Genomic DNA, 57,671 nt, shown 5'->3' on the forward strand with positions numbered 1-57,671 from the left:
TTAAGAGCAATCATTTTAGCCAGCCCGATGGTTGAACCACCACCTAGGGCAACGCAGCAATCAATCTGGTTGACTTTAGCAAACTCGATAGCGTTATCGGCGACATCTATCGGGACATGCATCACTGCATGCGGGTAGACGCCTGCACAAATACCTTGCAGTTCTTTGGCGAGCTTCTCTCCAGACGCTTGCTGATCGGGTGTGGTAAGAACCAATACATTTTTATAGCCGTTATCAACTAATATTTGTTTGGCTTGTGATGATTTACCAATGCCAAAATGTACATTAAGCGGTAAGGCTTTATAGTGAAAGTCATCCATGAGCATGTTCTCCATTTGTGTGTTTTCCCGCTAATTAAGCGTTAGCCTCTATCAAAATGTGGAGGAATTTTCGCATCAACATTGACCCAGACAGACTTGGCTTCGGTGTAATCATGAATGGCTTCAAAACCCATTTCACGTCCATAACCTGATTTACCAACCCCACCAAATGGGCTACCTGGATTGACTCTTTTATAGCAATTAATCCAGCACATACCAGCATTGATCTTTTTGGCAAATTGATGGGCGCGCTGAATGTCTTTGGTCCACAGTCCGCTGCCTAACCCATATTCGGTACAGTTGGCAATCTCTAATGCTTCTTCATCTGTTTTAAATCTTAACACCGTAATAAATGGACCGAATACCTCTTCTTGAGCAACACGGTCTTTGGGATTAGCATCGACAATAGTAGGCAGTAGATAGAACCCATTCTTAAGCGCTTCGTCCTCAGGAGATTTACCCCCAGATAGAATTTTACCACCTTCTTCTTCAGCGATTTTTACATAAGAGAGCACTTTATCACGGTGAGCTTCAGAGGTAAGTGGGCCCATTTCTGTTTCAGGATCTAATGGGTCGCCCAGCTTAATAGACTCAGCAAGCTTGATAAATTTATCCAAAAACTCATCTGCAATTGCATCATGTAATAGCAAACGTGACCCTGCAATACAGGCCTGTCCTTGGTTATGGAAAATTGCCCATGCAGACCCATTGACTGCTGCATCAATATTGGCATCTTCAAAGACAATATTTGCCCCTTTGCCACCTAATTCTAACTGGACGCGTTTTAAGTTACCTGCTGAAGAGTGGACAATGCTACGCCCTGTCGCTGTTGAACCGGTAAAGGCAATTTTGCCGACATCTTCATGATCGGCAAGGCGTTGACCTGCCGTTTTACCATAACCTGCAACCACATTGACTACCCCATCAGGGAAGCCAGCTTCTTTTATCAGCTCGGCTATTTTTATAGTTGATAATGGGGTTAATTCAGAAGGCTTTAACACCACGGTGTTACCTGCTGCCAGAGCTGGGCCTAGTTTCCAACTGGTAAACATCAGTGGAAAATTCCACGGTACAATTTGACCAACTACGCCAATGGGTTCACGTAATACATAGTTTAAAAACCCAGGCTCAACAGGAATAACCGAGCCCTCTATCTTATCGGCAATACCGCCAAAGTATCGAAAACAGCCTGCAGTACGGGGCACATCCAGACGGCGTGAATCTCGAATAGGATGACCCGTATCTAATGACTCAAGCTGTGCTAATTCTTCTAAATTGTCCTCGATAAGGTCTGCTAATTTCAATAACAGCCTACCACGTTCAGACGCACCCATAGCAGACCATGCTGGAAATGAGCGCTTAGCCGCGGCGACAGCCAAATCGACATCTTCGGCTTCAGCCGCCGCAATCTTTGTGATGAGTTCGCCGTTGTATGGATTGATCACGTCAATCGTGCCACCATTTCTAGCAGGGACAAATTGACCATCAATAAATAACTGAGTATTCATAACTTAACCTATAAATTCGAATGAAAGGGTAAAAGGGCAAGAGGCTCTTTAATTGAGTTATCAAAAGTCTATTGGATAGGGCGACAACTCACCTGATGCATATTTCTCTGGAATATTCGGTGTGGCGTTTTCCCAAACGAGTAACATAGAGCGCTTGGTAGAAGAGCCTTGATGACGAATATTGGCTGGCATGGCAGCGATATCACCTGCTTTCATGATGACTCTAGCAATCGGACTACCATCTACTTTATCGCCAATATCCCAAGTGATCTCATCTGAAATTTGTAAAAACCATTCGACGCGATCGTTGCCATGGAACACGGGTAAGATATATTCCTCTGTGGTCGGGCAAAATAGACTTTCTTTACATACTGAGGTCACCGATGGGTTCCATGTCACATCAGAGCGAGAGAGATACTTAAAGAGATTAAAGCCGCTAAGCTGACCTTCAAATCCCGGCTCACAATGTACAACAGGCTCATCTTGTGCAATATCTTTAAAATGACGATTGACAGGTAAATCGTCGCGTAACGGTGAGTCTCCCTCTAAACCCGGCATGCGTTTTGTCGCAATTCGATAGCGGTCAATCGCCTCACTGTTGTTGCCGTTTTTACGACCAAAGGCACTGCCCGTTTCTTCGGGGGCGGCAAATGGATCGAAACTTTCATTAACCCAGTCATGTAAAATGGCTTTAAAGGTCTGCATAATGACAGGCGTCTCAAAGTTCTCAACATAATCTACGCCGGCCTCTCTAAACACACCATTAAAAGTGCCTGCATAGAGGTCTACACTGCCATAATGGTTTTGGGTGCCGATGACATGATCAAAGTTGACCCAGCCATAAAAGAAACCCCATGCCACATCGCGCATTAATGCTCTTAGAAAAGCGTCGGCAGACATAAGATGAGAGTATTCTTCGTTCTTAGCCTCCCACGTGATTTTTACAAAATACTCATCTCTACTGAAGGTAAATTTACCCAGTTGAAAAGAAGCATAGCCAGTAATGTCATCACGGGCGATAACGGTAACGCCAGTATCTTCAAAAGTGACGGTCATTTTCTCTCTCCTTGAATGTTATGTAATTCCCTTGGTGGATTGTCAGAAACTCTCAAGGTTTCTGAGAACCTAGTTATTAAAAGTTATCTCTTAAGAGCTAATAAGCTAAAAAAAACTAATAAAAAATTATGTAAAACAAATCTCATTCCATTTCTCTATTGATAGGGGGCCTTGGATAGTTTGAATCAATAGCACTGAAGGCTTAGAGGTCTCAAAACGATAAGCAGTGCCCGCAGGTAGGATAGCCTGATGACCTTGCTTTAATAGGACATAACCCATTGCTTCTCCACTGGGTTGCTCACCTGCCAGATGGGTACCTTCTTGCTCGTCAGATATCACAGAATCCTCATTGAGTTTCAGAAAATCCACTCTTACCGCACCATCCATAGCGATGACGAACTCATCATGTGAGGCGGTGTACCATGGCGATTGACCCTCTGCACGTACACTCTCAATGACGAACTTTAGGTTCTTACCGACAATAGTTTTTTCATAAGGCTGAGCATTAGACGCTACTTCAAAAATATTTGAAAAAGCATAATTGGATTTTTTACCTTTAATAATCTGAATAGATCCTTTCTCATAGTTTTCCAAACTACCTAGCTTAGTGGTATAGACATCCATATCTGTCTCCTTTACGACTGCGTACTTAAATTTTGTGAGTGTCATCCCTTAGTATCAAGCTCAAAATAGTTCTCTTGACTTTTACAACATACGCCAATAATTCACTGCAAACAATGTGCGAAATGGCAACATGACTGTTTGCCGCTTTCGAACAATTAATGTGCTTATAATTGGAAGTATTGGAACATGGAAGTTCTCGAATACTATGAAAAAGAACACTAACCAAATCAGTGATATCCAAGCGCTGTCTAAGTGTTGAACAAAGTGTTGAACACATTGATTCATTTTCTTTTTCTAAATTCACTTAAAAGGAATATTAAGATGAAAACTTTAAAATGGGATACCGCCTACGAATGGAAGGTAGTGGTACTACTGACGTTGGCTTTCGGGTTAGTTGGCTTAGATCGTTGGATTATTGCCCCATTACTGCCCTCAATCATGCGTGACTTGTCTCTAAACTATCAAGATGTTGGCTTAATATTCGGTGCGCTGGGGATTGCATGGGGGGTATTTGCGATTTTCTCAGGCAGGTTGTCGGATAAAATTGGACATCGTAAAATTTTGATTGCCTCACTGGTAATGTTCTCATTAGCGTCAGGACTTTCTGGTGCAGCCATGGGGTTGACCAGTTTAATACTCATCCGCTCTTTGATGGGGGTTTCTGAAGGGGCGTTCTGTCCTACCAGTTTTGCGGCGACCGCTGTTGCGGCCAAACCATCACGCAGAGGTGCGTTACAAGGCTTACAGCAAAGTGGCTTTGCCTTATTTGGTCTGGGGTTAGGTCCTATTATTGCGACACAATTGATGTTGGTCGTTCCCTCATGGCGTGAAGTATTTTGGGTGGTGGCGATTCCTGGCTTTATCTTAGCCGTATTATTGTTTTTCGTCTTACGCGAACCAGAACAAACACAAGGCGGTCAGATACTCATCGCTGAGAAAAAGGCAATGGTGTCACAAGAGAAAATAAGCTGGTTTGAATTACTTAAGAACCGTAATATCTTATTAAGTATGATTGGCTTGTGTTGTACCATGTCTTGTGTGTTTGTCATCAGCGCTATGTTGCCTTTATATCTTGAGAACTTTCTAAAATTAACCCCACAAGATATGGGTATCATCGTCTCTGCTATTGGCTTTGGAGGGTTTTTAGGTCAGTTTTTAGTGCCTGCCATATCGGATTGGATTGGCCGCCGTATGGCCTCTATCTTAGGATTTCTAGGTTCTGCCATATTCATCTATATCTTAGCCAACACCCCCGCTTCCGTGCCCCAGTTATTCGGTGTGCTGTTTGTGCTATCGTTTTTTAGTTTAGGCTTGATTGCGCTATTATCAGGGCCGTTAGCCGCTGAGTCTGCACCAGCAGGACTGGTTGCCTCATCGATCGGCTTAGTGGTTGGGGCTGGCGAGATATTTGGTGGCGGCATTGCCCCTGTATTGTCAGGCATTATCGCTGAGAACTATGGGATTGAAAATATATTTTACCTAAGTTTAGTGGGTGTTATCATCGGTATGATAGCCAGTTTCTTTATTAACGAGACAGCACCTCGCAAAGTAGCAGAATCGATAGTAGCAGTAAGACCTTAGGGATGAATATATAAGGTGCAGCAACATACATCCTTCTCGGCAAATTCATCAGAGTAAAATGCTGCACATCATATTTCAATTGGATTAAATGAATCCAAGGAAGGGGGATAAGATGGTTATAAATCGAAGAGATACGCTTAAAACGATGATTGGATCTAGTTCTATGGCAGTGACTAATACAGGCTTTAGTGCGTCTACAGTCTTAAAGGACGATAAGGCACTACAGAATAATTCAAAGCCAAAAAGGCCTAATATATTAGTGGTCGTGGTTGATGATATGGGCTTTAGTGATGCTACCCCCTATGGTGGTGAAGCTAAAATGCCCTATCTTACCCAGTTGTGTAATACGGGTGTAAGATTTCGTCACTCATACGTGTCATCATTATGTGCGCCAACTCGGGCGATGTTATTGACGGGCGTTGACAATCATTTATGTGGTCTTGGCAATATGCCGCCTTTTCACACTACCAATCAATTTAATCAACCTGGCTATGAGGGCTGGCTTAATAACCGTGTGACTACCATTGCAGAGGTATTGCAGTCTAATGGTTATCATACTTATATGTCAGGTAAGTGGCATCTAGGCTTCCGTCAAGATAAATACCCAAGCCAACAAGGTTTTGAGAAATCTTTTGCTTTTATGGGGGGTGGTACTAGTCACTGGGCGGATATGCGTCCTTTGTCACGTACAGAGAGGGGTACTAATTTTTATGTCGAAAATGATACTCGCTTGGATCGTTTACCAGAGGATTTTTACTCATCGGTTAACTTTGCCGATAAAATGATTCAGTACTTGGGGGAGCAAACAGATGACAATCCTTTTTTTGCTTATCTAGCCTTTACTGCACCGCATGACCCGATTCAGGTTCCTGACAAATGGATCAATAATTATAAAGGTATGTATGATGTTGGCTATGAAGTCACCAAGTCACGTAGATTAAAGAAAATGAAAGAGTTGGGTTTATTAGCACCCAAGACACCGTTAAACCCCGGCGATAGTAACATACCTAATTGGGATAGCTTACCCAAAGAACAACAGCGTATGGAAGCACGAGCCATGGAGGTTTATAGCGCGATGCTTGAATGTATGGATGCGCAAATGAGCCGTGTCATCAATAAAATTAAAGACATGAATCAATGGGATGACACTATTATATTTTTTATGTCGGATAACGGTGCCAACCCCAAACAGCCTTGGTTTTATGCGCCTAATACCAAAGAGCAAATCGAAAAAGAGTTTGATAATAGTTACGACAATATAGGACGTCCCAACTCGTTTATATCCATTGGGCCAGGATGGGCTCAAGTAGCTAATACGCCACTGTCCTATTTCAAACTAACGTCATATGAGGGCGGTACCAAAACACCGCTAGTCGTTTCCGGACGTGGCATTAAAGCAAGGGGTATCGATACGCAAAATCGTATTCATGTTACCGACTTGTTCCCTACCATACTCGAATTAACCAACAGTACCCGCCCAACTAGCATTAACGGACAGCCTTTAGCCCCTTTATATGGCAAATCGTATGCCAAATTACTGACAGGGGCAAGCACAGCTAAGCATCGGGGTGATAATGATGTCATTGGCTTTGAAATTATGGAAAACAAATCCTTAACCAAAGGAGACTGGAAGGTGTTATTCCAGCCACCCCCTTATGGTGACGGCAAGCATTGGCATCTTTATAACTTAAAAGAGGATGAGCTTGAGTTGATAGATTTGGCGAACGTATACCCTGAAAAGACGCAAGAGCTTGTGCTGGAATGGGAGAGTTATGCCAAACAAGTAGGATATATTCAATCTAATGGTCAACTTCAGATGAAAACTTATAGTAATCCTGAGGCGTTTTATTTACATATGGGGGAAGACGCTATTTAAAGGTAATTAAGAAAGTACTAAATCTAGCCAGTAACTCTAATGTAGTAGGGTGTCTGTGCTGAAATGTTTTTAAATGAATCAAGGATGTATTCATTAAAACATTAGATATTAAAGCTTATTTAATATCGATGTTTATTTTTAAAAGGAGTTTATGATGAAAAAATTAAGCTATTCAACTATCGCTCTAGCCGTATTGCTCACTTTAAGTGGTTGTAGTAATACGGATAATGCTACCGATGCCACTGGTGATAAAGCAACAGAACAAACCGTATTACGCTTTTCGCATTTATGGCCCGCCACTGGGGTCATTCACAAAGAGCTATTCGAACCTTGGGCTAAGCAAATCGAGGAGGATTCGAATGGCAGACTAAAAGTTGAGATATATCCTTCTAGTACTTTAAGTAAGCCTGACAATACCTATGATGCTACTGTGAAAGGTGTTGTCGATATTGGTGTGCAAATTCCCGGTTATGTTAATGGCCGCTTTCCACTCACTGAAATAACCCAGCTTCCAGGACTATCCACTTCCTCAAGTCAATTAAATTGTATTTTACAAACGTTGTATAATGACAAGGTGATATCAAGTGAGTATGACGATACTCACCAATTATTTATGATGGCAGCCGGTCCAGGCGTTTTGCACTCTGTGGATAAGGTAATTGAGACGCCAGAAGATATGGTAGGCTTACGTATGAGAGGCCCCTCTATCATAGCCATCAATATCATTGAAGCAGCAGGCGGTACGCCAGTGGGACTACCTGCACCTGATCAATATAATGCACTGCAACGTGGTGTTATTGATGGGGTCAGTTTTACTTGGGATGGCGTCGGCGCATTTCGGTTAAATGAACTTCTCAATACGCATACCGATATCCCGCTGTACAGTCCTGCTATCTTTGCCACCATGAATAAAGATAAATACGAGAGTTTACCTGACGATCTAAAAAAAGTAATCGATGATAATTCTGGAGCTGCAATGTCTCGCCGTGCAGGTGAAGTCTTTGATAGTGAAGATGCTAAGTACAAAGAGGAAGCGATTGCAAAAGGCGATACTATTGTTGAAATACCAGATCCCTTAAATGATCCTAGATGGAAGGATTTGCTCAAGTCTGAAACTGAAAAGTATCTAAGCGAATTAAAAGAAAAAGGCGTGGATGCAGATAGTGTGTACCAAAAGGCACAAGCAGCAAGCAAAACGTGCAAGAGTTGAAGGTTTAACAGACCAGTGGCTATGACTGTAGCCACTGTGTCTTCCTCTAGTGGTCATTCATCCAACCCCCATGCGCCATCCCTATCACATCATCAATACCCACATCATCCTTAAAACCGTATCGAGCAATACGTTGTGTCAGATCACTATCTGGTGTCGCATACTTATTAAGCTTACCCATGTCAGAAAGATGCCATTTAGCTTTATAGGCAGTATAGTTTTGTTAATAAGTGAGCAAGGTTAGTCATAGCTGGGTCAAGCTCATTATCAGCACCCTTCTTCGCCAACTTCACAATCTGTCGACTCACTTTGCTTATCCACCGCCTCATTAATGTCTTGAATAACACGATCACACGAGTCGTATGCTCTATCATTATCGCTATACTTTCCCATATCTTTGGCTTGATTGCCATCCGTCCAGTCTTTACTGACATGCTTTGCCGTATTTTTATTACTATGTTCCATCACAGTATTCTCCTTGTTTGTGCTCTGCTAGCCATTCTTATCGTACTGGCTATTCCTAATGTACTAGCCATTTGTACTGTCGCTGTGACCCATAAAATGATATCAAAGCCAATAAATGCACACTTTAAGTATACGCCTGTAAACTTTGGTATTTATGTTTATTTCTAGTAAATATAATAACTATCATCATAAATGTTAATAAAGGGTATGGAATAATTTCAAATACACGTCTTATCTGTTGTATCAGTCTTATCCGTCGTATCATTCTTATCCGTCGTAATTAGGAGAAACGCTATGAAAAAATGGACAGTAATTTCAATTGCCGTCTCTACCTTCCTAAGCGCGAGCCTATATGCCCTTCCTGCACACTCAGCCAGTTTCGACTGTAACAAAGCCAGTAGTACTGTTGAAAATTTAATTTGTACGAGTCCAATATTGTCTGATCAAGATGAAAAGATGGCAAAGCAGTACAACAATTACCTTGCAAAAGCAAAGCGCAAAGGTAGCGACGCTGTCAATCGTGTTCGCTCTGAGCAACACAGGTGGCTCACCTTTCAGCGCAATACTTGCCAAGATGACTCATGCCTTATGCGTGAATATGAAGAACGATTGGGGTGTCAGGTTGGTTGCGGTAATGACCGTGGTCGTGGCGACCTCGTTGACGATGAGGCCTTTGGCAACTTTATTGGCTCATCAGAAATTTCTGTTGTTGATGACAAGGTTAATCTCAATGTTAGTAAAAAGGTTAATAACAACGAGGCTACCATCAAAAATAACAGACTGTATATCATGAAAGTCAGTGAAAGACCTTATCTCGCCGTCATTGATATGTGGCTTGATTTTACCAATGGACATACCTGTAGCGTGGATGAAACCTTGGCACACTGGGCGCAAAACCATTGGGAAATCAGGGACGTTTACAACGGCGTAACGACCGAATTGCGCTTTTATCCCGTCACTCAAGAGGGTAAAACCCAAATTCTAGTGAGAGACCTTAATAACCAATATGCAAAAGTGAACTGTGGAATGCGTGGCTATTTTGATGGTCAGGTTTTTGAGAGGCAGTAGGGCAGTGTATAGTCAAATGTATATCTTAGTAGGCAGAAAGGGCATCGTGTGGCGAGGCAAAATCCACGGTTTAATCTTTAGCTATATTAGTTAAAGCATCACTATATTATTAAGCATATACGTTTGGTTTAGGGTGTTTTTGGCAAGCAATATATCCGTTTCAATCGAGATTAACCGCACCTCCAGTTGAAGCTAAGTTTTAAACCTTGTCTTGTTGTGGTTTAAATAAATTTACTTGAAGGAAGCAATAGAGTTTTAGATAAGATAAACTAAAATAAACATCTCATTGCTATTTAGCTACAGAGCTTAAAAGCATTCAAAAAATAACGGACATTAAAAGTGGCTAATAATCTTACTGAATCTGTCAATGACCGTCAAAACATACTCAACAACCGCTATGCTCTGCAACAAGCAGAGCAACATTTACAGCTTGGTGGCGTTACCTTTGATGGCGAGCTGGTGTTTACTAAGCAACAGGTTATGGATATTTATGATATTAGTGAGCGTACGATAGAACGCTACTTAGTGAGTTATTCCGATGAGCTAAAAAATAATGGATATATGATTATTAGAGGTGCAAAACTCAAGCAGTTTATGGCTTTAAGCTATGGTACCGACATTCATGACGGTACCAAAACCAGTGTTTTAGGTCTTTTTTCTTTTCGAGCCGTTTTAAATCTCGGTATGCTACTCACAGAGAGCGAACCCGCTAAATTACTGCGGTCACGTCTACTCGATATTGTATTAGACGTTATGGCGGAAAAAGCGGGGGGACAGACAAAATATATCAATCAACGGGATGAAAACTTTTTATCTGCATCGTTCCAAGAAGAGAATTACCGAAAATTATTCACCGATGCATTAGATAATTACGTTGAAGGCAATAAGTGGAAGTATAAAAACTTCACTGATATTATTTATAAGTGTATTTTTCAGGAAAATGCCAAAGAGTATCGTCAAATACTTAAATTAGCTCAAACAGAAAATATTCGTGACACCCTGTATGCTGAGGTACTCACCGTTATATCCAGCTTTGAGTCTGGTATCGCCTATGAATTTGAGCAAGCTAGTAAGAAGAAAGGCGCAAAGCTGACCAATCAAGAAGCCAAAGATATTATTAGTCATTTTGCAAAACATCCTGCACACAAACCCCATATCATTGATGTACGAACCAAAATGGCGAGTCGTGACCTGTGTTTCAGAGACGCTTTGCATGAAAAGCTAGAAGCTTATATCCAGGCAGTACCTGAAGCGGACTTTGAAAAATTCTTAGGTGAAAAAAGTCGTTCTTTAGAGGAGCAGTTAAACGATCCAGAAACATTAGCTGTTTTTAAACGCCTAAAAGACCGATGAAGGACAGAGAAATGACTGAGGAATATACGTCTAAGTTTCTTTATTTTGATGCCCGTCATGCTATCGATACCCATGATTGGATAGTAGAGCATTCAGGCGGTCTTTCGGGAACTAAAGATATCGGACAGATTGAAAGCCCGCTTGAGCATATTCAGAATGATTTATATTATCCAGAGCTTGAGGATAAGCTCACGCATTTGGTGTATAGCATCAATAAAAACCATGCGTTTAATGATGGCAATAAACGCTCGTCAATCGCTTTGGGTGCGTACTTTTTAGAGTTAAATGGCTTTGATTATTTGGTGCGTCATTTTGTGTTTGAGATGGAGAATATTGCCGTTTGGGTCGCCGATAATATGATTGATAAAGACCTATTTTCTGAGCTAATTTATTCCATTCTATATGAAGATGACTATTCGGAGTCTTTAAAATTAGAGTTGCTTAGAGCGATTCAGCGTTCGCAATAGGTGGGTTTTGAGTAGCTAATCGCGCCATTCGCTACTATCTTGATTGCCCACTGGGGCGGTGACTAATAGCCAGTTGCGTTCCTGTTGTCTCGATATGAGGAGGGAAAAAGCAAGTATTTGGGGAACACTTGCCCCGACGCAAGAGAAAATCTATGATTTTCTGACCTGCTAAGTCACCGCAACCCAGCGGTCAACCAAGTATATCCGCTCAGAAAATGCCCATTAAAGCATTTTCTCTTGCGAACCTAAAATTGCAGTGCAATTTTTAACGGTTCTCATGTCACGGCTAAACCGCATTTCAAGGCAACTAATGATAGGCTTGTTAAAATACACCTAACATCACCATAACTAAGGACAGTCCATGCTCACGCTATACGGCAATAAAATATCGGGTAATAGCTATAAAACCAAACTTACCTGTGCACTATTAGACCTAGACTATAACTGGATTGAGATTGATCTGTTAGCTGGCGAGCATAAAAAGCCTGACTTTCTAGAGATTAATCCGCTTGGACAAGTGCCCGCCCTAGTGATTAGCTCTGATAGTGAGCACTGCGAACCTAGCATACTATTAGAGTCTAATGCCATCATGTGCTACTTAGCGAGAAACTCTTATCTCATTCCAACTGATCCAATTGATCATGCCAAAATGTTGCAATGGTTATTCTATGAGCAAGCCGAAATCAAAAATAATATCGCCATAGTACGCTTTATCAAACGCTTTCAAAATATGATACCGAGCAGACTGGCTGAATATGAGCAGAAATTTGCTAAATCACAAGATATTTTAAGTTATCTGAATCAGCATCTTTCAGACCAATCGTTTTTATTAGGCGATGCGGTGAGTTTGGCGGATATTAGCGTGTATGTGTATACGCATCTTGCTGGCGAGGGTGGTTTGGACTTGACACAATATCCAAACCTGCAAGCTTGGTTTCAGCGGATTGAAGGATTGCCAAATTATATAGCGATGTAAATAGTTAATTATAAGATAATTCAAAAACGCCCTCTACTATTTAGAGGGCGTTTTTTGTGGGCTTTATAACTAATATTATCAAGTACTTATAGTTATTTTGCTATCTCGTTTTCATCGTAATGTCACTATACCTATTTAAAATTGGCGTGTTAAAAAAAGGGTTTTATCTCATTTTCAGTATAAGTTTTACGCTGTTTCGTTCTTCATTCTCTTTAGTTGTTTGGGCTTAACTACAATCTCTCTATCAAACTATGGAACGCACACTATGGTAAATCACTATTTATCTAGAAAAAGTATAATAAATAAAAGAGGCTTATCGTCCTTTTCTCAAAACCTATTAACAACTGGCTTACTGGCATTAAGTCTAGCGCTAACAGGCTGTGGTTCAGATTCAGACTCTTCATCAACCAACAGTCCAATAGGTAACACTGACAATCCAGACAGCAATGTTGAGACAGGTATCCCAACAGTAGAGCAAGGTAATTTCTCCATTGCCGTGTTACCAGACACGCAAAAGTATTCTGAAAACTCACCAGAGCGCTTCTACGCTCAAACCCAGTGGATTGCTGATAATTACAAATCACGCAATATCAAATTTACGACTCACTTAGGGGATATCGTCGAAACTGCTTACCAAGAAAGTGCCGACGGTCATTATTTGCCCAATACCAAAGAATGGGAGGCCGCCACCAAAGCAATGAGCATTCTTGATGCTAACCCAGCGACCCCGTATAGCATATCGGCAGGCAACCACGACGTCGTTTATCAAGGTGGTGATGAACCATCAGAATGGTTATTAGACAGTGACAGAGTCGCACGCAATCAAGCCAACAACATGATTGCCCCGCCATTTTTAGATTATTTTTCAGTCGCCAAACAGCAATCTAACTTTAGTACATTTCAAGGGGCAGACAGCACAGGCTTTAACTCCTATCATATTTTTACCGATGATGATGCAAATCAGTATCTGGTGTTGGCATTAGATTGGCGTGCGTCAGAGAAAACCATCGAATGGGCAAATAAAGTATTAAAAGAACATGCGAATCTGCCCACCATTTTGACCACGCATCAGTTAATGAACATTGATGATGACGGCGAAACCGCTATTTTTACGCCATATGGTGCTTATCTATGGGATAAGCTGATCAAAGACAATGACCAAATATTTTTAACGCTAAACGGTCATCATCATGGCGAAGCGGTCAAAACGGCTAAAAACAGCTTTGGTCGAACCGTCTACTTGGTGGTCGTCGATTACCAGTCTGGGTTTTGGGGCGGTAATGGCATGATGCAACTGATTGAGTTTGATAAAAACCACAACGAATTAGACTTTACCGATTTCTCGCCTTTTGTCGCTAACAAACCTGCTAATGAGCGTGAGCCGCAAGACCGCTTATTAGGCAAAAAATTTAGCCTACCACTCGATTTTGACAAACGCTTTACGCAATTAAATCAATCAAGTGCAAGCAATGAAGCAGGAAATATTGAGGGCACGGTGGCTTACTGGATATTTGATAAAGACCATCAAATTACCGACCCAAACAACGGCTTTAAATTTAGTGATTTATCAGGTCATGGCAATGATATGACCCTAAAAACCTTCCCTACCAATACCAAACCTATCGATGTTATTTTTAATGTCACGGATGATGCGCCCAGCTTTGGCTATGCACAAGGAGCGGCTGACTTTAAAGGCACAACAAAAGCGGGCGATGGCGCGCTTCTTAGCACCATAGGTAGCATCCCTGAGGATGGTAAGCTTAAAAAATTTACTCTTGAGGCAATCGTTAAAGTCAACCCAGAATGGATACCCGCGGTCAATGCTTGGTCGGGCATATTTACCCATGTGCCAAGCGAAACCCAAGTTTGCCAATATCATAAGCTGTCTTGTGGCAGTGACGATGCCTCAGGCGGCTTATTCACGTCAAGCTTAAAAGAGTTACAATTCTTTGGCGTGGCAGGTAACGGTGATGCCTCATCCAACTGGTCTTGGGAGATTAATAAAGACAATTGGTATCATGTTGCTATCGTCAATGATGGCGAGTACAACACCATGTATGTTGACGGCTCACGTGTCATGCGCACTCACAAAACCGAGCAGCCAGGCTGGTACACGTTGCCAAACGGCGAGTGGGCGGTAGGTGTTGCCAGTTGGGAGGGGGCGTATGCCAACTTATTTAACGGTAAAGTCGCTGAAGTCCGTTTAACCGAACGTGCGCTTGACCGCAACGAGTGGTTATACAGCCATGTTAAATAGCTATATTAAAACCACCCGTAAAGTGTTACAGCGTTAAACTCGTTTAGCCTACAACAGTAGTCCTTTTACTCGTTTACCTTGTACCAATTTTAAGGGTAATTGACTATACATGTATTCACTCATTAAGCTAAATCTAAATCTTTGACCTAAAAACACAAGTCTCATATTTGAAAAACGCCCTCTACCATTTAGAGGGCGTTTTGGTTTGGGGCGTTAGGGGGTTTTAGAGATTGGAGTTTATAGCTATTTCCTGCTTTTCGCTACTATCTGCCAGTCTGAACAGGGCAGTGGTATCAGATTGTGGCGTCGCTTGCTTCGCGCGCCGCCCCAAATCTGACCACTGAAACCTGTTCAGACTGGCAGTATATCCGCTTCAATCAGGGCTAAACTGCTCCTATGGCAGGGTTTATATGGTAAAAAAATTGCTTGTATTTTAGATTTTACAAAATTATTAGATTGAGAGAAATCCAAGTCTTGCTAAGCTGAATCGAAGTTTTACTTTGACGTATTTAAGATAAGCCTAGTAGTTTTAGCTTGATATATAGAGATTACAAGCTATGCCTGATAATATTAATCATAATTTATGAATCTAACGAGATAAAAAATGTCTATACGAATTGTAGATAAACCTTGGGATGTGCCAGATAGAAGCCAAAATACCATTTATCTAGTGAAAGATAATTGGAATGACTTTGGATTCTATACTACTTTTAACTTAGTCGTATTTGGTCAAGATGGGAAGAAAAGTGAGATAGGTTTGTTGCGATTAGCTTATCGAAATCAAAAAGAAGGTTCCAATGAACACCCTTATTATAAGCTTGAAAAAAACCTTAATAAATTAGGGGTTGATTATTTTTCTCTAGGAGGCAGTCTTGAATACTATAGAAATTTAATGACTTTATCTAAAGAATTAAGGGATGAGTTATTAGGCAGTTTAAATGATATTGTTTATAAACAAACTATTATTGATAGCTTACTTGAAGAAGATGTCTTTAAAAATTCTTTGTTACGAGATACTAGTTTAACCTCAATTCGAAACCAATATGATAGAGTCCTTACCGGAGGAGCACCTTTAAGCAAGTATAAGTTTAAATTTATTCGTAAAGGACTGATAGGATTTTCCGACATTGAACTTAAATTTGAGGTTTATCCTGAATCAAAACCTAATACGAATATCCATGTGCTTATTGGTAGAAACGGTATAGGTAAAACCACTATATTGAACGGAATGGTCAATGCAGTTATAAGAGAGCAAGAAACATGCAATAAGTTTGTTACTGAAGATTTTTTCATAGGAGAGGTAGATATTCCTAAAAATTACTTTAGTAGAATAGTTTCCGTGTCATTCAGTGTGTTTGATCCTTTTAAGCCTCTTGAGAAGCAAAATGACCCTACAAAGGGTACTCGTTATAATTATATTGGCTTAAAAAAAATTAATAGTGAAAATGGATTAAAAGATATTGATGAGTTGTACAGTGAGTTTATTAGTGACTTAAAAGCTTGCATTCGTTTAAAAAGAGATCGATGGTTAAATGCAATCCAGACTTTAGAATCTGATCTTAATTTCTCTGAGATGAACTTAAAAGAATTGGTTGATTGTAAGACGGATAGAAATGGAGAAAAATGCAAACTTACGAAAACGGCATTAGAGAAAATTAATACTATGAGTTCAGGTCATGCAATTGTATTAATTACTTTAACTCAATTGTTAGCAACTGTAGAAGAAAAGACTTTAGTATTGCTTGATGAACCTGAAAGTCATTTACACCCCCCACTATTATCAGCTTTTATAAGAACTTTATCAGATATTTTAATTCATCATAATGGAGTTGCTATAATCGCTACACACTCACCTGTTGTGTTACAAGAAGTACCAAAATCTTGCGTATGGAAAATAATAAGAACAGGTAATGAATCTGAATGCTCTCGTCCAAGCATTGAGACTTTTGGTGAAAATGTTGGCACTTTGACAAGAGATATATTTGGCTTAGAGGTTGAAAAGTCAGGTTTTTACAATTTACTAGCAAAGTCTGTTTCTAAAGGAGGTACATATCAAAGTATTCTTGATGAATATAATGGACAACTCGGTTTAGAAGGTAGGTTAATTCTAAAATCGTTGCTTCGTTCAAAAGATAGTGAGTAGATAATGAAAAAGCTTGATATGAACTTTCCATATGATGACAGTGTTATTCAACTTTGCTGTGAAGGAATAAAAAGGGATAAGGAACTAAAGAGACGATTAGAGGATGCAAAACCTATAATGTCTAGTGCATTTGAGGATTATAATAATAAAGCAAACCTTCAAGAACTTTACTCTCTTCAAGAATATACTAAGCGTGATAATAATGACCCAAAAGTTGTTTTAGAGTTATTACATTCACAATTAACGTATATATATACCAATTTTTTTGCCAAGTCAGGTAAGCCAGCCCGTCAGGTTTATGACAAGATTATGGTCAATGCCAACGGTAAATGTCCATACTGTGGTATAGGTTCACCTATTGAATTAGATCACTACTTACCTAAATCTAAATTCCCTCAGTTTTCAATTTTTCCATTAAACTTGGTGCCATCTTGTGAACGATGTAATAAATCTGGAAAGGCTAGTAGTTTTGCTAAAAATAAGAATGAACAGGTTTTGCATCCTTATTTAGATAATGATTTTTATTATAATGAATGTTGGATCAGTGCAGTGGTGGAAAGTAATGGAATTAAAGATAATAGAATCGAAGATATAGTTATAAATTATTATATTAACCCTCCTATCAGTTGGGATGAGGTTTACAAGGATAGAGTAGAAATCCATTTTATTACTTTTAACTTAAAGGAAAGATACTCTGTTTCAGCTGGAGAAGAACTTAGCACTTTAATTCCTCAAATATTATCTATGAAAAAGGGGGGATATAGTGTGGATGATATTTGTGAAGTTCTATTAGACCCTGTGATTGACACATTAAACTTTTCTAAAAATCACTGGAAAAGGATTATGTATATTGCTATGAAAGAGTTCATAGAATCGAGAAATAATAGAAGACCAGAAAAAATTGACAGGTCACGAATTAGGTACTTACCCTGCATAAGATGTAATGAAACTGGAAATCTGTTAAATAAAGAAAAGTGCGATATTTGTGAGGGTAAAGGATTTATTCCAAGGAATAAGTTAGACAGTTCGATACTAGATACCAAAGTTTCATGTCCTTATTGCAAACCAACTATACTGAATTGTCCTCATTGTAAGGGAAGCCATATATTAGAAATAAGAGAGGTTTATATGATAGAGGGTTATTTTATCTTATTATCTAAATAGTTTTGAAATCTATAGTTAGCACTTTGCCTTTTGATGAAGTAAGGTTATGTATTAATAGAATATTTAGAATTAGAGAATATATTTAGACCATGCCCCAAACCCGAGTTTAAACCATCCCCCGAACTCTCGCCATAATTCCACGTCCAATCACCAATCGCACATACCCAATCGCAATAATCAACAACACCGCTATCAGTAGTACCGCACCTAAGGCAAAGCGATCCCAAGGGATACTAAAGCGCAGATTAAACCACTGGGTAATCAGTACATACGCCGTGCTACTTGCGAGCACAACCGCAAACGCTCCCGCACTCACGCCAAGTAAGCCAATCTCCAACATATTGATTTTATACAAATCCCGCTTTTGCATACCGAGTAATCGAAACGAGGCACTGTCCCGTAACCGGTCTTGCGAGGTTGAGAGCAATGAGGTTATGAGCACCATAATCCCCGTAATCATAGCAAGTAGGGTAAACACTTCTACCAGTCGGCTCATCTGACTTACAAAACCCTGAACTTGCTTGGCAATCGCCCCGCCATCAATAGTGGTTATGGCAGGAAACTCCTTCACAAGGTCGGTTTGCAACTGTGGAATCTGGGCAGCATCTACTTTGGTAGTGGCAAACTGAATTTGCGGCGCATCCGCCAACACCTTAGGCTCAAATAAGAAATAGAAAAACGGACTAGGGCCACGCTCATAGCGCTCCCGAATACTGGTAATTTGCCCGACAATTTCAATACCCTGAATATTAAAGCGTACTTGGTCGCCCATACCCACATTAAGCAGTTCAGCGGCTGAATCTAATATCGATAACGGAACGATCTCATCTTTGCTGTCACCTTCATTATTAGCCTGAGTGTCAGCCATAATAGGTGCGTAAAGCTGGTCAGGCTCTACCGATTCTTTTATAAATTCAGTATCCATCACGCTATCGGCATAGCTGAGATTAAACACCCGAGTTGGGTCATCACCCTCACTTTGTGGCACCACAATCTCATCAGCAGCCACACCGCCAGCCTCAGTTACTCTTGCTCGCACTACTGGATAATAAGTAATGGGCGAGTCAATCATCGTGTTCAATGTATCATGCTGATCACTTTGTACATCCAGCAAAAACAGATTCGGGGCATCTTTGGGATACGCCTGCACAAATTGTTTATTCAGGCTATGATTGAGTAGCGTAATCATAGTTAACACTGCCACCGACAAGGCAAGGGTTACAAAAAACAGCCCCGACTGATTGCCCTTACGAGATAAGTTATGCACGGCAATACGTGCCATCCAGCCTGACTTTTTACCCACAAGCCTCTTACCAAATAAGCCACGTTCTATAAGTTTTGCCAGTAACCACAACCAACCCTTACCGAGCAACCAAAAACTGCCTGCCAGCACCAGCATTCCGCCCAATACCTGTAAGCCTGACAGCAGCGAACCAAACTCATAAGCGAGTAGTCCATAACTTGCCAGCAATACTAACCCATACCAATATAAGGGCGGATGCTGGCGGGTGTTGTTCGCCGACTGTTTTAACACCGCAGATGGTTTGGTATGAGTCACCGCATACAAGCTTTGTTGTACCACTAATATGGTTATCACCAGCGCCACGATACTGATTTTGGCCACACTTAACAACTTAATAGATAGCTGGATATCAGGTGGCAAAATAGCGGTTAAATACTGCGCTCCGATATTGAGCATTGCCAAACTTAACAGCCCTGAGGCAATACATGCCAGCACTGCCATTCCCAAAAACAGCAGATAATAACTGCGTTTAATCGAACTCACCGACTCACCAAGTGCACGACGAATGGCATTGGACTTTTGTTGCAAGCCAACAAACGCCTTTACCACACTCAAGAGTGCCACAGCAGACAAAAACAACACCGCAATTACCAGCAGTTTTAAGAACATCAGTACATTATCCGATACCTCAGTTACCGACGTATCTGACTCATCGGCTAAGGTCATCTCAACATCTTGCGAGGCGGGCAGGGCGTCAATAATTTGCTTAAGCTTGGTGTATACATTGGCAATGGCATCCGCTTTTGTATCAGTATTCCCCGCCAACTCAATCCGATAATTGACTCGGCTACGTTGACCTAGCAAATTGGTCGCTCCCAAATCGCTATCCGCCATTAATACTCGTGCGCCAAATCCAAAGGCGGTCAACGGACGATCGGGTTCAGTGACCAGCTCATCGGCTATAGTGAACACTGCATCGCCAATTTTTACTTTATCGCCCACTTTAAGGTCAAGCCCTGTCAACACTTGCGTTTCCACTACTACCGTATTGGGCTGCAACTGTTGCCAAAGCGGTTTTCCTGATGCTAGAACCACCTTGCCATATAGCGGATATTGGTTCGATACTGCTTTCACACGAGCGAGAAGTGTATTCACGTCTGAATCATCGCTAGAATTAGCATTGACGCTAGACACCATTGCATTAAACTGATAATCGTAAACCACGCCTGTTTCATTAGCAGTGTCACCCGCCCCTGCAATAGACTCAGAATCTGCAAATGAAGCCGATTCAAATGCCTGCACGGTCTCTAACACCTTAGGCGTCCATGCCTGTTTACTGCTTAAAATCAAATCACCACCGACCAGTGCCCGCTGATTATCAGTCACATAATCCCGTACCGACTGCTGAATCGAATCCAGTGTCAAATAGGTTGATAGTGACAGCACCATTGCCAACAAAAATAACAACGGATACACCCAATGCCGCCACCAACTGCGCTGTAGCGATTTACTACCTAGATTGGAATACGAAGATTGAGCGGGTATGATATTCGTCGTGTTGTTGTTGGTCTTATCTGTGTTCATAGGGGTGCAACTGTTTATCGATTGTAGATGGTATATTTTGTGAGATTTATGAAGACTCGTTAAGACTTAACTAGGTTGGCAATCTGCCTACTACCAGTCTATTGGGTTTCCTGCCCAGTCTATAAAGCTGCCTGTACTCTCTGTGGTTAACTCGCTCAATACTTTTAGTAGATTGTCCGCACACTGTTCGGGCTTAAATAATTTGTCCTGAGGCACATTCATCTGAAAAGGTTTAGATAGGGGTGTATCAACCGTTCCAGGTTGTATCACTATCACGCAGGCATGTTTTAAAGATCGGCTCCATTCGATTGAGAGGGTTTTCATACCCATATTTAGCGCCGCTTTACTCATGCGATAGCTGTACCAACCGCCTAATTTATTATCACTGATACTGCCAACACGAGCGGAAATGGTCGCATAAATAGCAGGCGCCGCATCACTGGGTTTACTAGCTTTTAATAGAGGTTTTATATACTTTGCAATCAGTAAGCTCGGTAAGGCATTTACGGTCATGTTCTCAATAAAGAAGTCTGGATCAAGTTGTGTGATTGTTTTTTCAGGTTGGTGGGTGTCATTGTGCAATAGTCCTACCGCATTGATCACCCAGTCAATATAGTCAACCTTGTGGCTAATATGCTCAATCGCCTGTTTAATACTTGGCTCAGAGGTCACATCCATTGCCAGCCAGACAACTTTATCATTGGTGTTTTTGAGGGGTTGACGCAGGTGATACGTTGCAAATATTTGTATTATTTCATTATCATCACTCATACGCTCTAGTAGCGCTTTGCCAATGCCACTGGTTCCACCGATAAGTAATATTATTTTGTTAGATTGCATATCATTCCATTTATAAGTTCAAGATAGTGCCTAAGCTTTTATATATGGTTAGTGTGATAGTACAGTTAATGAGTATTTATTCAAGGCACACTATCATTATCAGACTACCTACAAAAGGACTTAATTATGAACCATCATGAAAAGTTAAATTACGTAGAGTTTACCTCAACAGACTTGGCAGCAACCAAAGCATTCTTTACTGCTGTTTTTGATTGGCAGTTTACCGATTATGGTGACCAATATACGGCATTTGAAAACCAAGGTTTGGACGGTGGGTTTTACCAGTCTGATAAAGTGAACTTGACCGAAAACGGTGGTGCATTATTGGTATTTTACAGTGATAGTCTGACATCGACCTATGACAAAATTGTAGCAAATGGCGGGGTTATCCTAAAAGATACCTTTAAATTTCCCGGTGGTTATCGCTTTCATTTTACCGAGCCAGGTGGTAATGAGTTTGCGGTGTGGTCTGAGACGGAGGGGTAATAAAAGAGTGTAGTAGCATAATAATACCAAATCTAGAAATTGACCTATCGAGAAAGGCGAGTGCAAACGCTATAAATAGTAGGTTCAGTGAGCCTGACAAAGATAGGTTATTTTATAGAAAAGGTATAAACTTACAAAATCCCATCCTAGCCTTCCCTTTAAAAAAAGGAAGGGGCGACTTGAACAACTATTTCCACAGTATCAGAAACTGCAATTATTAAGCAGTTATCTTCATCTTTAAATTCAGCAAAACGTTATCTTATACCTAAATATATTGATGTCTAAAGGTCTTTAACTCTCACACTAAAAGATTTACTAATTAAGAACGCCCCCTTTCTTTTCCAAAGGAAGGGCTGGGGATGAATTATCTAGACCAATTCACGATATATATCTATTAAGATAACATGACGCCCTATGAAGCATAGCTTAACTCTTGCGAATCTAAAAAGGTCTCCCAGAGCTTTTATTAACGCTTCTCAGGACAGGGGATGGATTTATTAGACCAAGTCAAAACTCCAATAACCGACCTCTCACAAACTCATCAATCTGCTCAACAACAGCGTGTATTTGCGTCAATATCTGTCTATTATCATACCTTAAAACCAATGTCCCTAATTCAGCTAAGCAACTATCACGAATGTTATCTTTTTCAAGCCCTTGTGTTGTATGATGCTGACTGCCATCACACTCAATAACCAGTTTCGCCTTCGGACAATAGAAATCAACAATGTAGTTAAGTAGTGGACGTTGACGGTAAAACTGTACGTCTGCAATTTGCTTTCTACGTATTTTAGACCACAATAGTAGTTCTGCTTCGGTTTGATTGCTGCGTAGATGACGGGCAGGCTCTTTTAAATTCGGGTTTGCAGGTAGCATCTAAGTCCTTATTTATTTGAGCGTAAAGTCAGGCTCGTATAATCCCGCCAACCCCCCTTTGAGAAAGGGGGGCTAAAACCTTGAGCCTTTATATTAAGTTGAACCTATTAAGATTGCCCCCTTCCTTTCCCAAAGGAAGGGCTGGGGATGGATTTATTAGACTAAACCACATTTTATAAGAATAAAGTTCCCCCTTTTAAAAGAGGGGCTTTTTGGTTATCTGAAATCCTAGATTGTAGTGGCATAATAGGTTATGAAAGTTAACTTAACTAAGATCCTTATCCCTCATTAACCCGCCCATCATGAATAGTAATCACCTGATCCGCATTTTCAGTCAATGCAGGGTCATGTGTCACCACCACCAAAGCGGTGCCCGACTGTTGTTGTAGCTCAAGTAGTAAGTTCATCACCTGCTGCGCGTTTTGCTCATCTAAGTTACCTGTCGGCTCATCGGCAAAAATGATTTTAGGTTTAGCGACTAGAGCTCGAGCCAAGGCAGTACGTTGTTGTTCACCGCCTGAGAGTTGATGCGGTAAGCTGTCACGACGATGGGTTAATCCAACGGCAACGAGCAGTTCTTCAACACGATTGGCGTCTGGCTGGCGGGCAATGTCTAGCGGAAACGCAATGTTTTCGGCCACCGTAAGCGTTGGCAATAAATGAAATGACTGGAACACAAAGCCCATATCTTGCTGACGTTTTTGTGCCAGTTCATCCTCGCTCAAGTTCGTTAAATTCTGACCATTTAACCAAACCTCACCGGTATCAGGGTAGTCCAGCCCTGCCAATAGTCCAAGCAAAGTAGACTTGCCCGAACCCGATTTACCCATTATTACTGCAAATTTACCAGCATCAATACTCACATTGACGTCTTTGATAATGTCAGTTTTGGTGTCGCCAATCATCACACTTTTACTTAAATTACTGGCATACAATAGAGGTTTGTTAGTCTTACTTGAATTAGCGTCACTTACCGTTTTGCTCATCGATTTACTCATTGGGCTGTCTCATTTGGCTCAGCCTCTTTACTCTCTACAAATGCTTCAAGTGTCGGCTTAAGTACGGGCAAAATATTATTATTAACAATACGACTATAGCCTTCTGCTGTGGGATGAATAGCATCAGATTGGTTTAACTCTGCCACACCCCCAACCCCTTCTAAAAAGAACGGGATAAAAGCAAGGTTATACTCTTTGGCAAGTTTGGGGTAAATAGCAGAAAAATCTTTGACATAGTCATTACCTAAGTTGTCATAAATTTGCATACCACCCAGTAGCACAACACTACCTTCACTTTGCAAACGCTCAATAGCGGTACGAATGTTTTGCTCTATTGTTGCCACATCAATACCGCGCATAGCGTCATTAGCACCAATAGTTAAAATAGTAATATCAGGCTTGGTTTTAAGTGCCCAATCAAGGCGATTTACGAGACCCGTACTGGTCTCACCGCTCAGGCCAGAATTAACTACTTTTGCATTAACATAGCCTGCATCCTTAAGCGCTTTTTCTAATTGGGCAGGATAAGCATTTTCCTCAGCCAACCCTAACCCTTCTGTGAGAGAATCACCTAATGCCAAAATGGTAATGGGTTGTTCTATTCGTTGAATATCGGAATATTTTGATGTGCCATTTTGATTAGTAGCTGAAGTTTCACGTGGAACAGAATCAGTTGCATTCTTAGAAGGTTCTAGTTGGGCAGTATTATCTACAGGCGCATTGCTAGTTGCTTCTTTATTTGGCGCTTGGCTACACGCCAATAGACTAACAATCGTTACAAGTGCCAAACTTAATGATTTTGCTAAAGATTTATTCAAGTGGGGTTTTCTTGAGGAGAAAAGCATCAGGACTCCATGATGACGTCTAGTTTTAGGGTACTGGTTTTTATAAGGGAGGATTTTTATAAGGTGCTATAGTCATGGTAACAAGTTTGACTGGTTTAGGCTGTTTTGAATTGGTTACATAAACTATTTGTATTAAGCGCAATAAAAAAGCCTCAAATCATAGCTTAGTTTAAAGCCATGATTTGCAGCGCTTTTAGGGTGGTTCACTTATACAGTTATACAGTTATACAGTTATACAGTTATGGAGTTTCAAAGAGTTAGAGGGTTCAAAGTTACTGTATGGCTTAAAAGTACCAGTTACTGATTATCATATAAGTCACGAACAACCTTACCAATTACCTCAATACCTGCCTTTAATGTTTCATCACTTGCCGCAATACTCATGCGAATACATTCATGCGCATGGCGGAAATCGGTAACATCTAAGCCTGGATAAAAATGCTCGCTTGGTACTACTAAAGTGGCTTCGGTTTTGAGACGCTGATATAAATCGCCAGTGGTAATCGGCAAGTCTTTAAACCATACCCACAAGAAAATTGCCCCTTCAGGTTTATGGATCGCCATAGGATAATCGCCTAGCTCACTTTTTAGTAGACCAATGGCTCGTTTGGCTTTCTTGGCGTAAAAGGGTTTGATGGTATCATCACACAAGTGCTTTAACTCATCCGTTTTAAACAGTGGCGCTGCTATGGCAGCACCAAAACGAGTGGGGGCTAAATTCACTACCGCATTCATGGCACTGACCGTTTTTATAATCTTTTGATTGCCTATCACAATACCAGTACGCACACCAGGTAGGCCTACTTTTGATAGGCTAAAACATAGCACTATGTTGTCATTCCAGTTCAGTTTCACTTTTGGATATATAATGTTTGGAAAAGGTTCGCCATAGGCATTATCAATGATGAGTGGTATGTTGTACTTTTCAGCAATTTTAGACAGATGCGCCATTTCTTCATCGGTCAATACATTACCAGTTGGATTGGTTGGCCTTGAACAGCAAATAGCGCCGATCTCGCCATTTTGTAATGCTGGTAGCTCTTCTATTGTTTTAAAATCAACCTTATATTTAAAGAATCCATCTTCACCTTCGTGCGTGACCTTCTCAATGTCAGGTTTAATCGCTATAAAGTGTTGACCATCAATATGGACATCGCCATAGCCCAAGTATTCCGGTGCCAATGGTAATAAAATGGACTTGGTAGTATCCACGCCATTCTCTTCAAATGCCCCGCCAAATAGGTTGAACAGATAGAAAAAAGCATTTTGTGATCCATTGGTTAGAGCAATATTGTTACGAGTTAGCCCCCAGTTATAGTGACGATTAAAAAAATCAACGAGGGTATCAATAAATTTCGCATCGCCTTGAGGGTTTGAGTAGTTGCCCATTGAATCCATTGCGGGGCTGTTAAGACCATCGTCTTCAAGTGATTTATAAGTGCGTAGATAAGCGTCATTAACCTTATCAATGCGAGCGGGATTACCACCACCGAGCATATTGACAGGCGTTTCGCTTTGCAAGGCATTGCCTAAATCATCCATAAGCTGTGAGATAGCACTAGGTTGAATGAACTTTTGACCAAATTTAGAAAACTTCATAAGCATGCCAGTTATAAAACTAAGTTGAGTTAATATTGAGTAAATAGTGTCTTGTGTATCTTCGTACTATGTGAAGTATGAGTGAAGTATGATGCTATCTTCATTAAACTACTATACCAATTAACATATTATGCCGATTAAGTTTCGACAGTGAGATATTTTAATGAGCGGGACGTCCATCAACCATGATAGGTCGAGTCGCAAACCACGCCATGACAACGTTAAGTGCGGTAAGTATCAATATAAACATCAAAGGCGTATCCCATCCGTGAGTTTGTTCATGTAACCAACCAGCACCAAAGGGACCAGTAAAGGCCACCAAATACGCAATTGTTTGTGCCATGCCAGATAGTTTGCTGGCTTGAATAGGCGTATAGCTACGTATAGAAAATAATATCATCATTAGCGTAAAAATTCCCGCACATCCAATCCCCATAAAAATACTCCATAGCCATGAAAGGGAAGCTGAGAGATAGGTCATACCGAAGACGCCGATAACATTTAAGAGAGCCGATATCACTGCAATTTTTTGTATTGAATGACCACTGCGAATAAACCAAGTTATACCAATAACAGTAGCGGGAGCTACCAGTTGGAATATTGACCCCATGTTACCCCCTTCAACTTGAGATAACCCCTTACTAATCCATATCGAGGGCATGAAGCTGGCAACCACATAAAACAACAAAGACTGTAAGCCCATAAATATCGCTATTTGCCATGCTAATGGTGAACGCCACACTGAAATTTCATCTGCTATTTCGCTGTTCGACGCGTCCATTGAGGAAGGCAGTTTATGTGAAGAGCCTAATTTTAAACGTAGAATAACCCAAGCTATGATTGCTGCTATACCTAAGATAGCCCAGCTACCTAAAGCCCATTGCCAGCCCACTCTTTCAGTCATGGTATAAACAACTGCTGCTGCAATACCCGCCATTACCGCCATGGTTAAACTAAATAAACCTGTAATAAGAGGGATGTTGTTGGGGGTTCTTTGCTTAATAACAGGGGCAGCTAAAGTGTTGGCAAAACCGATGGCAAATGACAGTAGTAAAGTTCCCGTTAAGAAGCCAGACCAGCTTACCCAAACTGTGCGTAATATTAGCCCAAATGTCAGTACGATAAGCGCCATGATTAGCGTGTTTTCAATACCGAAACGTTTGGCAATGCTGGGCGAAAGAAGTGCACCCAACGCGAACATAATCATGGGTACAGAGCCTAACCAGCCTATATGCCACTCACTAATATTCAAAGCATCTTGGACGACAGGCGCAATTGATCCTAGTGCGACAAATGGAGATCTCATATTGGCAGAGAGCAATACTATAGCAATTAGAACCAACCAAAAGATAGTACGAGACGTATTAGGGTTTGAATGGGACTTGCGTATGTGAGTGGGGCTTGATTTTAAGCTAACAGGTTGGTTGGGAGTAGTATGTGACATAGCTAATCAATTAGCCTTTATCTTCAGTTAAAATTAGTTTTTTTACTGGTTAGGGCGTGTCCTCTTTTTAAGTAACTTACATATAGTAACTTGAATCTCATGGTTCACAAACGGCCAAATTATCGCAAACTGGCTATGATTTCTAGTTAATATGCAATTATGTCCTTCAAAACCATTCGTGTTTGATGATGATTTATCTTATTTTGTCCCTCATATGCTAAATGAGGAGACACCTTACTAAAATACATTCTAGTAAGCATAGTAAAAACCACCGCAATGAGGCGATGGTTAGTGATAGAAGCACTACTGAGTGTCTATTCATTCAGCAAGCTTTTTTCTATTTTCTATCTTCCTATTTTTTCTATCTTACTATTTTAATGAATGAATAAAGTAAAGCCAATACTCCTTGAGTAAAGTTAATGGCTTTATTGTGTCAATTTTAATCTTTTAGGTAATAGATTTACCGAGCTGCTTTGCTTTTTCGACATTGAATCTTAATTTTTCTTCCCCAGAGCTTTTATCACATTTATTGGGATCATCGCCACAAAACTGGCAAGTTTCATCACCCATTAAGTTCGCCACACGCCCGCACGAGCCACGCAGTGGCTCTTTTTTTATCATATAGCCGATACCCATAAATAAGAAAAAAAGCACAAATATAGTGAAGGTAACTGCAAAGATAGGGAGTAATTGAGCGAGCATACATACCTCGACATGTTTGAGTGTGAGTTGGCGCGACCGTATAAAAAGAGCCCTATAACAAGCGCTTTGAAAGATGCAGACAACTCTTAAATATAAAGCTAGTAAACCAACAGATTTATTATATAAATGTCAGTTTATATATAGACATTTTAACACAGTACATTTATAACAACAGTGGGCTTACCTTATCGTATAAATACTCAAAAGAATTGTATTAAATACGCAAATGAATGCGGTAATCCGAGCGATGAATTAAACGTTAGATCACGTGAATGCCGATATAAGTGACCGCGCCCGCTAAGTAACCCATTAGGGCAAGCCAACTGATGCGTTTTAAATACCACATAAATGGAATTTTCTCCATACCCATGGCCGCGACTCCAGCTGCAGAACCAATAATTAAGCAGCTACCGCCAGTACCCGCACAGTAAGCTAAAAAGTGCCAAAACGCACCATCTTGTAAAAACTGACCTTGACGGGCAAGCTCATCACCTGTTAAACCTGCGATAGTTGAGTCGGTCAGAAGAGGGTACATTTTCATTGCACCAGCGACTAAGGGGACGTTATCGACCAAAGAGGATAACAAGCCAATGAATACGTTGATAATGTATAAATTGCCAATAGACTGGTCAAGCCACAGCGCCACATCCGTTAAATGACCTGCCGTAGCCAGACCTGCCACCGCAAGTAAAATACCTAAGAAGAATAAAATGCTTGGCATATCAACACGGGATAAAACCCCGACAACAGTGACATGCTTTTTAACGTACCAATCCTCATGGCGGTGGGCAATTTCAGTGAATACCCAAAGTACACCTACCCCAAATAAAATACCCATATAAGGCGGCAGATGAGTAATGGTTTTAAAAACCGGCACAAAAGCAAGCGCGCCTAAACCAAGTAGTAGTACACTAATGCGCATTCGACTGCTAACATGCTGCTGAGCTGCCGTCAATTCAAGGTTGGAATCATCGGCAAGTTCATGGGAGCTGGCTGGCACCCCTGCCATTGCCATAGCGGGTGTTTGAGTCTCCCCTGAATCATCTCCTAGATAGTTGCTGCTTGTGGATTGCACCGCGGCTTTAATGGGTTTGGGACGATGTACCTCTTTGCCTCTGAATAGCAGACTTAGCAGTATTAAAGGTACAATAGCGGCCACTAAGCTTGGCACAAGAAGATCTATGATAATACGGCTAGCGGTCACTTGGTTACCAATCCATAACATGGTGGTAGTCACATCCCCAATGGGAGACCATGCTCCGCCTGCATTTGCACAGACAACAACAATACCAGCATACCACCAGCGCAGCTCTTTATCCTCCACCAATTTACGCAGTAGCGATACCATCACAATGGTCGTGGTTAAATTATCTAGAAGTGCTGAGAAGAAAAAGGTAAGTGTACCAATTGTCCATAAAAGCTTAATGGCACTAGAGGTGCGAATACGGTTGGTAATGGCAGCAAAGCCATCATGCGCATCCACTAATTCTACGATGACCATAGCGCCCATTAAGAAAAATAAAATTTCAGCAATCTCGGCTAAATGATGCCTAAGCTCGGTGTTTAATAACTGCGAGACGTTATGGCTATCTGCTGGGCTGGTTAGATGATCGGCAAGTAATGTGTCTGCACCAAATACAAGCAGTGTCCAAATAATGATTGCAGTAAGGAGAGCCGATGCCGCTTTATCTATATGAAAGTTATGTTCTAGAGCAATAGCGATGTAACCTAGTACAAATACTAGCGCCATCAATGAATAAATCATTGTGTGTATGTCCTTACTGTAAACGTCTCGTTAATATATAAATGCAGACTATTCTAAACCATTTACAAAAATTAATATATGTAACGATTTCACTATAGGAATGGTTTCCAAAGTTTGATTTAGCATAACAGACGCTTCAGAGGATAATGGATAATGAAATTTAAAATACACTAGTTGGTTTTGCCAGCTCGCAGCGCTTTCATCACAGGGGTTTCTACTATTTCCCACTTATCGAGCAAACGACCTGTCTCTACATTTTGAGTACCTGATTGGTTTTGGTTGGCGGTATCAATAGGCGTATCATTTGTTGTAGAAAACGTTCCTTCCATATTGGCATCTTTAGGAATGATAAACATTGCCGCTAGATTGTTCTCTGTTGCCGTCTTTAATGCTTTCTCATACGTCATCGCTGTGAGTGCGGTTGCCCAAGCATCGGCTAGTGATACTGATTCAGCAACGACGGATACAGAAGGCGCTCCGCCACTGATAGGTTGCCCAGTGGTCGGGTCAATAGTATGGCTATAACGCTTATTATCAAATACAACAGAATTTCGGTAGTTACCTGAAGTGGCTAAATGTAATTTATTTTGAGGGCTAGGCTGACGAATACCTGCAATGGTTTGACGTTCGGTTACACTACTGTCAATGACAGGCGCATCGATAGCAATCTGCCATGGGTTTGTTTGCGCATTCACTCCTGACGTTGCCACTTCACCGCCAATCTCAACCATGTAGTTATTGATTTTATAGCGATTAGTTAGAACATTTGCGATAGCATCCACAGCGTAGCCTTTTGCCACAGCAGAAAAATCCAACGCCACCCCTTTTTTTGTTTTAGTTAAAGTATTGCCCGATAAGACAATATCATCAAATCCCATAAGCGCTTTAGTCGCCTTAATATCATCGAGGCTCGGGGGATTTTGCAGCCGATCGACCGTTCTGACACTACCAAAGCCCCAAAGATTAATTAAGGGCATGACAGTAGGGTCAAATGCGCCACCAGATTGCTCATAAACCTGCTTAGAGTCTTGTAAGACTTTGATAAAATCGTCATCAACCGTTATTGACGTATCCGCAGCCACTCTATTGAACTTTGAGATTGTTGAGTCATCTTGGTAAGTCGACATGCTGTCGTTTATCTCGATTAAACGCGCATCAACTGCCTGACTTATGTCTGCAATGTCTATATTGTCAGGTTGTTGATAACGAATATGATAACTGGTGCCCATCGTCTCGCCTTCAATATATTCATATTGAGGAGTTTGTTGACAGGCGCTTAGGCTTATAGCAGAAGCAATAAAGAAGCTACTACTTGATGCGCCAGTAATCCATAGGGTTGGTTTTTTAAACTGTCTTTTCATAAGCGTCTTTTCTTATTAAATCTGTCTTGTTAAATAAGCTGTGTGACATATCCAATTATTCATTTCCTTCAAGTCAAGAATGAAACACAGATAGGGGAGGGGCGAGTGTTTCTAAATTTAAGAGCCATTTAATAGAGAGATGTTAGCTGAATTAACAGAAGGCTCAACATAAAAGACACTGTATAAAAAAGAGCCTCCTTAGAGACTCTTAATTTAGCATATATTATTCTGTGTTAGGGGGTAATTGTTGATTAACCACCCAGCATTAACCACCAAAATCATCAAGTAAGATGTTTTCGTCTTCTACGCCTAAGCCGTGTAGCATATCAATCACTGCCGCATTCATAACCGGTGGCCCACACATATAATATTCACAGTCTTCAGGGTTTGGATGATCTTTAAGGTACTCTTCATAAAGTACATTATGGATAAATCCAGTGTAACCTTCCCAGTTATCTTCTGGCTGTGGATCTGATAAGGCAACGTGCCATTCAAAGTTATCAAACTCCTCAGCAAGGGTGTCGTAGTCTTCAACGTAAAACATTTCACGTACAGAACGCGCCCCATACCAGAAAGTAATTTTACGCTTAGAGTGTAACCGCTTAAGCTGATCAAAAATGTGTGAGCGCATTGGTGCCATACCTGCACCACCACCAACAAACACCATTTCTGCTTCAGTGTCTTTAGCGAAGAACTCACCATATGGCCCTGAAACGGTTATTTTATCACCTGGTTTTAGACTAAATACATAGGAAGACATTTTACCTGGTGGAATCCCGTCTGGACCACGAGGCGGTGGACTTGCAATACGAATATTGAACTTAATAATACCTTTCTCATCTGGGTAGTTAGCCATTGAGTAAGCACGGATAACAGGTTCATCCACTTTAGATACGTATTTATATAAGCCAAATTTCTCCCAGTCGCCACGATACTCTTCATCGACGTCAAAGTCTTTGTAGTGGACTTCATGCGGTGGCGCTTCAAGCTGAACATAACCGCCAGCACGGAAGTTAACTTCTTCACCGTCAGGAATTTTCAACACCAGCTCTTTAATGAAGGTTGCCACGTTGTTGTTAGACACAACTTCACATTCCCATTTCTGTACATCGAAGAACTCGGGATCAATCTCAATTTTCATATCTTGCTTGACAGCAACCTGACAAGCCAGACGCATGTTATCGCGGATTTCGCCTTGAGTAAAATGACCTTCTTCGGTTGGCAGGATTGACCCCCCACCTTCGAGAACTTTACATGTACACTGGCCGCATGTACCACCACCACCACAAGCAGAAGATAAGAATATACCTTCACTTGCTAGGGTTTGTAGTAATTTGCCACCAGCAGGTGTCACCACATCATTGTCAGGATCGTCATTAATATGAATGGTGACATCCCCTGAGCTGACTAATCTTGAGCGAGCTACCAAAATAATAGCTACCAAACTCATGATAATCAGGGTAAACATGGCGACGCCGCCAATGGCGGTACCAAATAACTCCATGATTCTTGTCCTTATTTAAATATTAAAAATCGCTTTTTATTCATGATTTAGGATAGGCAAATCGTTTAAATTGACATGCCACCAAATGACATGAATCCTAGCGACATCAATCCGACAGTAATAAAGGTAATACCTAGACCGCGTAGGGGGGCAGGTACGTCTGAGTACTTTAGCTTTTCACGGATACCAGCCAGTAATGCAATGGCTAAAGCCCAGCCAAAGCCCGCACCAATACCATAAGTAACAGATTCAGTAAAGTTATAGTCACGCTCAACCATGAATAAGACACCACCTAAAATAGCGCAGTTCACAGTGATTAGCGGTAAAAATACCCCAAGTGCGTTATATAGCGATGGGACAAATTTATCCAAAAACATCTCTAGAATCTGAACGGTTGCTGCAATAAGCGCAATATAGCTTAGTAACCCTAAGAAGCTGAGATCCATATTTGGAAAGCCTGCCCAATCCAGTGCGCCACTCTTTAAAATAAACTGGTATAACAGGTTGTTTAAAGGAACAGTAATGGTCATCACGGCGATAACAGCAACACCAAGCCCTAGTGCGGTGGAGACCTTCTTTGAGACAGCTAGGAAGGTACACATCCCCAAGAAATAGGCCAAAGCCATGTTTTCAATAAAAACAGACGTAATAAATAGACTAGTATAGTGTCCCATTAGTGTCCTCCTCCATGAGCTAGGCCTTTAGATTGGGGTTTCATGACAAACTCAGGTTCTTCAACTTGCTCAGGCTTCCATATACGAATAATAGTAATGAACAAACCAATAATAAAAAATGCTGAGGGCGGTAGTAATAACAAGCCATTAGGCACATACCAACCGCCATCAGTTACTGGATTTAAAAGGGTAATACCTAAGAGACTACCGCTACCTAATAACTCACGAATCACAGCAACAAATAATAAAACAGCTGAGTAGCCAAGGCCATTACCAATGCCATCTAAAAAGCTTGGTACAGGAGGGTTGCTCATTGCAAACGCTTCAGCCCGACCCATAACAATACAGTTTGTAATAATTAGCCCGACGAATACAGAAAGTGATTTGCTCACATCGTAAGCCACTGCTTTTAGAATTTGGTCAACCACGATAACCAGAGAGGCAATAATGGTCATTTGCACGATGATACGGATGCTAGATGGAATGCGGTTACGAATTGTTGAGATAAAGAAACTTGAGAATGCAGTCACAAGGGTTAATGCAATACACATAACCAGTGCGTTTTTAACACTTGTGGTTACTGCTAGCGCCGAACAGATACCCAAGATTTGTAGGGCAATTGGGTTATTATCAAATATCGGCGTGGTTAAGATTTTTTTTGTATCTGTAGCCATGTTATGCCTCCTCGCCCGCAGTGGTTACTGCTTGAGCAGCTAAATCTTCTTTAGTATCTGCTTTATCATTACCGCCTGCGCTGCCACCACGTAAATTATCTAAAAATGGTTTATAGCCTTGATCGCCAAGCCAAAATTGCACTAGGTTGTTAACCCCTTTACTGGTTAGTGTCGCACCACTAATGCCATCAATAGGTTTACCCTTACCCACGCCAACTTCGACTTTGCCTTGCTCATTATAAGCATTGACCCCTTGCCATTGATCGCGCCATTTTTTCTCTTCAATACGCGCGCCCAGACCCGGTGTTTCTTTATGAGAGTACCAGCTGATACCTTTAATGGTGTTTAAGTCGCTCTCTAGGGTTAAGAAGCCATAAATAGTACCCCAAAGGCCATATCCATGAATGGGTAAGACCATCAGTTCAGGATTGCCATTGGCATCGTTTTTAACAAATACTTTTGCGAATTTTGGGGTTGCACCGATGCTAGCAGGGTCATTGTTACCAAGATCTGTACTTAAAGCAGCATTTTTTGCGGCTTGATTCGCATCGTAACTATTAACATCGGTAATACCTACTTCTGAAAGTTGATCTTCAGTCGCGTACTTCCCACTTTGTAAATCAACAAGCTTAACGTCAAAATCTTCAAAACGTTCAGCAACATCTTCGTTAGTATCTGTTGTAGGATCAAAGAGACCTGCTGCAACCAAGATGTTTTTATTAAGATCCAGCATTTGGTTTTTGACTTGCGCTGGCTTTAAGCCTACGGCTACGGCTGATACCAAGACGGAACACACCAAGCACAGGACCAATGCCACCATGATGGTGGTCATGTTTGAATTTGAGCTTTTCTTAGCTTTTTGATCAGTCTGCTGGGACATGACGCATCCTCCGAGCGGTTTGACGTTTGATGTTTGCTTGAGTGACAAAGTAGTCAAATAAAGGCGCAAACAAGTTAGCGAATAAGATAGCCAGCATAATACCTTCGGGGAAGGCAGGGTTAACAACACGGATTAACACAGTCATAAAACCAATGAGTATCCCGTATGCCCAGCGCCCTTTATTGGTATGAGCAGCAGACACTGGGTCAGTTGCCATAAATACCGCACCAAAAGCAAAGCCACCTAATACCAGATGCCAGTGGAATGGCAAACTCATCATAAGGTTGCTTTCTGACCCAACGATGTTGAATACAAGCGACGTAGCAACTAAGCCAACCACACAGCCCGCCATAATGCGCCAAGATGCGATACGCGTCCAAAGCAGGAATACGGCACCAATTAAAATGGCTAGGGTTGATACCTCGCCGATACTGCCTTGCATATTGCCTAAGAAGGCATCCATCCAAGTGATGGCATTGCCATACGCATCAACAAACTGCTCAGGGCTAATGCCAATCGCCGCAAGACCTAGGGGCGTTGCTCCTGAGAAGCCATCAACTGCCGTCCATACCGTTTCGCCTGACATGTAAGCAGGATAAGCGAAGTAGAGGAAAGCACGACCAGCTAGCGCAGGGTTCAAGAAGTTCTTACCCGTACCACCAAACACTTCTTTTGCAACTACAACGCCAAAGGAGATCCCTAAGGCAACTTGCCATAATGGAATATCTGGGGGTAAACAAAGCGCAAACAGTACAGAGGTTACAAAGAACCCTTCGTTAACTTCGTGACCACGCACCACCGCAAAAATTATCTCCCACGCAATACCAACCGCAAAGGTAACGATATAGATGGGTAGAAACTGCATGGCGCCGTATACGAAAGCTGCCCAAATACTGTTGGGGTCATAGCCTGCCATATTAGTAATGACAGTGCGCCATCCTTCAGGCTGTAGACCAAGTTGTTGAATAGCTGTTAGTGCCTGAAATCCGACATTGTACATACCCCAGAACATAGCAGGAAAGGTACATAACCAAACCACGATCATGATACGTTTTAAGTCAATACCGTCACGCACATGCGAGGCTGAATGCGTAGTACTACTAGGCTGACGTAAGAAGGTATCAAACATCTCAAATACAGCGTAGTACTTTTCAAATTTGCCGCCTTTAGTAAAGGAAGGCTCTAGGCGGTCAAACATATTATGTATAAATTTCATTAGCGTTAGCCCTCCAGCTCAATGCGAGTTAAGTTATCACGCAAGATATCGCCAAATTCATACTTACCTGGCGATACAAAGGTGCACAGTGCCAAGTCTTCTTCATCAAGCTCTAAAGCACCAAGGTCTACTGCTGAGACAATATCTTCAACAATCAAAGCTCGCAACAACTGCGTTGGCAGGTAATCTTGTGGCATAACTTTTTCATAGACACCAATAGGCACCATCGCACGAGGTGAGCCGTTGGTAGTTGTTGTAAAGTTGTATTTTTTGCCACTAAAAAACTGAGAAATATATATAGGCAGTTTGGAGAAACGGTTTGAACCCAACCTAAAGAAGTGAAAGGCTGGACGCTCGTGACCTTCTGCCAACACACTCACTTGATTGTGGAAGCGTCCAAGATAGCAGGTGGTTTGAATCGTTTTACGACCTGACAATACTGAGCCAGATATGATGCGGTTATCGTTACCGACAAGCTCTCCATGAGTGAGCTCTGTCACGTCAGCACCGCGCTCTGTCAGTACAAGACGCGGTTTAGCAACTCCGGGTCCGGCCAAGCTGATCAAACGACGTGTATATAATTGCCCGGTGGTAAACAGCTTACCAATGGCAATCACATCTTGGTAACCTATGGTCCAAACGGTAACATTGCGACTGACCGGATGCAAAAAGTGAATGTGCGTGCCGGCATTACCGGCTGGATGTACACCACTAAACGAATGATACTCAGTAGCGTTACCAGCTGCTGTGTCAGTCACTTTCGGCAAGCTTGAGTTACCATCGTAACAAACATATGTTTTTGGCGATAGTACTGACAATACTGCTAGACCATCATTAAAAGCCTGAGCTTCTTCACTAATTAACACCATAGGGTCAAACGCTAATGGATTGGTATCCATAGCAGTAACAAATATGGCCTGAGGGCGAGCGCCGATTTCTGGACTGCGGCTGTAAGGGCGGGTACGAAAAGCGACCCATTCGCCTGACTTGATTAGCTGAGCTTCAACCGCTTCTGGATCAAGTCGTGCCAATTCAGCTGAGTCATATTTATTAAACTCTACCTCGCCACCAGAGGGATCAACCTTAATGACTAGGCTTTCGAATATACGACGCTCGCCACGATTTATCTGGACTACCTTACCTGAAGCTGGTGCGGTATAAATGACACCAGCCCGTTTTTTATCTTCATAAACGGGCTGGCCTTTGGTGACGATATCACCAACTTTAACGTTCATTGTAGGCTTCATGCCGACATAATCGTAGCCGACAAGAGCAACGTGCTTTGGCGAATGCTGGGTGATTTCACTGCTAGGTGCGCCAGCAATGGGCAAATCAAGCCCCTTTTTGATGGTAATCATAAGCGAACTTATTCCATAAGCGAAGAAGAGCCAGACGTCCTGTTCAGCATTAGCAAGCCACAAATGGTGCTGTGGAACTAAAAGTGTGGCATCACGAAGATAAGAGGTGGTTTTAATGTGTGGTAAAGATAATGCGTAACAGACTTAAACATGCGCATAAAACCTATAAAAACTGGCGTGTACACCCGTCCTTACCTCTTAAAATTGAAGACAGTGGCGACTGGCTACCAAAATACATATACAATTTAACCTAGGATTATACGTCAAATTACCATAAAATTGCCAGTCTGTTTACGAATTATTGCTAGCCTTTACGCTTATTTTCTTGCAATTATAGATAATATAGTTAAGGCTTTAGCCGTTTTTAACTGTATTTAGATATGAAACAAATATAAAAATCCACTCACTTATGTAACTAAGCTTGAGGCTTTGTATGAATAATCCCGATAAAACCAATGTATTAGACAAACCATTCGCTCCAGTATCTCCATTAATCATCCCCGCAATAGATTTAAAAGATGGCAAATGTGTGCGTCTCAAACAAGGACGTATGGAAGATGACACCGTATTTTCAGACGATCCTGTGGCTATGGCAACCCGTTGGGTTAACGAAGGCGCCCGCAGGTTACATTTAGTGGATTTAAACGGAGCATTCGATGGCGTACCCGTACACAAAGATGTGGTCACAGAAATTGCCAAGGCGCATCCTAAGCTACCCGTTCAACTAGGGGGAGGCGTGCGTAGCCTACACACCATCGAACAGTATATAACCGCAGGATTGACCTATATCATTATTGGCACCAAAGCCGTTGAAAATCCTGAATTTGTCGAAGAAGCCTGCCGTGAATTTGGCGGTCACATTATTGTTGGAATTGATGCCAAAGATGGCATGGTTGCAACGCATGGCTGGGCGAATGTGACGGACGTGAAAGCCACAGAACTCGCCAAGCGCTTCGCAGATGCTGGCGTCTCCTCCATTGTGTATACCGATATCGCCCGAGACGGCATGATGCAAGGCGTAAACGTTGAACAAACGGTCAATCTTGCCCGCACAGGTGGCATCCCTGTTATCGCCTCAGGTGGCGTGACTGACATGAAGGACATTGAACTCCTTAAACCTTACGGCGACTGTATTGAAGGCATTATTACAGGACGTGCTATTTATGAAGGCACTTTAGACTTAGGTGAAGCTCAGTATTATTTAGACAAATAGCTTATCTAGATAGCTTAGGTCGTCAGCAGAATTTTAGCTATTGTGACATGACAATATATATAGCTATAGTCAATCACTCTGAAAAGTTGGCCGACTATAGTAATCGCCTGTATAGTTTGTATCCTCTATGGTCTGTATAGAGTTAAGCCTATGAATAGCTGGTGCAAGAACGAGTAAAGCTAAAAACAACCAACAGCATAAAAGTGAAGAGATAATGAATGGATAATAGGGATAAGTTGTGGCCTCTATTGACATTTATTCAACCCAAATTTAATCCATAGCAAGCCCATAATAGCAACCCCATAAAAAGGACTGGTAGATAATGACACCGCCTGTTGACTTGCCGTGTACCGATAAAGCAACCGCTTACGTTACACCACATCCTATTAAAAACCCGCTTATTAAAAGACGTTTGATTGAAAATGGCTCGCTACGCTTTTTACCCCTGTGGTTTGGGATTTGGGCGTTTTGCCTGTCTATCCTATCTGCACAAGCAGTAGAGGGAGTGCATCCTGATCAACACGAGCAGTCGTCTACACAACAGACAACGGTTTCAGACACTCAGCCAACAGCATTGCAGCAAACAGAATCAGAAACAGATTTGAGCGATAACGTCAATGATACCAAGCCTTTTGAGGCGCTAAAGCCAAATACCCCAAACACTGGCAATGTGCCTGCGGCAGGGAATTTAACAGAAAAAGACACCGTCATTGCGACCAAACCAGATCAGGTCAATGACAGCGATATAAAGCAACGCATTACCGGTATTTTTTCAGAAATTGAAGGATTAAAAGCCATTACCATCAGAGTCAATCAGGGGGTGGTAAGCTTATCTGGCAACGTGCCAAATGAGAAAAAAGCGCAACAGGCCATCAATTTAGCCAATCGAGTCAGCGATGTGGTGGCAGTGGAAGATCGCATCAGTCGTACCCTAGATGTGCAAGACAACGTGACCCCAGTGATTACAGGGTTAAAGCAGCAGGCAAAAAGCTTTATTCAAGCATTGCCATTATTATTGGTGGCTATTTTGGTATTTGTTGCCGTCGTATGGTTCGGCTCTTGGTTGTCTCGCCGCGGTTCACTTTGGCAACGCATTACCCCCAATCCCTTTGTGGCCGAACTATTATCACAATCTGTTAAGGTCGTTTTTATCGTGATTGGGTTGATATTGGCTCTCAGCTTAATAGGTGCCGAAGCGATTATTGGTACCCTGTTAGGCGGGGCTGGCGTTATTGGTATTGCAGTCGGCTTTGCGGTAAAAGATACCATTGAAAACTACATTGCCTCCCTCATGCTCAGTGTTCGTCAGCCCTTTAGAGCGCGAGACTTCGTCGACATTAATGGTCAAGAAGGTATCGTCGTGCGTTTAACCAGTAGGGCAACCATTTTGATGACATCAGATGGCAATCAGCTGCGTATACCGAACTCCGAGGTATTTAAAGCCACTATCTTAAACTACACCAAGAACCCCGAACGCCGTTTCAGTTTTAAGCTGGGCGTAGATGCTAATGATGACCCGCTTGCTGCGATTAAAGTAGGTATAGATGCCATTAATGAGCTGGACTTTATACTTAAAGACCCCAAAGCAATTGCTATCATTGACGAAGTTGGCGACTCCAATATCGTATTAGAGTTTCAAGTATGGGTAGACCAAACCGACACAGATTTTTTAAAGGCACGTAGTATCGCCATCCGTGAAGCCAAACATGCCCTGGAAGAAAAAGGCTTCAGCTTACCGGAACCTATTTATCGTATGCGTTTTAATGGCGATGTAGAAGACGCCATTAAGCACTTAACTAGTGCGACGGTACATAGTGCAACCGTGGTTGCTGATAGCGATTACCCTGACAATGATAGGCCTCAACAACCCGCGACAGACGCTCCTCGCTTAACGAATGAGGCGGAGAAAGTTGACTTACGAGAGAAACAAAAAGCGAAGCAACGTGCCAAGCAAATATTAGGAAATCAACAGTCAGATGACATGCTCGATGCCCGACCTGACCCTAAACTCATGCAAAAAGTAGAGGAAGAGATTCAGGATGGCTCAGGGGACAAAGATCTATTAGACAGTAACAGCCCACAGGAATGACCCCCTTTCATGTCCTAATCTGCGCATAGCAGGTCATGACATCATAACAGGTCATCAAACCGCTGTACTGTAGCCAATCCTGCTTTACACTACTATCTGCCAGCCTGAACAGAGCAGTGGTATCAGCTTAGGTTGTCGCCTGCTTCGCGCGCCACCCCAAGTCTGACCACCGCATCCTGCCCAATCTGTCAGTATATCCGCTACAATCGGGGCTAGCGGTCACATCAAATTCTTATCATTATCAGACGATATAAAACACCCGCTTTATAATACCCTCAAATCAATGGGCTTGTTTATCAGTGAGTTTCAATCCTTTTAACACAATAGCAAGAGAAAAGACTAAGGAATCAACCAGCGTTTTGTTTTCATTATCATAATAAGAAAGAATGTTATTTGAAATTGTACTACCCATCCTATTCTCTAGCGTTAGCTTGGACACACAAAATAACAAGAAAAGAAGCAACGCTAATAACTTATAAGAAGGTCAGTAAATTTCTAATATACATAATTGATTAATTATTCCAAAAAACTTTTGAACTGTTATAGGGGGGAGCGTAAGCCAAAGGAGAGAAATACACTATGACTGGCTGATCCTTGAGTAGTAGGATAATAGGTTAGTAGTAGGATAATAGGTAGTAGGTGTTTCTTCTAGATTACAGAAACTGGTCACTACCAAGCAATACTTATATTGAAAAACGCAGACCCTTATACAAAAAAGCTAGAAATTATGAATGTTGTATACGCTAACAAAAGTATTTAAGACGGTTACTATGCGCTCATACCAAACACTCTTATAACGTCAGTATCCAATTACAAAGACACCTTCAAAATCAGATTTTCTTAAAAGGGCAAAAAAAGCACAAAAACCGCTTGACCGCATTAAAAAAGAGTATATACTACGCCACCTGTTGAGAAGAAAGCGAACCTAGCAAGCAGTATTGATCACTTTGAAGAGAAGGGATCAGGGCAGTTGAAAAGGGAAGCGAAGTAGTAGGGTTAGGTGTTAATTGTCAGAAGGCAGGAAGCACTTAAACCGATTAAAAAAACTTCTTGACTTAGTAAAAAAAGCGTCTATAATACGCACCTCATTAAGGGAAACGAAGTAAACAACCTGACTTGAGAGAGAGGGTTTAGAGCTTTAGAAGCCTAAATGAAGAATAAATAAAAGCTTGACAGATATATAGTTAGACCATATACTAGACGGCTCACTAAGTAAGAACGGCAGATAGCTTATTATTACATTATTAGTGAATAACTTACCTCGGACGACGAGATAAGTCAACTATTTAAAAACTAGAATCAAAGAACAACTTGTGTGGATTTTTGTTGACATAGAATGCTGAAAAATTAAAGTTGGGATTATCTCTTATCGGGATAGTGACTAACTATAAAAATTATCATTCTTAACAGCAAGAAAACTCGAAGTTAATTCATTTATGAAAGAACGGAAAGAAAGAACGCCAGAAAGAATGAGCCAAGTTTTAGTAACCTCTTTAAAGGGTTACATAGCAAGATTAAACTGAAGAGTTTGATCATGGCTCAGATTGAACGCTGGCGGCAGGCTTAACACATGCAAGTCGAGCGGAAACGATGATAGCTTGCTATCAGGCGTCGAGCGGCGGACGGGTGAGTAATACTTAGGAATCTGCCCAGTAGTGGGGGATAGCACGGGGAAACTCGTATTAATACCGCATACACCCTACGGGGAAAAGGGGGCGCTTGCGCTCTCGCTATTGGATGAGCCTAAGTCGGATTAGCTAGTTGGTGGGGTAAAGGCCTACCAAGGCGACGATCTGTAGCTGGTCTGAGAGGATGATCAGCCACACCGGAACTGAGACACGGTCCGGACTCCTACGGGAGGCAGCAGTGGGGAATATTGGACAATGGGGGCAACCCTGATCCAGCCATGCCGCGTGTGTGAAGAAGGCCTTTTGGTTGTAAAGCACTTTAAGCAGTGAAGAAGACCATACGGTTAATACCCGTATGCGATGACATTAGCTGCAGAATAAGCACCGGCTAACTCTGTGCCAGCAGCCGCGGTAATACAGAGGGTGCAAGCGTTAATCGGAATTACTGGGCGTAAAGCGAGCGTAGGTGGCTTAATAAGTTAGATGTGAAATCCCCGGGCTTAACCTGGGAACTGCATCTAAAACTGTTAAGCTAGAGTAGGTGAGAGGGAGGTAGAATTTCAGGTGTAGCGGTGAAATGCGTAGAGATCTGAAGGAATACCGATGGCGAAGGCAGCCTCCTGGCATCATACTGACACTGAGGTTCGAAAGCGTGGGTAGCAAACAGGATTAGATACCCTGGTAGTCCACGCCGTAAACGATGTCTACTAGTCGTTGGGAGACTTGATCTCTTAGTGACGCAGCTAACGCAATAAGTAGACCGCCTGGGGAGTACGGCCGCAAGGTTAAAACTCAAATGAATTGACGGGGGCCCGCACAAGCGGTGGAGCATGTGGTTTAATTCGATGCAACGCGAAGAACCTTACCTGGTCTTGACATATCTAGAATCTTGTAGAGATACGAGAGTGCCTTCGGGAATTAGAATACAGGTGCTGCATGGCTGTCGTCAGCTCGTGTCGTGAGATGTTGGGTTAAGTCCCGCAACGAGCGCAACCCTTTTCCTTAGTTACCAGCGGGTTATGCCGGGGACTCTAAGGATACTGCCAGTGACAAACTGGAGGAAGGCGGGGACGACGTCAAGTCATCATGGCCCTTACGACCAGGGCTACACACGTGCTACAATGGTAGGTACAGAGGGCAGCTACACAGCGATGTGATGCGAATCTCAAAAAGCCTATCGTAGTCCAGATTGGAGTCTGCAACTCGACTCCATGAAGTCGGAATCGCTAGTAATCGCGGATCAGAATGCCGCGGTGAATACGTTCCCGGGCCTTGTACACACCGCCCGTCACACCATGGGAGTTGATTGCACCAGAAGTGGGTAGCCTAACCTTCGGGGAGGCGCTCACCACGGTGTGGTCGATGACTGGGGTGAAGTCGTAACAAGGTAGCCGTAGGGGAACCTGCGGCTGGATCACCTCCTTATTGACGCATTCGGTCAGCAAGAATTCACAACAAGTTGTTCTTTGATTTTAGTAGATAAAAGCTTTAAAAAGCTTTAGAAGATTGTGCAATAGCATAGCTTTTTGAAAATCCTATTTAAAGGATTTTCCTTGCGAAGCTAAAATTGCAATGCAATTTTTTAACGCTTCTCAGGGTCTATAGCTCAGCTGGTTAGAGCACCGTGTTGATAACGCGGGGGTCGGTGGTTCAAGTCCACCTAGACCCACCATTATATGGGGCCATAGCTCAGCTGGTAGAGCGCCTGCCTTGCACGCAGGAGGTCAGGAGTTCGACTCTCCTTGGCTCCACCATATATAAATAGACCCAGAGCTAATAAAATAGAATTAAGTGATTAGTAACTTAACGATAAGGTACATAAGCAATTACTTACTTCTGTTTTATACAGAGACAATATGACGACTGGATGACAGCGTTATTACTATTTAAAAACATAGATATGAGTTGTAATACGGTTAATACCCTACCCATCACTGAGTAGGATATTAACCAGATGACTAACCTTTTAACGACATCAGTTGTTATCCCAAGAGGTTAGTTATCGAAGGTAATAAGAGAACTGAATCAAGCGTAAATTATCAAGGTGATATCGTTATAATTACTAACCATATTTGCAAGAATCAGAATTATGAATTGGTTAAAACACCTCGGATTACTTCGAGGTTGTCTTTAGCCAATAATAAAACTGAATCTATTAAATGCGAATATTAAGACCCTTTGGGGTTGTATGGTCAAGTAATTAAGCGCACATGGTGGATGCCTTGGCAGTCAGAGGCGATGAAAGACGTGACAGCCTGCGATAAGCTTCGGGGAGGCGGCAATATCCTGTGATCCGGAGATTTCTGAATGGGGAAACCCATCTAGTGTAAGCTAGATATTCTAATTTATTAGGAAGCGAACGAGGGGAAGTGAAACATCTCAGTACCCTTAGGAAAAGACATCAAAAGAGATTCCCCTAGTAGCGGCGAGCGAACGGGGAGGAGCCGACGGATTTATATGTAGAAGAACAGAGTGGGAAATCTGGCCATAGTGGGTGATAGCCCCGTATTCGAAACATATAATGAAGCATATTAAGTAGTGCGGAACACGAGAAATTCTGTATGAAGATGGGGGGACCATCCTCCAAGGCTAAATACTCCTGACTGACCGATAGTGAACCAGTACCGTGAGGGAAAGGCGAAAAGAACCCCTGTGAGGGGAGTGAAATAGAACCTGAAACCGTGTGCGTACAAGCAGTGGGAGCGGACTTGATCCGTGACCGCGTACCTTTTGTATAATGGGTCAGCGACTTATATTCTGTAGCAAGGTTAACCATTAGGGGAGCCGTAGGGAAACCGAGTCTTAATAGGGCGTATAGTTGCAGGGTATAGACCCGAAACCGAGTGATCTATCCATGAGCAGGTTGAAAGTGCCGTAACAGGCACCGGAGGACCGAACCCACTGTCGTTGAAAAGCCAGGGGATGACTTGTGGATAGGGGTGAAAGGCTAATCAAACTCGGTGATAGCTGGTTCTCCCCGAAAGCTATTTAGGTAGCGCCTCGGACGAACACCATTGGGGGTAGAGCACTGTTTCGGCTAGGGGGTCATACCGACTTACCAAACCGATGCAAACTCCGAATACCGATGAGTGATATCCGGGAGACACACGGCGGGTGCTAACGTCCGTCGTGGAGAGGGAAACAACCCAGACCGCCAGCTAAGGCCCCAAATTCCTAGTTAAGTGGGAAACGAAGTGGGAAGGCATAGACAGCTAGGAGGTTGGCTTAGAAGCAGCCATCCTTTAAAGAAAGCGTAATAGCTCACTAGTCGAGTCGGCCCGCGCGGAAGATGTAACGGGGCTCAAACTAGGAGCCGAAGCTGCGGATTTGAAAATTGTTTCAAGTGGTAGGGGAGCGTTGTGTAAGCCTGTGAAGGTGTGCTGTAAGGCATGCTGGAGGTATCACAAGAGCGAATGCTGACGTGAGTAACGATAATGCGAGTGAAAAGCTCGCACGCCGGAAGATCAAGGGTTCCAGTCCAACGTTAATCGGGGCTGGGTGAGTCGACCCCTAAGGCGAGGCCGAAAGGCGTAGTCGATGGGAAATTGGTTAATATTCCAATACTTGTTTATGATGCGATGGAGGGACGGAGAAGGTTATGCCAGCCTGGCGATGGTTGTCCAGGTGGAAGGATGTAGGTAGATGGCTTAGGTAAATCCGGGCTGTTAATACCGAGATCTGATAGCAAGCTGTACTTGTACAGCGAAGTGGCAAATACCATGCTTCCAGGAAAAGCTTCTAAGCGATAGTCATAAACGAATCGTACCCTAAACCGACACAGGTGATCAGGTAGAGAATACCAAGGCGCTTGAGAGAACTCTGCTGAAGGAACTAGGCAAAATGGTACCGTAACTTCGGGAGAAGGTACGCTGCTGGTGGTGAAGGACTTGCTCCGTAAGCTACTAGCAGTCGCAGATACCAGGCTGCTGCAACTGTTTATTAAAAACACAGCACTCTGCAAACACGAAAGTGGACGTATAGGGTGTGATGCCTGCCCGGTGCTGGAAGGTTAATTGATGGGCTTAGCGTAAGCGAAGGTCTTGATCGAAGCCCCAGTAAACGGCGGCCGTAACTATAACGGTCCTAAGGTAGCGAAATTCCTTGTCGGGTAAGTTCCGACCTGCACGAATGGCATAATGATGGCAGCGCTGTCTCCAGCAGAGACTCAGTGAAATCGAAATCGCAGTGAAGATGCTGTGTACCCGCGGCTAGACGGAAAGACCCCGTGAACCTTTACTACAGCTTTACATTGAACTTTGACCTGACTTGTGCAGGATAGGTGGGAGGCTTTGAAGCAGATACGCCAGTATTTGTGGAGCCAACCTTGAAATACCACCCTGGTCATGTTGGGGTTCTAACTCAGGTATAACAATACCGAGGACAATGTATGGTGGGTAGTTTGACTGGGGCGGTCTCCTCCTAAAGAGTAACGGAGGAGTACGAAGGTGCGCTCAGAACGGTCGGAAATCGTTCATAGAGTATAAAGGCAAAAGCGCGCTTAACTGCGAGACCCACAAGTCGAGCAGGTACGAAAGTAGGTCTTAGTGATCCGGTGGTTCTGTATGGAAGGGCCATCGCTCAACGGATAAAAGGTACTCTGGGGATAACAGGCTGATACCGCCCAAGAGTTCATATCGACGGCGGTGTTTGGCACCTCGATGTCGGCTCATCTCATCCTAGGGCTGAAGCAGGTCCTAAGGGTATGGCTGTTCGCCATTTAAAGAGGTACGCGAGCTGGGTTTAGAACGTCGTGAGACAGTTCGGTCCCTATCTACCGTGGGCGTTGGAAATTTGAGAGGATCTGCTCCTAGTACGAGAGGACCAGAGTGGACGAACCGCTGGTGTTCGGGTTGTCATGCCAATGGCATTGCCCGGTAGCTACGTTCGGATGGGATAACCGCTGAAAGCATCTAAGCGGGAAGCCCACCTCAAGATTAGATTTCCCTTAAGAGCCGTTGAAGACTACAACGTTGATAGGCAGGGTGTGGAAGCGCAGTGATGCGTGTAGCTAACCTGTACTAATTGCTCGTTTGGCTTGACCATACAACACCCAAGTGGTTTTGTAGCTCTCTTTTTATAATAAAGAGTAGAGCAAGCTAATTATTTCGATATCATCCTGATGATTGCTTATTAATAGCAACCTTGATTCAGGTTCTTGATAAATACATAGTCAAATCAAAGTTAAGTCAACAACTTAACCAACTCATATCTATACCCCCTTTGCTGACGACAATAGCACGATGGAACCACCTGATCCCTTCTCGAACTCAGAAGTGAAACATCGTAGCGCCAATGGTAGTGTGGGTCCGCCCATGTGAGAGTAGGTCATCGTCAGCTCCCTATACCTAAAAGCCCCCCTTCATTCGAAGGGGGGCTTTTTCCTTTGCGTTAGTTTCCTTTTATTATTGCAAATAAAAACCTAATATTGAGTGAGTACAACCTAGTTATAGTGGAGCCCTTTTGCGAGCCAAAAGTGATGCTCTTATTAACGTCATTATTGATTTTAATTAAATTAATAACTCTAGGTTTTTTCAATTTGCCCAGATGATGACATTTCAATATAAATTGTGTTAATCTAAATCGTACAATTTCACAATGTGCGACATGGAAGTAATAAAAAATGGCCTAGCTTATTACTTAATGTGTAATTAAGTATGCTTAAGCGATTTTTTAGCACTATGATATTGTTTCAATGCCAAAATAGAGTAGCTATCTCTATCTTTTCAAGACAATACGGAAGTCACCTATGCAGAACTCACAATATTTCTCTCCGAGACAAATTAAAAAATCTAAACTAACCATTAGTCCGTCTCAATCAATAATAAAAACAACATTAGCTACCTTATTCACTAGTTTAATGCTTGCCTATAGTGGGCAAGCATTAGCACATGGTGGAACTGTTAAGATGGTGCCAATCGATCAAGCAATGAGCGCAGCAGGGGCAGATGTTGATTATGATGACTATTCTGATGTTTATATCATCACTAAAAACTCAACCCGAGTACAAATTAAGCCCAATGTGACAACCGTTAAGGTGAACGGTAAGCTATTAAAGATTAAAAATCCATTAGTGATAAAAAATGGCAATGCTTTAGTTCCAGATACGCTTGCTAATGAGGTATTACAATCAGGTCTAGACAATACGTTTAAAGTGGAAAGTACACCACATCCTTTGAACTCATTAAATAGTGACGAGATCGCACAAACTCTGGCGATCATCAAAAAAGAAAAGCCTAAGCAGACGAATTTACGATTTTCTGACATTCGCCTAAAACCGCCTGAGAAAAAAACTGTATGGAATAATGTACTTGATGATACACCTTATACTGCTGACCGAGTTGCTACTTTTACTATTCTAAAGGGGAATACTGTCTTTGAAGGGGAGGCAAATTTAACAAAGAATCAGTTAACTGACTGGAAGGTATTAGATAATACCTTTGGTATGGTGTTATATGATGATTTTATGGCCGTACAAGAAGCCATCCAAAACAGTCCAGAGTATGCCAAAGCCTTAAAAAAACGCGGTATAGATGACGTTACTAAGGTAGTTGGGACACCTCTTACGGTTGGATATTTTGGTGATCAAGACAATTTAGATAAACAGTTACGAGTTTTAAAGATTGTTTCTTATTTGGATGTCGGAGATGGTAATTATTGGGCGCACCCAATTGAGAACTTGGTAGCCGTGCTTGATCTAGATGAAAGGAAAATCATTAAAATTGAAGAAGGCAGTATTGTTCCTGTACCGATGACCCCTCGCCCGTATGATGGACGTGGGAAGGAGATGATTAATAGTAAGCCATTGAATATCATCGAACCTGAGGGTAAAAACTTTACAATCACTGGTAGAAATGTTGAATGGGGTAATTGGAAGTTCCATATTGGTTTAGACAGTCGCACGGGCTTACAACTGAGTACTGTTACTTTTAAAGACAAGGGTATAGATCGTAAGGTCATGTATCAAGGTAATTTATCAGGCATGGTTGTTCCTTACGGTGATCCAGATTTAGGGTGGTACTTTAAGTCTTATTTAGATGCCGGTGAATATGGTATGGGTATGCTGACTTCACCAATGGAGAAGAATATAGATGCACCGCAAAACGCTGTGTTCTTAGATGCTGTAATTGCTGATTTCGAGGGCAATACCTACAATATTCCTAATGCCATTGCCTTATTTGAACGTTATGCTGGGCCTGAATACAAACATCAAGAAATGGGACAGCCAAACGTCAGTACGGAACGCCGTGAACTTGTTGTTCGGTGGATAAGCACTGTTGGTAACTATGACTATATCTTTGATTGGGTACTACAAGCGAATGGCACAATAGGTATCAATGCTGGGGCTACAGGTATTGAGGCTGTTAAAGGGGTTTTATCTAAGACGATGCATGATGATACTGCTGCGGAAGACACCCGTTTTGGCACCTTGATTGACCATAATATTGTTGGGCCGACCCATCAGCATATTTATAACTTCCGTTTAGATATGGATGTAGATGGCGAATTTAATCACATCAATCGTATAGATCCTTTTATTGAGAAAAACACGCGTGGTGGGCCTCGAACAAGTGCTATGGCAACACGCGAAACCACAGTGAGAACAGAGTTAGAGGCACAAGAAAAATTTGATCCATCTACGATTCGTTTAATTAGTAATGCTACTAAAGAAAACCGTATGGGTAATCCAGTGTCTTATCAAATAATACCATTCGCAGGAGGGACACATCCTATTGCTAAAGGTGCTAACTTTGCCCAAGATGAGTGGTTATACAATCGTCTCAACTTTATGGATAAACAGATATGGGTTACTAAATACAAGCCTGATGAGCTATATCCAGAAGGTAAATATCCGAACCGTTCTGATAGTGATACTGGTTTAGGAATGTATACAGCAGATGATGAAAGTATTCATAACAAGGATATAGTCGTATGGCTGACCACCGGCACAACGCATGTGGCACGAGCTGAAGAATGGCCAATGATGCCGACAGAATGGGTAAACGTTCTGCTTAAGCCTTGGAATTTCTTTGATGAGACACCAACTCTGCAATTAAATCATGGCGAAAACGAGTAGCTTAACAGCACATTAGATTAGAGCTGATATTAAAAAAACCATACGTAGTATTGGATTTTTACGACTAAATAATACAATAGCCTTTAATTCTAGTACTGTTCTAAAAAATTAATAGGCTAAGTTCAATAATCATAAATATCATCTGGGGCTTTTGATTACTTTTAGCTTAGCCTAGGAAAATTATTTTTAGTATCTGGTATATAACCAATAAATAAATTGTATAAGGAAGTACAATGGAAAATTTTAAACTCATAATTAATGGAAATAGTGTCGCGACGACTGATTATACGGATGTTATAAATCCTGCAGATAAATCAGTGGTTGCTAAATGCCCAAAGGCAACAACTGAGCAATTAGATGAGGCTGTTTCAGCAGCTAAAACCGCTTTCCCAGCGTGGTCATCACTAAGTATGGCTGAGCGGCGTGATATGTTAATGCAACTCGCTGACGCTGTGGAAGCAAATGCAGAAGCGTTAATGACTCTGCTAACTAAAGAGCAAGGTAAACCTCTCGAAGGTTTTGCTAACTTAGGTTCTGGGTTTGAATTTGGTGGTACGTTGGCATGGATCCGTGGTACAGCGAGTATGACGCTAGAGCCAGAGGTTATTCAAGATAATGAAACAGCACGTATTGAGTTACACCGTAAACCACTTGGTGTGGTAGGTTCTATTACTCCTTGGAATTATCCTTTACTCATCAGTATTTGGCACATTATTCCAGCTTTGTTAACAGGTAATACTGTTGTTATGAAGCCGTCAGAAATGACACCATTAACGGTGTTACGTTTTGGCGAATTAGCCAAAGACATTCTTCCCGCTGGTGTTTTAAATGTTGTTACTGGCGCTGGAGAGATTGGTGCTGCAATGTCGTCACATGATGATATCAGTAAGATTGTATTTACTGGCTCGACACCTACGGGTAAAGCCATCATGAAAAGTGCTGCTGGCAACCTAAAGCGCTTAACTCTAGAGCTTGGCGGTAATGATGCAGGTATTGTATTGGACGATGCGGATATCGAAGCCAGTGCGCCAAAAATCTTTGCGACCTCTTTCATTAACAATGGTCAAACATGTGCCGCTTTAAAGCGCCTGTATGTGCATGAGTCCGTACATGATGAGCTTTGCGAAGCATTAACAAATATGGCTAAATCGATGAAAACGGGTAATGGTCTTGATGAAGATACCGACTTTGGACCACTTCAAAATGAAGAACAATTAAACATTGTTAAAGAGTTGGCAGAGGATGCTAGAACGCGTGGAGCAAACTTCTTATGTGGTGGTGAAGTTACGGATGATAGTGGTTACTTTTACCCCCTTACTTTAGTTAATAATATTGAAGATGGTGCAAGGTTAGTTGATGAAGAGCAGTTTGGGCCTATTTTGCCGATTATCAAGTTTAGTGATGTGGAAGATGCCATAGCTTCTGCAAACCGGTTGGCTTTCGGTCTAGGAGGCTCGGTTTGGTCAAAAGATTTAGAAAAGGCGCAACGCATCGCTTCTCGCTTAGAGTGTGGGACTGTATGGGTCAATAACCATGCCATGATTCAGCCTGACGCTCCATTTGGAGGCACTAAGGACTCTGGTTTTGGTGTGGAGTTTGGCGAAGCAGGTTTAAAAGAGTTTACCTACATTCAAACGGTGCAGGTATTTAAATAGGGTAATTTTTATAAAATACTATAAAGCATTACGCTAAAAGCTAATTGCAGCCTTAAAAAGCTTGCTAGTTTGATACAAAAAGCTTAATTAACCTGAATTCGGGATAAGAAAAAAGTATAAAAAAAGAAGTCCAAAATTGCGAAGTTTGTCTTGGTAAACTTACTTTAGCAATTTTGGACTTCTTTTAGTTTTTTCTTATCCCGAATTCAGGATGTAATATGCACAAAACCCTTTCTAATGTTGTCTCTTGTCAGCTAAAAATCTTTGCCCACTCCGGCTTTTATATCATATTTTTTAAGCCGTAAATGCTTTTCCACCCCTAAATAAACCTAAGTGTCTGTGTTCACACCATTAACTATCACTGTGCTATTTACAAGCTCTGTCCTACTGCCTTATCATTAGGATTAGTATCATCTGGCTTATCAGAGTCTGTATCCTCATTCCCAGAAGGCTTATTTCCATCTTAAGGTGCAAACGACTTGTTGTATTCTGGAACAATATTAGTATCAAAGCTTCCCCCTCCACAAGCAGTTAATAAAACAGGAAGAATAAACACTAAGCTTCTACTATTAAAGAGAACATGCATAGATTTAACTCCTAAAGAGAATAAGACTTTCCGACTCAAACATCAAAATTATTTATTAACCGTCACAAAACCAATTTTTTTTAAACCCGCATTCTGAGCAGATTCCAAAACTTTAACAATATTGCGATATTCCACGGCAACATCAGCAGAAATAGCAACCACTGTATTTTCATCTTGATTAAATTGCTGTGCAAAATAAGCATCTAACTCATCATTGTTCATATTTTTTTCACCCACATAGATACCAGATGAATTGATGGCTACTCTAGAAATATGTTTAGGTTCATTCTGCTGTTCGACATTTGCGGTAGGCAGCTCTAATGGAATTGACTGAGTTAAGACTGGCATAGTAATCATAAATACAATCAACAAAACCAACATAACATCAACAAGTGGTGTCACATTAATCTCCGACATCAGCCTCTGAGAAGCAGAAGATTTATTAAATGAACCAAATGCCATTAGACTTTCTCCTTATGATTTAGTAAATAAATATATAAATCATGAGCAAACGCATCTAAATCTTCTGAGAGGTTACCATTTAAACGTGTGATAGCGTTATAAGCTAACACCGCTGGTATGGCAACAAATAGCCCTAATGCGGTAGCAACTAATGCTTCGCCGATGGGGGCTGACACGGTGGCAATGCTAACTTGCCCCTGTTGGCTTATATCCATTAATGCATTAAATATCCCCCAAACCGTACCAAATAGCCCAACAAAAGGAGCAACTGCACCAATAGAAGCAAGCGTGACTAACCCTGATTCAAAAGGACGCATTGCCTGCGTAATCGCATTGCTAATGTTTAATTTAAGATAGTCTTTAAGTGATAATTGGGCTTGTAAACCGCCAACACTTTCTTTGTCTTGTTGATATTTTAGGTAACTTGGTAATACTTTTTTTAGTACACAGGCAATAACAGAAGCATCATTATTTATGGCATCTTGTACAGCTTTGATGTCATTGGCTTGCCAAAAATTGTCTAACATACACTTATTTTTAGCTCGCATGCCCTTAATTTTAATTAAACGTATAACAATGACACTCCAAGAAATGATACTCATTAAAACCAGAACAAGGAAAGAGATGTGTAACACCGCATCTTGTTGCTCAATAATATGCATTAAATCCATAACAAACCTCTAAAAAATAAGATTAAGCGGCATTACCGCATTTAAAATTAATTGTAAAAACAACATCACTTGCCACAGGTTGACCATTTGATTTTCCTGGGCTATAAATATGATTTGAGGCAATACGTTTTGCCTGGTTATTCAAGCGTTTTACATCAGATGGTGATACAATCTGCACATTTTGAGCTCTACCCTGCTCATTTACAGACACTTTAAGCGTTACTCGTCCTTCATCATCAGCTTCATCAGAGATGTCGGAACAAGCCCCTTTCATTGCGCTGCCATACCCTGCCCCTAATGATGCTTCTGTGGTGCTATTAGCTTGACTACCACCTTGAGATGATGCACTACCACTATTTGTACCACCTTTCGCCCCGTTTCCTGCTACTTGTCTACCTTTATCGCCACTTGGCTGTTCATCTTGAGACGAGGCTTCATCACCAGCCTGACTGATCGAGGTAGCCTGAGAGATAGTTTTGGTTGGCAAATGAGAGATATTTTCGCTAGACTTTTTAAGTTCAAATCTATTGTCAGTCTTTTTTTCTGGTGACTTAAGCGGATCAGGTAATTTTTTATTATCTGTTTCAATAGGTTCAGGCTTTTGTGCTATGTCAGCTACATCATTTACCTGTGTTGATTTAAACTCTTGAGGCTTAGGTGTATATGGAGGAATAGGTGCATGATCCTGAGGTTGCGCTAGCCCTATTGATGGGGCGGAGTCTGTGATAGATTGTGATTGTGTTTCTATTGTCATATCCTCAACAGCCCTTGCAGAGACTAATCCCTCTATAGTATTTCCAAAAACAACCTCATCTAGATTCATTTCTATCATTTGTAAACTTTCGAAAGAATCATCAACTTTAACTTTTTGAAAAGAAGCTTGCGCAAGTAGCCACCCTAAAACAAAGTGAATAATAAGGACCACCAACACTATTAAAAAGGAACTAGTTCGACACTGTTTCATTTGCATTTGACCTATAACACTACAATCAATCGACCTTCGTAAAATCTAACTATTGAAAAGTAATAATTATTTAGATAATAATGATTCTTATTATTGTTTATAAAAAACGTTGCAAGTGTATATATTATTATAAGATAAGTAAAGTAAAGTATTAGGGTGTGTTGACAATTACCGTAAATGAATAACAGTAGCTGCTAACTAACCTGAATTCGGGATAAGAAAAGAGTATAAAAAAAGAAGTCCAAAATTGCTAAAGTCAGTTTACCAAGACAAACCTTGCAACAAGGACTTCTTACATGGACAACCTAATTAAACTTACTGCCATATTGACGACTTTTATCAAACATTCAAACCTGAGTTTGAACGTTATCTTATTGAAAACAGCGCAAAGCGATTAAGACCATGCAAGATAAGTGTACCAGAGATGATGATGACCATATTGGTACTGTTTCATCAACTGCGTTATCGGCAGTTTAAAGGTTTTTATTATCATCATATGCTAGGCATGATGAGACGCGAGTTTCCTAACCTGCCAAGCTATTCACGGTTTATTGAACTAGTACCAATAACGATTATGCCACTTTGTGTCTACCTTAAAGGATTGATGGGTACATGCACAGGACTGAGCTTCGTTGATGCCACCAATTTATCGGTGTGCCATAACAAACGAATCTATCGTCATAAAGTATTTGACGGCATTGCTGAGCGAGGCAAAACAAGTATGGGGTGGTTCTACGGGTTTAAGGTTTAAGCTTCATGCCATTATTAATCATAAGGGAGAGTTAAAGGTATCGTAGTTTGACAGGCTTTGCGACTAACTTATTAGCAGGATTAATTGCTTATGGTTGGTTTCCCTATAAGCCGACACTAAAGAATGTGTCAGCTTATGGACAGGTCACTAAGCTTTAAGAGATTTTAAGGGCTTTTAAGAGCTTATCCCGAATTTAGGTTCGTTTAGGTATTCGGTATAGGCGGCATGACATGAGTGACGGCTTACGGTGAAGGTTTTTCCAGGAGCGATGGTTATACGGTGTTTGCTAGACTTGCTCTTACGACAGCTAATACGATGTCTCAGTTGAAATAAGGCTTACCTGATTACTACTTGTGCCAGAAATTACGGTAACTTTCTGTTAGATTTGCGTAAGTGCTATTATTGAATTAACTTTTCTGTTATCGTAAGCATTAATTTAAATGATAATAATAACTATTTAGGTTATCATTTAAAAGAACTAGGGTGTGTGGACATATAGCAATAAATTGACAACTATACTCATATGACTAGACCAACATTAAGTGACGCCCAATGGTCAAAGATAGCCTCGCATTGTGCAGGTAAAGACACTGACGTAGGTAGAACAGCGATAGATAACCGACTATTTATCGAAGCGGTACTATGGATTATCCGTACTGGCAGTCCATGGCGAGACTTACCGCCTGAATTTGGTAACTGGAGCAGTGTCTATAAGCGTTACCGTAGATGGGTAAAAAGTGACAGATTTAGCAAGATATTTGAAGCTCTAAATGACCCAGATTTAGAGTATGCCATGATTGATGGCACTATCGTTAAAGTACATCGTCATGGGCAGGGTGCAAAAGGGGGGGGCTTGTCGTCAGGCAATTGGCAAATCTAGAGGCGGTATGACGACTAAAATCATGGCAGTGGTTGATGCGTTAGGTAACCTCGTTGATTTTACCCTATTAAAAGGACAACAGCATGATATGGCTGGTATTAAACCTTTGATCAAAGACAAAGAGTTTGGTGCATTACTTGCTGATAGAGCCTTTGATACTGATTGGCTACTGCTTGATTTAGAGGAGCGCGGTAGCAAAGCGGTCATACCTCCTAAACGCTCTCCTTTAAAGCACCGAGATTTCGATAAAGAGATGTACAAATGGCGTCATTTAATTGAGAACTTCTTTTGTAAACTTAAAGATTTCAAGAAAATTGCCATGCGTGCTGAGAAAACGGATGACTCATTTGCTGCTAATATCTACCTAGCTGCAACCCTTATCCATTTGCGGTAATTGTCAACACGCCCTAGTTGAATTTATATATTTATCAGAGACAATGCATATGCTAAAAGCTGTGCCTTTACGTTGATTAAGGATAAACTGAATGCGAAACAAAAAGCTCCAACTTTATATCATATTTTGTGTATTGTACAGTAACTGTAGTATTGCAGCAGAGACTCAACTGGCTGATGTTCATATT

At 41.6% G+C, this 57,671-nt stretch carries 42 protein-coding genes, 2 tRNA genes, 3 rRNA genes and 2 pseudogenes (2 of these 49 cut by a window edge); 23 read left to right on the plus strand and 26 right to left on the minus strand.

Going from position 1 to position 57,671, the window contains the following annotated elements:
• The 4 genes from AC2SLN_RS11735 to AC2SLN_RS11750 all read right to left on the minus strand — a co-directional run.
• Positions 1-320: the start of a maleylacetate reductase gene (locus AC2SLN_RS11735; protein ID WP_486550167.1), read on the minus strand. It extends 748 nt beyond the left edge of the window; the window shows 320 of its 1,068 coding nt (coding positions 1-320); it begins with the start codon at positions 318-320; its stop codon lies beyond the left edge, outside the window.
• Between the two features lie 41 nt (positions 321-361).
• Entirely contained in the window at positions 362-1,828 is a 1,467-nt protein-coding gene (locus AC2SLN_RS11740) for an aldehyde dehydrogenase family protein (RefSeq protein ID WP_486550169.1), read from the minus strand.
• Between the two features lie 60 nt (positions 1,829-1,888).
• A complete protein-coding gene (locus AC2SLN_RS11745) occupies positions 1,889-2,884 on the minus strand; it encodes a hydroxyquinol 1,2-dioxygenase (protein ID WP_486530649.1) in 996 nt (331 codons plus the stop codon).
• A gap of 126 nt (positions 2,885-3,010) precedes the next feature.
• Complete coding sequence (locus tag AC2SLN_RS11750) at positions 3,011-3,508, minus strand: cupin domain-containing protein (protein ID WP_486550171.1); 498 nt, start codon at positions 3,506-3,508, stop codon at positions 3,011-3,013.
• A 321-nt stretch (positions 3,509-3,829) separates the two neighbouring features.
• Here AC2SLN_RS11750 and AC2SLN_RS11755 point away from each other — a divergent pair, with 321 nt between their 5' ends.
• From AC2SLN_RS11755 to AC2SLN_RS11765, 3 genes are all read left to right on the plus strand, one after another.
• On the plus strand, positions 3,830-5,089 hold the full coding sequence (locus tag AC2SLN_RS11755; protein WP_486550172.1) for an MFS transporter: 1,260 nt from the start codon (positions 3,830-3,832) through the stop codon (positions 5,087-5,089).
• A 112-nt stretch (positions 5,090-5,201) separates the two neighbouring features.
• Positions 5,202-6,965: an arylsulfatase gene (locus AC2SLN_RS11760; RefSeq protein ID WP_486550173.1), complete on the plus strand. Its 1,764-nt coding sequence runs from the start codon at positions 5,202-5,204 to the stop codon at positions 6,963-6,965.
• 154 nt (positions 6,966-7,119) lie between these two features.
• Positions 7,120-8,175 (plus strand): TRAP transporter substrate-binding protein, encoded by a 1,056-nt coding sequence (locus tag AC2SLN_RS11765; protein WP_486550175.1) that lies wholly within the window; start codon positions 7,120-7,122, stop codon positions 8,173-8,175.
• A 46-nt stretch (positions 8,176-8,221) separates the two neighbouring features.
• Here AC2SLN_RS11765 and AC2SLN_RS11770 read toward each other — a convergent pair whose 3' ends face one another.
• Both AC2SLN_RS11770 and AC2SLN_RS11775 read right to left on the minus strand, forming a co-directional pair.
• Entirely contained in the window at positions 8,222-8,356 is a 135-nt protein-coding gene (locus AC2SLN_RS11770; protein ID WP_486530644.1) for a hypothetical protein, read from the minus strand.
• An 86-nt stretch (positions 8,357-8,442) separates the two neighbouring features.
• On the minus strand, positions 8,443-8,640 hold the full coding sequence (locus tag AC2SLN_RS11775) for a hypothetical protein (RefSeq protein WP_486550177.1): 198 nt from the start codon (positions 8,638-8,640) through the stop codon (positions 8,443-8,445).
• Between the two features lie 294 nt (positions 8,641-8,934).
• On the opposite strand from AC2SLN_RS11775, the gene AC2SLN_RS11780 reads away from it, so the two are divergent.
• The 7 genes from AC2SLN_RS11780 (at position 8,935) to AC2SLN_RS11810 (ending at position 18,068) form a co-directional block, all read left to right on the plus strand.
• The gene (locus AC2SLN_RS11780) at positions 8,935-9,708 is read left to right on the plus strand and encodes a lysozyme inhibitor LprI family protein (RefSeq protein ID WP_486550179.1); all 774 of its coding nucleotides are present in this window, start codon (positions 8,935-8,937) and stop codon (positions 9,706-9,708) included.
• Between the two features lie 339 nt (positions 9,709-10,047).
• Positions 10,048-11,061, plus strand: coding sequence for a DNA-binding protein (locus AC2SLN_RS11785; protein ID WP_486550181.1), 1,014 nt, complete (start codon positions 10,048-10,050; stop codon positions 11,059-11,061).
• Between the two features lie 11 nt (positions 11,062-11,072).
• Positions 11,073-11,528 carry a type II toxin-antitoxin system death-on-curing family toxin gene (locus tag AC2SLN_RS11790; RefSeq protein ID WP_486550183.1) on the plus strand — a complete coding sequence of 152 codons (456 nt, stop codon included), beginning with the start codon at positions 11,073-11,075 and terminating at the stop codon, positions 11,526-11,528.
• 361 nt (positions 11,529-11,889) lie between these two features.
• Positions 11,890-12,504, plus strand: coding sequence for a glutathione S-transferase family protein (locus tag AC2SLN_RS11795; RefSeq protein ID WP_486550185.1), 615 nt, complete (start codon positions 11,890-11,892; stop codon positions 12,502-12,504).
• Between the two features lie 265 nt (positions 12,505-12,769).
• Complete coding sequence (locus AC2SLN_RS11800) at positions 12,770-14,761, plus strand: LamG-like jellyroll fold domain-containing protein (RefSeq protein ID WP_486550187.1); 1,992 nt, start codon at positions 12,770-12,772, stop codon at positions 14,759-14,761.
• A 604-nt stretch (positions 14,762-15,365) separates the two neighbouring features.
• Positions 15,366-16,904 carry an AAA family ATPase gene (locus AC2SLN_RS11805; RefSeq protein ID WP_486550188.1) on the plus strand — a complete coding sequence of 513 codons (1,539 nt, stop codon included), beginning with the start codon at positions 15,366-15,368 and terminating at the stop codon, positions 16,902-16,904.
• 3 nt (positions 16,905-16,907) lie between these two features.
• Positions 16,908-18,068, plus strand: a complete 1,161-nt coding sequence (locus AC2SLN_RS11810; protein WP_486550190.1) for an HNH endonuclease — start codon at positions 16,908-16,910, stop codon at positions 18,066-18,068.
• 106 nt (positions 18,069-18,174) lie between these two features.
• On the opposite strand, the gene AC2SLN_RS11815 is transcribed toward AC2SLN_RS11810, so the two are convergent.
• Together AC2SLN_RS11815 and AC2SLN_RS11820 are read right to left on the minus strand one after the other, a co-directional pair.
• Positions 18,175-20,895, minus strand: coding sequence for an ABC transporter permease (locus tag AC2SLN_RS11815; RefSeq protein ID WP_486550192.1), 2,721 nt, complete (start codon positions 20,893-20,895; stop codon positions 18,175-18,177).
• 90 nt (positions 20,896-20,985) lie between these two features.
• On the minus strand, positions 20,986-21,735 hold the full coding sequence (locus tag AC2SLN_RS11820; protein ID WP_486550193.1) for an SDR family oxidoreductase: 750 nt from the start codon (positions 21,733-21,735) through the stop codon (positions 20,986-20,988).
• 126 nt (positions 21,736-21,861) lie between these two features.
• Between AC2SLN_RS11820 and AC2SLN_RS11825 the strand changes: the two genes are divergently transcribed.
• Positions 21,862-22,221 carry a VOC family protein gene (locus AC2SLN_RS11825; RefSeq protein ID WP_486550195.1) on the plus strand — a complete coding sequence of 120 codons (360 nt, stop codon included), beginning with the start codon at positions 21,862-21,864 and terminating at the stop codon, positions 22,219-22,221.
• A 507-nt stretch (positions 22,222-22,728) separates the two neighbouring features.
• Here AC2SLN_RS11825 and AC2SLN_RS11830 read toward each other — a convergent pair.
• The 14 genes from AC2SLN_RS11830 to AC2SLN_RS11895 all read right to left on the minus strand — a co-directional run bounded on the left by AC2SLN_RS11830 (position 22,729) and on the right by AC2SLN_RS11895 (position 38,117).
• A complete protein-coding gene (locus AC2SLN_RS11830) occupies positions 22,729-23,097 on the minus strand; it encodes an endonuclease domain-containing protein (RefSeq protein WP_486550196.1) in 369 nt (122 codons plus the stop codon).
• Between the two features lie 278 nt (positions 23,098-23,375).
• Positions 23,376-24,095 (minus strand): ABC transporter ATP-binding protein, encoded by a 720-nt coding sequence (locus tag AC2SLN_RS11835; RefSeq protein ID WP_486550198.1) that lies wholly within the window; start codon positions 24,093-24,095, stop codon positions 23,376-23,378.
• Positions 24,092-24,913: an arylesterase gene (locus AC2SLN_RS11840; RefSeq protein ID WP_486550200.1), complete on the minus strand. Its 822-nt coding sequence runs from the start codon at positions 24,911-24,913 to the stop codon at positions 24,092-24,094. Before AC2SLN_RS11840 ends, AC2SLN_RS11835 begins: the two co-directional genes overlap by 4 nt.
• A 324-nt stretch (positions 24,914-25,237) precedes the next feature.
• The gene (locus AC2SLN_RS11845; RefSeq protein WP_486550202.1) at positions 25,238-26,539 is read right to left on the minus strand and encodes a valine--pyruvate transaminase; all 1,302 of its coding nucleotides are present in this window, start codon (positions 26,537-26,539) and stop codon (positions 25,238-25,240) included.
• A 160-nt stretch (positions 26,540-26,699) separates the two neighbouring features.
• The gene (locus AC2SLN_RS11850; RefSeq protein WP_486550204.1) at positions 26,700-27,983 is read right to left on the minus strand and encodes an MFS transporter; all 1,284 of its coding nucleotides are present in this window, start codon (positions 27,981-27,983) and stop codon (positions 26,700-26,702) included.
• A gap of 447 nt (positions 27,984-28,430) precedes the next feature.
• Positions 28,431-28,685 (minus strand): (Na+)-NQR maturation NqrM, encoded by a 255-nt coding sequence (nqrM, locus tag AC2SLN_RS11855; protein ID WP_486530630.1) that lies wholly within the window; start codon positions 28,683-28,685, stop codon positions 28,431-28,433.
• A gap of 259 nt (positions 28,686-28,944) precedes the next feature.
• Positions 28,945-30,450, minus strand: a complete 1,506-nt coding sequence (nhaD, locus tag AC2SLN_RS11860) for a sodium:proton antiporter NhaD (RefSeq protein WP_486550206.1) — start codon at positions 30,448-30,450, stop codon at positions 28,945-28,947.
• 170 nt (positions 30,451-30,620) lie between these two features.
• A complete protein-coding gene (locus AC2SLN_RS11865; RefSeq protein WP_486550208.1) occupies positions 30,621-31,811 on the minus strand; it encodes an FAD:protein FMN transferase in 1,191 nt (396 codons plus the stop codon).
• Positions 31,812-32,076: 265 nt separating this feature from the next.
• On the minus strand, positions 32,077-33,315 hold the full coding sequence (nqrF, locus tag AC2SLN_RS11870; RefSeq protein WP_486530627.1) for an NADH:ubiquinone reductase (Na(+)-transporting) subunit F: 1,239 nt from the start codon (positions 33,313-33,315) through the stop codon (positions 32,077-32,079).
• A gap of 65 nt (positions 33,316-33,380) precedes the next feature.
• Complete coding sequence (gene nqrE, locus AC2SLN_RS11875; RefSeq protein WP_486550209.1) at positions 33,381-33,989, minus strand: NADH:ubiquinone reductase (Na(+)-transporting) subunit E; 609 nt, start codon at positions 33,987-33,989, stop codon at positions 33,381-33,383.
• The gene (locus AC2SLN_RS11880) at positions 33,989-34,663 is read right to left on the minus strand and encodes an NADH:ubiquinone reductase (Na(+)-transporting) subunit D (protein ID WP_486530625.1); all 675 of its coding nucleotides are present in this window, start codon (positions 34,661-34,663) and stop codon (positions 33,989-33,991) included. The genes nqrE and AC2SLN_RS11880 overlap by 1 nt, the downstream gene beginning before the upstream one ends.
• A 1-nt stretch (position 34,664) precedes the next feature.
• Positions 34,665-35,543 carry a Na(+)-translocating NADH-quinone reductase subunit C gene (locus tag AC2SLN_RS11885; RefSeq protein WP_486550211.1) on the minus strand — a complete coding sequence of 293 codons (879 nt, stop codon included), beginning with the start codon at positions 35,541-35,543 and terminating at the stop codon, positions 34,665-34,667.
• Positions 35,527-36,759 (minus strand): NADH:ubiquinone reductase (Na(+)-transporting) subunit B, encoded by a 1,233-nt coding sequence (locus AC2SLN_RS11890; protein WP_486550212.1) that lies wholly within the window; start codon positions 36,757-36,759, stop codon positions 35,527-35,529. The genes AC2SLN_RS11885 and AC2SLN_RS11890 overlap by 17 nt, the downstream gene beginning before the upstream one ends.
• Before the next feature lie 5 nt (positions 36,760-36,764).
• Positions 36,765-38,117 carry a Na(+)-translocating NADH-quinone reductase subunit A gene (locus tag AC2SLN_RS11895; RefSeq protein WP_486550213.1) on the minus strand — a complete coding sequence of 451 codons (1,353 nt, stop codon included), beginning with the start codon at positions 38,115-38,117 and terminating at the stop codon, positions 36,765-36,767.
• 433 nt (positions 38,118-38,550) lie between these two features.
• Here AC2SLN_RS11895 and hisA point away from each other — a divergent pair, with 433 nt between their 5' ends.
• From hisA to AC2SLN_RS11940, 9 genes are all read left to right on the plus strand, one after another.
• Entirely contained in the window at positions 38,551-39,330 is a 780-nt protein-coding gene (gene hisA / locus AC2SLN_RS11900; RefSeq protein WP_486550214.1) for a 1-(5-phosphoribosyl)-5-[(5-phosphoribosylamino)methylideneamino]imidazole-4-carboxamide isomerase, read from the plus strand.
• A 322-nt stretch (positions 39,331-39,652) separates the two neighbouring features.
• Positions 39,653-41,419 (plus strand): mechanosensitive ion channel domain-containing protein, encoded by a 1,767-nt coding sequence (locus AC2SLN_RS11905; protein WP_486550216.1) that lies wholly within the window; start codon positions 39,653-39,655, stop codon positions 41,417-41,419.
• Positions 41,420-42,935: 1,516 nt separating this feature from the next.
• Positions 42,936-44,472: ribosomal RNA gene (locus AC2SLN_RS11910) — 16S ribosomal RNA — on the plus strand.
• A gap of 170 nt (positions 44,473-44,642) precedes the next feature.
• A tRNA-Ile gene (locus AC2SLN_RS11915) sits at positions 44,643-44,719 on the plus strand.
• 6 nt (positions 44,720-44,725) lie between these two features.
• Positions 44,726-44,801: transfer RNA gene (locus AC2SLN_RS11920), tRNA-Ala, on the plus strand.
• A 436-nt stretch (positions 44,802-45,237) separates the two neighbouring features.
• Positions 45,238-48,090, plus strand: a 23S ribosomal RNA gene (locus tag AC2SLN_RS11925).
• A 179-nt stretch (positions 48,091-48,269) separates the two neighbouring features.
• A 5S ribosomal RNA gene (gene rrf / locus AC2SLN_RS11930) occupies positions 48,270-48,384 on the plus strand.
• Together the 16S, 23S and 5S rRNA genes with 2 tRNA genes alongside form the textbook arrangement of a ribosomal RNA operon.
• 409 nt (positions 48,385-48,793) lie before the next feature.
• The gene (gene tynA / locus AC2SLN_RS11935; RefSeq protein ID WP_486550933.1) at positions 48,794-51,121 is read left to right on the plus strand and encodes a primary-amine oxidase; all 2,328 of its coding nucleotides are present in this window, start codon (positions 48,794-48,796) and stop codon (positions 51,119-51,121) included.
• A 233-nt stretch (positions 51,122-51,354) separates the two neighbouring features.
• Positions 51,355-52,776, plus strand: a complete 1,422-nt coding sequence (locus AC2SLN_RS11940) for an aldehyde dehydrogenase family protein (protein WP_486550932.1) — start codon at positions 51,355-51,357, stop codon at positions 52,774-52,776.
• A 463-nt stretch (positions 52,777-53,239) separates the two neighbouring features.
• On the opposite strand, the gene AC2SLN_RS11945 is transcribed toward AC2SLN_RS11940, so the two are convergent.
• Genes AC2SLN_RS11945 through AC2SLN_RS11960 form a run of 4 tightly spaced genes read right to left on the minus strand, consistent with a single transcriptional unit; the run spans position 53,240 to position 55,249 of the window.
• A complete protein-coding gene (locus AC2SLN_RS11945) occupies positions 53,240-53,362 on the minus strand; it encodes a hypothetical protein (protein WP_486550931.1) in 123 nt (40 codons plus the stop codon).
• 48 nt (positions 53,363-53,410) lie between these two features.
• Positions 53,411-53,824, minus strand: coding sequence for an ExbD/TolR family protein (locus tag AC2SLN_RS11950; RefSeq protein ID WP_486550929.1), 414 nt, complete (start codon positions 53,822-53,824; stop codon positions 53,411-53,413).
• Positions 53,824-54,495, minus strand: coding sequence for a MotA/TolQ/ExbB proton channel family protein (locus AC2SLN_RS11955; RefSeq protein ID WP_486550928.1), 672 nt, complete (start codon positions 54,493-54,495; stop codon positions 53,824-53,826). Before AC2SLN_RS11955 ends, AC2SLN_RS11950 begins: the two co-directional genes overlap by 1 nt.
• 22 nt (positions 54,496-54,517) lie before the next feature.
• Positions 54,518-55,249, minus strand: a complete 732-nt coding sequence (locus tag AC2SLN_RS11960; protein ID WP_495057337.1) for a TonB family protein — start codon at positions 55,247-55,249, stop codon at positions 54,518-54,520.
• A gap of 506 nt (positions 55,250-55,755) precedes the next feature.
• Here AC2SLN_RS11960 and AC2SLN_RS11965 point away from each other — a divergent pair.
• The 3 genes and pseudogenes from AC2SLN_RS11965 to AC2SLN_RS11975 all read left to right on the plus strand — a co-directional run.
• Positions 55,756-56,368: pseudogene (locus AC2SLN_RS11965) on the plus strand (transposase).
• Positions 56,369-56,733: 365 nt separating this feature from the next.
• Positions 56,734-57,484, plus strand: a pseudogene (locus tag AC2SLN_RS11970) (IS5 family transposase).
• Between the two features lie 91 nt (positions 57,485-57,575).
• Positions 57,576-57,671, plus strand: the 5' portion of a protein-coding gene (locus AC2SLN_RS11975) for a TonB-dependent hemoglobin/transferrin/lactoferrin family receptor (protein ID WP_486549901.1). The gene runs 3,228 nt beyond the window's last position; the window shows 96 of its 3,324 coding nt (coding positions 1-96); it begins with the start codon at positions 57,576-57,578; its stop codon lies off the right edge, out of view.

The organism is Psychrobacter sp. CX90 (genome assembly GCF_057396305.2).

Coding starts and splice junctions, on each gene's coding strand:
- AC2SLN_RS11850 (WP_486550204.1), bottom strand. CDS start 27,983: ATGTCACATACTACTCCCAACCAACCTGTTAGCTTAAAATCAAGCCCC.
- AC2SLN_RS11750 (WP_486550171.1), bottom strand. CDS start 3,508: ATGGATGTCTATACCACTAAGCTAGGTAGTTTGGAAAACTATGAGAAA.
- tynA (WP_486550933.1), top strand. CDS start 48,794: ATGCAGAACTCACAATATTTCTCTCCGAGACAAATTAAAAAATCTAAA.
- AC2SLN_RS11740 (WP_486550169.1), bottom strand. CDS start 1,828: ATGAATACTCAGTTATTTATTGATGGTCAATTTGTCCCTGCTAGAAAT.
- AC2SLN_RS11845 (WP_486550202.1), bottom strand. CDS start 26,539: ATGAAGTTTTCTAAATTTGGTCAAAAGTTCATTCAACCTAGTGCTATC.
- AC2SLN_RS11890 (WP_486550212.1), bottom strand. CDS start 36,759: ATGAAATTTATACATAATATGTTTGACCGCCTAGAGCCTTCCTTTACT.
- nhaD (WP_486550206.1), bottom strand. CDS start 30,450: ATGATTTATTCATTGATGGCGCTAGTATTTGTACTAGGTTACATCGCT.
- AC2SLN_RS11765 (WP_486550175.1), top strand. CDS start 7,120: ATGAAAAAATTAAGCTATTCAACTATCGCTCTAGCCGTATTGCTCACT.
- AC2SLN_RS11945 (WP_486550931.1), bottom strand. CDS start 53,362: ATGCATGTTCTCTTTAATAGTAGAAGCTTAGTGTTTATTCTTCCTGTT.
- AC2SLN_RS11780 (WP_486550179.1), top strand. CDS start 8,935: ATGAAAAAATGGACAGTAATTTCAATTGCCGTCTCTACCTTCCTAAGC.
- AC2SLN_RS11955 (WP_486550928.1), bottom strand. CDS start 54,495: ATGGATTTAATGCATATTATTGAGCAACAAGATGCGGTGTTACACATC.
- AC2SLN_RS11825 (WP_486550195.1), top strand. CDS start 21,862: ATGAACCATCATGAAAAGTTAAATTACGTAGAGTTTACCTCAACAGAC.
- AC2SLN_RS11790 (WP_486550183.1), top strand. CDS start 11,073: ATGACTGAGGAATATACGTCTAAGTTTCTTTATTTTGATGCCCGTCAT.
- AC2SLN_RS11745 (WP_486530649.1), bottom strand. CDS start 2,884: ATGACCGTCACTTTTGAAGATACTGGCGTTACCGTTATCGCCCGTGAT.
- AC2SLN_RS11830 (WP_486550196.1), bottom strand. CDS start 23,097: ATGCTACCTGCAAACCCGAATTTAAAAGAGCCTGCCCGTCATCTACGC.
- AC2SLN_RS11775 (WP_486550177.1), bottom strand. CDS start 8,640: ATGGAACATAGTAATAAAAATACGGCAAAGCATGTCAGTAAAGACTGG.
- AC2SLN_RS11835 (WP_486550198.1), bottom strand. CDS start 24,095: ATGAGTAAATCGATGAGCAAAACGGTAAGTGACGCTAATTCAAGTAAG.
- AC2SLN_RS11950 (WP_486550929.1), bottom strand. CDS start 53,824: ATGGCATTTGGTTCATTTAATAAATCTTCTGCTTCTCAGAGGCTGATG.
- AC2SLN_RS11880 (WP_486530625.1), bottom strand. CDS start 34,663: ATGGCTACAGATACAAAAAAAATCTTAACCACGCCGATATTTGATAAT.
- AC2SLN_RS11755 (WP_486550172.1), top strand. CDS start 3,830: ATGAAAACTTTAAAATGGGATACCGCCTACGAATGGAAGGTAGTGGTA.
- AC2SLN_RS11810 (WP_486550190.1), top strand. CDS start 16,908: ATGAAAAAGCTTGATATGAACTTTCCATATGATGACAGTGTTATTCAA.
- nqrM (WP_486530630.1), bottom strand. CDS start 28,685: ATGCTCGCTCAATTACTCCCTATCTTTGCAGTTACCTTCACTATATTT.
- nqrE (WP_486550209.1), bottom strand. CDS start 33,989: ATGGGACACTATACTAGTCTATTTATTACGTCTGTTTTTATTGAAAAC.
- AC2SLN_RS11905 (WP_486550216.1), top strand. CDS start 39,653: ATGACACCGCCTGTTGACTTGCCGTGTACCGATAAAGCAACCGCTTAC.
- AC2SLN_RS11865 (WP_486550208.1), bottom strand. CDS start 31,811: ATGAAAAGACAGTTTAAAAAACCAACCCTATGGATTACTGGCGCATCA.
- AC2SLN_RS11770 (WP_486530644.1), bottom strand. CDS start 8,356: ATGGGTAAGCTTAATAAGTATGCGACACCAGATAGTGATCTGACACAA.
- AC2SLN_RS11820 (WP_486550193.1), bottom strand. CDS start 21,735: ATGCAATCTAACAAAATAATATTACTTATCGGTGGAACCAGTGGCATT.
- nqrF (WP_486530627.1), bottom strand. CDS start 33,315: ATGGAGTTATTTGGTACCGCCATTGGCGGCGTCGCCATGTTTACCCTG.
- AC2SLN_RS11760 (WP_486550173.1), top strand. CDS start 5,202: ATGGTTATAAATCGAAGAGATACGCTTAAAACGATGATTGGATCTAGT.
- AC2SLN_RS11940 (WP_486550932.1), top strand. CDS start 51,355: ATGGAAAATTTTAAACTCATAATTAATGGAAATAGTGTCGCGACGACT.
- AC2SLN_RS11795 (WP_486550185.1), top strand. CDS start 11,890: ATGCTCACGCTATACGGCAATAAAATATCGGGTAATAGCTATAAAACC.
- hisA (WP_486550214.1), top strand. CDS start 38,551: ATGAATAATCCCGATAAAACCAATGTATTAGACAAACCATTCGCTCCA.
- AC2SLN_RS11885 (WP_486550211.1), bottom strand. CDS start 35,543: ATGTCCCAGCAGACTGATCAAAAAGCTAAGAAAAGCTCAAATTCAAAC.
- AC2SLN_RS11895 (WP_486550213.1), bottom strand. CDS start 38,117: ATGATTACCATCAAAAAGGGGCTTGATTTGCCCATTGCTGGCGCACCT.
- AC2SLN_RS11805 (WP_486550188.1), top strand. CDS start 15,366: ATGTCTATACGAATTGTAGATAAACCTTGGGATGTGCCAGATAGAAGC.
- AC2SLN_RS11960 (WP_495057337.1), bottom strand. CDS start 55,249: ATGACAATAGAAACACAATCACAATCTATCACAGACTCCGCCCCATCA.
- AC2SLN_RS11815 (WP_486550192.1), bottom strand. CDS start 20,895: ATGAACACAGATAAGACCAACAACAACACGACGAATATCATACCCGCT.
- AC2SLN_RS11800 (WP_486550187.1), top strand. CDS start 12,770: ATGGTAAATCACTATTTATCTAGAAAAAGTATAATAAATAAAAGAGGC.